The organism is Yinghuangia sp. YIM S10712 (genome assembly GCF_051388935.1).
Classification (GTDB): Bacteria; Actinomycetota; Actinomycetes; order Streptomycetales; family Streptomycetaceae; genus Yinghuangia.
In genome coordinates this window covers 212,129-268,429 of record NZ_JBPKBI010000008.1, presented here as the reverse complement: position 1 = coordinate 268,429, position 56,301 = coordinate 212,129, and the positions used below count along the sequence as shown (strand labels likewise).

General features: G+C 70.7%; 51 protein-coding genes (1 of these 51 running past the window's edge). 23 read left to right on the top strand and 28 right to left on the bottom strand.

Annotated elements, in window-relative coordinates; genetic code table 11:
* Together ACRX5W_RS19065 and ACRX5W_RS19060 are read left to right on the top strand one after the other, a co-directional pair.
* Positions 1-987, top strand: the 3' portion of a protein-coding gene (locus ACRX5W_RS19065; protein WP_436789396.1) for a DUF6882 domain-containing protein. It extends 384 nt beyond the left edge of the window; 987 of the gene's 1,371 nt are visible here — the last part of the coding sequence; its start codon lies beyond the left edge, outside the window; its stop codon occupies positions 985-987.
* Positions 988-1,109: 122 nt separating this feature from the next.
* Positions 1,110-1,652, top strand: a complete 543-nt coding sequence (locus tag ACRX5W_RS19060) for a hypothetical protein (RefSeq protein WP_436789395.1) — start codon at positions 1,110-1,112, stop codon at positions 1,650-1,652.
* Positions 1,653-1,961: 309 nt separating this feature from the next.
* Here the strand turns inward: ACRX5W_RS19060 and ACRX5W_RS19055 are convergent, their stop codons facing one another.
* A complete protein-coding gene (locus ACRX5W_RS19055) occupies positions 1,962-3,041 on the bottom strand; it encodes a cupin domain-containing protein (protein ID WP_436789394.1) in 1,080 nt (359 codons plus the stop codon).
* Between the two features lie 286 nt (positions 3,042-3,327).
* Between ACRX5W_RS19055 and ACRX5W_RS19050 the strand changes: the two genes are divergently transcribed.
* From ACRX5W_RS19050 to ACRX5W_RS19040, 3 genes are all read left to right on the top strand, one after another.
* Positions 3,328-4,587: an FUSC family protein gene (locus ACRX5W_RS19050; RefSeq protein WP_436789393.1), complete on the top strand. Its 1,260-nt coding sequence runs from the start codon at positions 3,328-3,330 to the stop codon at positions 4,585-4,587.
* 117 nt (positions 4,588-4,704) lie between these two features.
* Complete coding sequence (locus ACRX5W_RS19045; protein ID WP_436789392.1) at positions 4,705-5,547, top strand: SAM-dependent methyltransferase; 843 nt, start codon at positions 4,705-4,707, stop codon at positions 5,545-5,547.
* 217 nt (positions 5,548-5,764) lie between these two features.
* Positions 5,765-6,397 (top strand): TetR family transcriptional regulator, encoded by a 633-nt coding sequence (locus ACRX5W_RS19040; protein WP_436789391.1) that lies wholly within the window; start codon positions 5,765-5,767, stop codon positions 6,395-6,397.
* 105 nt (positions 6,398-6,502) lie between these two features.
* Here the strand turns inward: ACRX5W_RS19040 and ACRX5W_RS19035 are convergent, their stop codons facing one another.
* The 4 genes from ACRX5W_RS19035 to ACRX5W_RS19020 form a co-directional block, all read right to left on the bottom strand.
* Positions 6,503-6,844 carry an ArsR/SmtB family transcription factor gene (locus ACRX5W_RS19035; protein WP_436789431.1) on the bottom strand — a complete coding sequence of 114 codons (342 nt, stop codon included), beginning with the start codon at positions 6,842-6,844 and terminating at the stop codon, positions 6,503-6,505.
* 2 nt (positions 6,845-6,846) lie between these two features.
* Positions 6,847-7,182 carry a hypothetical protein gene (locus tag ACRX5W_RS19030; RefSeq protein WP_436789390.1) on the bottom strand — a complete coding sequence of 112 codons (336 nt, stop codon included), beginning with the start codon at positions 7,180-7,182 and terminating at the stop codon, positions 6,847-6,849.
* Between the two features lie 314 nt (positions 7,183-7,496).
* A complete protein-coding gene (locus tag ACRX5W_RS19025) occupies positions 7,497-10,553 on the bottom strand; it encodes a glycoside hydrolase family 2 TIM barrel-domain containing protein (protein WP_436789389.1) in 3,057 nt (1,018 codons plus the stop codon).
* Between the two features lie 283 nt (positions 10,554-10,836).
* Positions 10,837-11,316, bottom strand: coding sequence for a hypothetical protein (locus tag ACRX5W_RS19020; protein ID WP_436789388.1), 480 nt, complete (start codon positions 11,314-11,316; stop codon positions 10,837-10,839).
* A gap of 353 nt (positions 11,317-11,669) precedes the next feature.
* Between ACRX5W_RS19020 and ACRX5W_RS19015 the strand changes: the two genes are divergently transcribed.
* Together ACRX5W_RS19015 and ACRX5W_RS19010 are read left to right on the top strand one after the other, a co-directional pair.
* The gene (locus ACRX5W_RS19015; RefSeq protein WP_436789387.1) at positions 11,670-12,635 is read left to right on the top strand and encodes a hypothetical protein; all 966 of its coding nucleotides are present in this window, start codon (positions 11,670-11,672) and stop codon (positions 12,633-12,635) included.
* A gap of 549 nt (positions 12,636-13,184) precedes the next feature.
* A complete protein-coding gene (locus ACRX5W_RS19010) occupies positions 13,185-14,468 on the top strand; it encodes a carboxylate-amine ligase (RefSeq protein ID WP_436789386.1) in 1,284 nt (427 codons plus the stop codon).
* Positions 14,469-14,849: 381 nt separating this feature from the next.
* On the opposite strand, the gene ACRX5W_RS19005 is transcribed toward ACRX5W_RS19010, so the two are convergent.
* From ACRX5W_RS19005 to ACRX5W_RS18985, 5 genes are all read right to left on the bottom strand, one after another.
* A complete protein-coding gene (locus ACRX5W_RS19005) occupies positions 14,850-16,235 on the bottom strand; it encodes an ABC transporter substrate-binding protein (RefSeq protein WP_436789385.1) in 1,386 nt (461 codons plus the stop codon).
* 805 nt (positions 16,236-17,040) lie between these two features.
* Entirely contained in the window at positions 17,041-17,700 is a 660-nt protein-coding gene (locus ACRX5W_RS19000) for a DUF4389 domain-containing protein (RefSeq protein WP_436789384.1), read from the bottom strand.
* A 449-nt stretch (positions 17,701-18,149) separates the two neighbouring features.
* The gene (locus tag ACRX5W_RS18995) at positions 18,150-19,052 is read right to left on the bottom strand and encodes an SDR family NAD(P)-dependent oxidoreductase (RefSeq protein WP_436789383.1); all 903 of its coding nucleotides are present in this window, start codon (positions 19,050-19,052) and stop codon (positions 18,150-18,152) included.
* 352 nt (positions 19,053-19,404) lie between these two features.
* Positions 19,405-19,527: a hypothetical protein gene (locus tag ACRX5W_RS18990; RefSeq protein ID WP_436789382.1), complete on the bottom strand. Its 123-nt coding sequence runs from the start codon at positions 19,525-19,527 to the stop codon at positions 19,405-19,407.
* Positions 19,528-19,599: 72 nt separating this feature from the next.
* A complete protein-coding gene (locus ACRX5W_RS18985; RefSeq protein ID WP_436789381.1) occupies positions 19,600-20,535 on the bottom strand; it encodes an LLM class flavin-dependent oxidoreductase in 936 nt (311 codons plus the stop codon).
* 478 nt (positions 20,536-21,013) lie between these two features.
* Here ACRX5W_RS18985 and ACRX5W_RS18980 point away from each other — a divergent pair, with 478 nt between their 5' ends.
* The 4 genes from ACRX5W_RS18980 (at position 21,014) to ACRX5W_RS18965 (ending at position 26,038) form a co-directional block, all read left to right on the top strand.
* Positions 21,014-21,634, top strand: a complete 621-nt coding sequence (locus tag ACRX5W_RS18980) for a TetR family transcriptional regulator (RefSeq protein ID WP_436789380.1) — start codon at positions 21,014-21,016, stop codon at positions 21,632-21,634.
* A 189-nt stretch (positions 21,635-21,823) separates the two neighbouring features.
* Entirely contained in the window at positions 21,824-23,002 is a 1,179-nt protein-coding gene (locus ACRX5W_RS18975) for an amidohydrolase family protein (RefSeq protein WP_436789379.1), read from the top strand.
* Positions 23,003-23,070: 68 nt separating this feature from the next.
* Positions 23,071-23,946 carry an amidohydrolase family protein gene (locus tag ACRX5W_RS18970; protein WP_436789378.1) on the top strand — a complete coding sequence of 292 codons (876 nt, stop codon included), beginning with the start codon at positions 23,071-23,073 and terminating at the stop codon, positions 23,944-23,946.
* Between the two features lie 496 nt (positions 23,947-24,442).
* The gene (locus ACRX5W_RS18965) at positions 24,443-26,038 is read left to right on the top strand and encodes a TROVE domain-containing protein (protein ID WP_436789377.1); all 1,596 of its coding nucleotides are present in this window, start codon (positions 24,443-24,445) and stop codon (positions 26,036-26,038) included.
* Positions 26,039-26,160: 122 nt separating this feature from the next.
* Here the strand turns inward: ACRX5W_RS18965 and ACRX5W_RS18960 are convergent, their stop codons facing one another.
* The 3 genes from ACRX5W_RS18960 to ACRX5W_RS18950 form a co-directional block, all read right to left on the bottom strand.
* Complete coding sequence (locus ACRX5W_RS18960; RefSeq protein ID WP_436789376.1) at positions 26,161-27,246, bottom strand: DUF6777 domain-containing protein; 1,086 nt, start codon at positions 27,244-27,246, stop codon at positions 26,161-26,163.
* Between the two features lie 256 nt (positions 27,247-27,502).
* The gene (locus ACRX5W_RS18955) at positions 27,503-28,864 is read right to left on the bottom strand and encodes an NAD(P)/FAD-dependent oxidoreductase (protein WP_436789375.1); all 1,362 of its coding nucleotides are present in this window, start codon (positions 28,862-28,864) and stop codon (positions 27,503-27,505) included.
* A 73-nt stretch (positions 28,865-28,937) separates the two neighbouring features.
* A complete protein-coding gene (locus ACRX5W_RS18950; RefSeq protein ID WP_436789374.1) occupies positions 28,938-29,336 on the bottom strand; it encodes a VOC family protein in 399 nt (132 codons plus the stop codon).
* A gap of 120 nt (positions 29,337-29,456) precedes the next feature.
* On the opposite strand from ACRX5W_RS18950, the gene ACRX5W_RS18945 reads away from it, so the two are divergent.
* From ACRX5W_RS18945 to ACRX5W_RS18920, 6 genes are all read left to right on the top strand, one after another.
* Positions 29,457-29,864: a hypothetical protein gene (locus ACRX5W_RS18945; protein ID WP_436789373.1), complete on the top strand. Its 408-nt coding sequence runs from the start codon at positions 29,457-29,459 to the stop codon at positions 29,862-29,864.
* A 37-nt stretch (positions 29,865-29,901) separates the two neighbouring features.
* On the top strand, positions 29,902-30,357 hold the full coding sequence (locus ACRX5W_RS18940) for a thiol-disulfide oxidoreductase DCC family protein (RefSeq protein WP_436789430.1): 456 nt from the start codon (positions 29,902-29,904) through the stop codon (positions 30,355-30,357).
* Positions 30,358-30,576: 219 nt separating this feature from the next.
* Positions 30,577-31,323, top strand: coding sequence for a TetR family transcriptional regulator (locus ACRX5W_RS18935; RefSeq protein ID WP_436789372.1), 747 nt, complete (start codon positions 30,577-30,579; stop codon positions 31,321-31,323).
* 202 nt (positions 31,324-31,525) lie between these two features.
* Entirely contained in the window at positions 31,526-32,605 is a 1,080-nt protein-coding gene (locus tag ACRX5W_RS18930) for an NAD(P)H-dependent amine dehydrogenase family protein (protein ID WP_436789371.1), read from the top strand.
* Complete coding sequence (locus ACRX5W_RS18925) at positions 32,602-33,081, top strand: carboxymuconolactone decarboxylase family protein (RefSeq protein ID WP_436789370.1); 480 nt, start codon at positions 32,602-32,604, stop codon at positions 33,079-33,081. Before ACRX5W_RS18930 ends, ACRX5W_RS18925 begins: the two co-directional genes overlap by 4 nt.
* Positions 33,082-33,202: 121 nt before the next feature.
* Complete coding sequence (locus ACRX5W_RS18920; RefSeq protein ID WP_436789369.1) at positions 33,203-33,418, top strand: hypothetical protein; 216 nt, start codon at positions 33,203-33,205, stop codon at positions 33,416-33,418.
* A 44-nt stretch (positions 33,419-33,462) separates the two neighbouring features.
* Here ACRX5W_RS18920 and ACRX5W_RS18915 read toward each other — a convergent pair whose 3' ends face one another.
* From ACRX5W_RS18915 to ACRX5W_RS18895, 5 genes are all read right to left on the bottom strand, one after another.
* The gene (locus ACRX5W_RS18915) at positions 33,463-34,317 is read right to left on the bottom strand and encodes a class II glutamine amidotransferase (RefSeq protein ID WP_436789368.1); all 855 of its coding nucleotides are present in this window, start codon (positions 34,315-34,317) and stop codon (positions 33,463-33,465) included.
* Positions 34,318-34,477: 160 nt separating this feature from the next.
* Positions 34,478-35,953, bottom strand: coding sequence for a M1 family metallopeptidase (locus ACRX5W_RS18910; RefSeq protein WP_436789367.1), 1,476 nt, complete (start codon positions 35,951-35,953; stop codon positions 34,478-34,480).
* A 128-nt stretch (positions 35,954-36,081) separates the two neighbouring features.
* Complete coding sequence (locus tag ACRX5W_RS18905) at positions 36,082-39,375, bottom strand: hypothetical protein (protein ID WP_436789366.1); 3,294 nt, start codon at positions 39,373-39,375, stop codon at positions 36,082-36,084.
* A gap of 360 nt (positions 39,376-39,735) precedes the next feature.
* Positions 39,736-40,653 (bottom strand): 3-hydroxybutyryl-CoA dehydrogenase, encoded by a 918-nt coding sequence (locus ACRX5W_RS18900; RefSeq protein WP_436789365.1) that lies wholly within the window; start codon positions 40,651-40,653, stop codon positions 39,736-39,738.
* Positions 40,650-41,120, bottom strand: coding sequence for a hypothetical protein (locus ACRX5W_RS18895; protein ID WP_436789364.1), 471 nt, complete (start codon positions 41,118-41,120; stop codon positions 40,650-40,652). Before ACRX5W_RS18895 ends, ACRX5W_RS18900 begins: the two co-directional genes overlap by 4 nt.
* A 137-nt stretch (positions 41,121-41,257) precedes the next feature.
* Here ACRX5W_RS18895 and ACRX5W_RS18890 point away from each other — a divergent pair, with 137 nt between their 5' ends.
* Positions 41,258-42,214 (top strand): helix-turn-helix domain-containing protein, encoded by a 957-nt coding sequence (locus ACRX5W_RS18890; protein WP_436789363.1) that lies wholly within the window; start codon positions 41,258-41,260, stop codon positions 42,212-42,214.
* Here the strand turns inward: ACRX5W_RS18890 and ACRX5W_RS18885 are convergent.
* Both ACRX5W_RS18885 and ACRX5W_RS18880 read right to left on the bottom strand, forming a co-directional pair.
* Entirely contained in the window at positions 42,096-42,854 is a 759-nt protein-coding gene (locus ACRX5W_RS18885; protein WP_436789362.1) for a class I SAM-dependent methyltransferase, read from the bottom strand. The two genes, ACRX5W_RS18890 and ACRX5W_RS18885, sit on opposite strands and share 119 nt — an antisense overlap.
* A gap of 60 nt (positions 42,855-42,914) precedes the next feature.
* Positions 42,915-43,523: a helix-turn-helix domain-containing protein gene (locus ACRX5W_RS18880; RefSeq protein ID WP_436789361.1), complete on the bottom strand. Its 609-nt coding sequence runs from the start codon at positions 43,521-43,523 to the stop codon at positions 42,915-42,917.
* A gap of 295 nt (positions 43,524-43,818) precedes the next feature.
* Here ACRX5W_RS18880 and ACRX5W_RS18875 point away from each other — a divergent pair, with 295 nt between their 5' ends.
* From ACRX5W_RS18875 to ACRX5W_RS18865, 3 genes are all read left to right on the top strand, one after another.
* Positions 43,819-44,142 carry a hypothetical protein gene (locus ACRX5W_RS18875; RefSeq protein ID WP_436789360.1) on the top strand — a complete coding sequence of 108 codons (324 nt, stop codon included), beginning with the start codon at positions 43,819-43,821 and terminating at the stop codon, positions 44,140-44,142.
* A gap of 209 nt (positions 44,143-44,351) precedes the next feature.
* Positions 44,352-45,878 carry an AMP-binding protein gene (locus ACRX5W_RS18870; protein WP_436789359.1) on the top strand — a complete coding sequence of 509 codons (1,527 nt, stop codon included), beginning with the start codon at positions 44,352-44,354 and terminating at the stop codon, positions 45,876-45,878.
* A 214-nt stretch (positions 45,879-46,092) separates the two neighbouring features.
* Positions 46,093-46,755 carry an NAD(P)H-binding protein gene (locus ACRX5W_RS18865; protein ID WP_436789358.1) on the top strand — a complete coding sequence of 221 codons (663 nt, stop codon included), beginning with the start codon at positions 46,093-46,095 and terminating at the stop codon, positions 46,753-46,755.
* Positions 46,756-46,784: 29 nt separating this feature from the next.
* Here the strand turns inward: ACRX5W_RS18865 and ACRX5W_RS18860 are convergent, their stop codons facing one another.
* From ACRX5W_RS18860 to ligD, 4 genes are all read right to left on the bottom strand, one after another.
* A complete protein-coding gene (locus tag ACRX5W_RS18860) occupies positions 46,785-47,348 on the bottom strand; it encodes a TIGR03086 family metal-binding protein (RefSeq protein ID WP_436789357.1) in 564 nt (187 codons plus the stop codon).
* 82 nt (positions 47,349-47,430) lie between these two features.
* Positions 47,431-48,087 carry an endonuclease gene (locus tag ACRX5W_RS18855; protein ID WP_436789356.1) on the bottom strand — a complete coding sequence of 219 codons (657 nt, stop codon included), beginning with the start codon at positions 48,085-48,087 and terminating at the stop codon, positions 47,431-47,433.
* 37 nt (positions 48,088-48,124) lie between these two features.
* Complete coding sequence (locus ACRX5W_RS18850) at positions 48,125-48,814, bottom strand: DNA polymerase ligase N-terminal domain-containing protein (protein WP_436789355.1); 690 nt, start codon at positions 48,812-48,814, stop codon at positions 48,125-48,127.
* 208 nt (positions 48,815-49,022) lie between these two features.
* Positions 49,023-49,931, bottom strand: coding sequence for a non-homologous end-joining DNA ligase (ligD, locus tag ACRX5W_RS18845; RefSeq protein WP_436789354.1), 909 nt, complete (start codon positions 49,929-49,931; stop codon positions 49,023-49,025).
* A gap of 214 nt (positions 49,932-50,145) precedes the next feature.
* Between ligD and ACRX5W_RS18840 the strand changes: the two genes are divergently transcribed.
* Positions 50,146-50,433, top strand: coding sequence for a hypothetical protein (locus ACRX5W_RS18840; RefSeq protein WP_436789353.1), 288 nt, complete (start codon positions 50,146-50,148; stop codon positions 50,431-50,433).
* A gap of 257 nt (positions 50,434-50,690) precedes the next feature.
* Here ACRX5W_RS18840 and ACRX5W_RS18835 read toward each other — a convergent pair whose 3' ends face one another.
* The 4 genes from ACRX5W_RS18835 to ACRX5W_RS18820 all read right to left on the bottom strand — a co-directional run bounded on the left by ACRX5W_RS18835 (position 50,691) and on the right by ACRX5W_RS18820 (position 54,550).
* Complete coding sequence (locus ACRX5W_RS18835) at positions 50,691-51,767, bottom strand: porin PorA family protein (RefSeq protein WP_436789352.1); 1,077 nt, start codon at positions 51,765-51,767, stop codon at positions 50,691-50,693.
* A gap of 132 nt (positions 51,768-51,899) precedes the next feature.
* Complete coding sequence (locus ACRX5W_RS18830; protein ID WP_436789351.1) at positions 51,900-52,907, bottom strand: nucleotidyl transferase AbiEii/AbiGii toxin family protein; 1,008 nt, start codon at positions 52,905-52,907, stop codon at positions 51,900-51,902.
* A 152-nt stretch (positions 52,908-53,059) separates the two neighbouring features.
* On the bottom strand, positions 53,060-53,317 hold the full coding sequence (locus ACRX5W_RS18825; protein ID WP_436789350.1) for a hypothetical protein: 258 nt from the start codon (positions 53,315-53,317) through the stop codon (positions 53,060-53,062).
* A gap of 273 nt (positions 53,318-53,590) precedes the next feature.
* Complete coding sequence (locus ACRX5W_RS18820) at positions 53,591-54,550, bottom strand: helix-turn-helix transcriptional regulator (protein WP_436789349.1); 960 nt, start codon at positions 54,548-54,550, stop codon at positions 53,591-53,593.
* A gap of 160 nt (positions 54,551-54,710) precedes the next feature.
* Between ACRX5W_RS18820 and ACRX5W_RS18815 the strand changes: the two genes are divergently transcribed.
* A complete protein-coding gene (locus ACRX5W_RS18815; protein ID WP_436789348.1) occupies positions 54,711-56,192 on the top strand; it encodes an MFS transporter in 1,482 nt (493 codons plus the stop codon).
* The last annotated feature ends 109 nt before the right edge of the window (positions 56,193-56,301 follow it).

The following is a 56,301-nucleotide window of genomic DNA, read 5'->3' as shown; positions in this document are numbered from 1 at the left end:
CTGCTCGGCTCGTCCGGTTACATCGGCGTCACCGCGAACCCGACCGGCCGCCTGTACATGCTCACCGACGACGAGCAGGTGCCGCGCGCCCACCCGGACGCGATCACGCTTCCGCGCGTCCTGATGACCGGCGCGGGATTCCTGCCGGTGTCGGCGGAGACGGTGGTCACGGGCTACCTGGCACACCACGGTCTCGCCTGCCTGCGCACGGGTACACCCCAAGGCGCGACGCTCAGCGCCGAGTTGGCGGACGGCGACACCGTCACGGTCGACATCGACACCCACGACCGCATCGCGCGCGTCGGGGTCACCGCCGCGCCGCGCACGGTCCCATCCCGCGCCTGGTGGCTGGCCGCCGGCGCCGGTCTCGCGCAAGTCCTGGAGCAGGACGGTGAGTTCACCGCGTTCATCGAAGCGAATCCGTACTCGAACCATGACTTGGCCGCCAAGGTGCTGCACTGCGGCTCGTCCGGGATCCGCATCCGCGTGCTGGGCTCACTCGACGCCTCCGGAACGCGATGGGTCTGGGACCCGGACACGCACGCCCATCTGTCACGGCTGCCGGCTCTGGCCAACGCACCCGAAACAGGCCCGGAAATCGACCTGTCCGCGTGCCCGGACCCGACGGCCGCGGTCAAACTCCTCAGCCACGGCGCAGCCGGTCTGCTCGCGGGAGGCTGCTGCGTCGACCTTCCCGACGACGACGGGCGCGCGGTCTACGTGACCGTGGACGACCCGAGAGTCCCCCGCGCCACGGCGGCAACGGCCATGGCCGAAGCCCTGCGCGGCGCCGCCGAGGTCGTCACGGCACTGGTCTCGGAACCCCAACGCGCCGCCGTCATCACCAAGTTGACGGAGGAGTACCTCGCCGCGCATGGATCGGCGACCCGCGAAGACACCGCAGAAGGAACGGTGTTCCGCGCGGAGAAGCTGACGGTGACCGTCGACGGCTCCGGGGCGACGAGGGTGGACGCAAACGGCACCTGAAACACCGTCAGACGGGTCCGCCGCGACACCCGGCATGTCGGTGGGAGATGGAACAATGCTTGTAACAGCGCCCGTTCACCACTGAACAGGGCAAACCATCACACCCAGAAGCGGAGTTCGGCATGGCCTTGACTCGGAATCCCGCTCCCGCGACCGTGATGACCCCGACCGACCGGCCCGACCCCGACCGACCGGCCCCGGCACCCGTCCGCATGTCCACCGCGCGGCGTGCGCTCGCGCGCATCGCGACCGGCGCGGTTCGCACCCACGCGGGCGGGCGGGCCGGTGCTCCCGGGATCTCCGCCCGCACGCTGCACACCCTCGACACCCGCAACCTCGTGCGGTACGGCGACCCGGTGCCGGGGCGCGGGCGTCCCGTTCGTCCGACCCGCGCCGGCGCGCGGGCGCTCATCGCGCGCGGCTCGGCGGGCACCGCGGCGTGGCTGTGGCTGCTCGACCAGGACGAGGTGTGGGTCGCCGCCGACGGCCGCACCTACCTGATCGCCGAAATGCCGCCCGCGTACTGCGGCAACGCCGCGGCGTGGTTGCAGCGCCACGCCGCCGAAATCCGCCGGTACGCCGAACCGCAGCGGCGCGTCGACCCGTTGGCGTGGATCGACGCGAAGCCCCTGACCCGCGCACTCGTGGAATCCGCAGCCGACTGATCACCCGGCAACGGCCGTCGGGCCGACACGGGGCGTGACCCGCCCCGCGACCGAACCGACGGCCGTCCCGGTTTCCAGCGCGCGGCAACTCCCCCGGCAGCCGGAGCAGTTTGCCGCAGCCAGGGCGCCCGGGAGCGAACGGCAACCCGCACGACCCGCCGTCGCCCCGCCGACCAGGCCGCGTGTCGAGCAGCGCGAACCCTTTCGTGCCGCGCCCCGGCCCAGGCCGTCCCCGGCCACCGACTCACGCCGGGGCAACGCGAACTCGCCGGTGCGGTCTCACTGTCGGCCACCGGCCCGCAAGCGCGGTCAGCCGCCGGTGCCCCCCGCCGCCGACAGCGCGAACATCACCGAGACCATGCACGCTTCGGTCTCGCCCACCGCGCGCAAGCGGTGCCGGGTCGCCCGTTGGACCACCACGTCGCCGGAGTCGAGCCGCGTCGTCGTGCCCTTGCCGTCGGCGCCGCCGTCGGCCAGGTCGAGTTCGAACGCCCCGGACACCACGACGCCGACGTCGATGGTGGCGGTCGTGTGCCAGTCGGCCGGCACCGGTTCGCGGTCGGGGGAGAACTCGACGCGGCGCAGGGCAACTCCGCCGCCGTGCGGTTCGAGGGACCAGCGGGCACCGGGAATCGACGTACCGCCCTGCGCCGCGTCGGCGAGCGGTCCGCCGGTCTGCCACAGGTCGTACACCGCGAACCCAGCGGGCGGGAAGACCGATGGCGGCGTGCCGAACACGGCTGCCCTCGACCGGCCTTCGCCCGCGTCACCGCCATCCGGGCCGGCGTCTCCGACGGTGATCAGCAGCCGATTCCCGTCGACCGGGTCGCCCACCCCGCCGATCACCAACTCCGGTTTTTTGGCCCCGGGTTCGGGCGACAGCACGACGCTGAGGAAGACACACGGCTGTTCGCCGGCCACCCTCCACCGGTGCCGGGTCCCGCGCTGGACCACGGCGTCGCCGGGGCCGAGCTCGTACTCGCCGTCGTCGAGGCCGAGCACGATGGATCCGGACACGACGACGATGAGGTCCTGGGTGTCCGTGCGGTGCATGCCCGGCTCCTCCGGGTCGTCGCCCGGCGTGCGCAGCCAGGTCTCCTCCGCCGGGGTCCCGGCCGGCGAGCCGGGCCACCGGACGAGCCGACAGGCCGCGGCCCCGCCTGCCGGGAACGTCCCGCGCAGCTCCGGCGCCGGGTCTCCCCCGTCGTCGGCACGGGCCGGCGAGCCGTCGAACCACAGCACCTCCGCCATGCCGTGGCCGCGTCTCGACACGGACGTGACCGGCGTGTTCGCATCCGCGACGATCACCGGACGGCCGTCGGCGTCGTGCCCGGTCACGACCCGGCGAACCGGAAAGACGGATGGCTCCGGGGTGGGTGTCTCCGGCACAGTGCTTCCTTCCTGACGTGTTGCCCGCACAGGTCTAACAGGGAAGCCTCCGTGTGACCAGCGCGCCCGGCACCCGCCCGGCCCGGCCGGACACAACATGTCGGGAAACGCGGCGAGGCGCATCGACGGCCCCCTCCTGCGCCCGAGACCGTCGGGACCCGCGCGACGCACCCCGGACGACCGCACCCCGTGATCACGGCCACAGCACCAGCCTGCGGCAACGCGCGTCGCGCTCCGCAGCGTTTCGTCCGTAGTCATCACGACCCGATCGGGGATGCTGACTTTCATGCCGATTGCTCCCGAACCTGTTCTCGGCCTGGTCAAGCGCCGCAACGAACCGGTCGTCGTCCGGACGCTGCGCAGCACCGTCGCCGCGGTCCTGGCGTTCGTCGTGGCGCTGTGGCTGTCCGGCAACGAGGCCCCGCTGCTCGCGCCGCTGACGGCGCTGCTGGTCGTCCAGGTGACGCTGTACTCGACGCTGACGATCGGCATCCGCCGCATGTTCAGCGTCCTGCTCGGCGTGCTGATCGCGGTCGGATTCACCGAGATCGTGGACCTGAGCTGGTGGAGTCTCGGCGTGCTCATCCTCACCTCACTGGTCGCCGGGCACCTGCTGCGCGTCGATCCGTTCGTCGAGGAGGTGGCGATCAGCGGCATGCTCGTGCTCGGCGTCAGCAGTCTGCACGCGGCACACAGCACGGCCCTGGGAAGGATCGGCGAGACCCTCATCGGCGTCGCAGTCGGCATGCTGTTCAACTTCGTGTACGCGCCACCGGTGTTCGTCCAGCCGGCCGGCGAGGCCATCGAAGACCTCGGCAGCCGATTGTGCGGCCTCCTCAAGCGCATCGGCCGGGAACTGCGCGAGGGCGCGACCCGCAAGAACGCCGACTCGTGGCTGGAGGAAGCGCGCGTACTCGACGGCGACATCGTCCAGGCCGACGGCGCACTCTCCCAGGCCGAGGAGAGCCTGCGGCTCAACCCGCGAGCCGCCCGCCATGCCCTGCACGCCGGGATCGTCCTGCGCAGCGGCCTGGACACACTCGAACACTGCGCGGTCACGATGCGCTCGGTGTGCCGCGGACTCGCCGACCTCACCCAGGAGTCGGGTCGGTACGAGAGCGTCTATCCCACCGACGTCGCCGAGGCGCTGGACAACCTGCTGTGTCACCTCGCCGACGCGGTCACGAGCTTCGGCCGCATGGTCACCGCCGAGGTGACCGCGCAGGCCGAGCACGCGGAGGCGGAGCTCACCGAGGCCCTGGCCCAGGCCCGCGCCGACCGCGACCGCACCGCCAACCTGCTGCGCACCGAGACCGAATACGAGCCGGACACGTGGGAGCTGCACGGCTCCCTGCTGGCCGGTGTCGACCGCATCCTCGGCGAACTGGACGTCGAGAAGCGCGCCGAACCCCGCCTCGCCGCGACGAAGCCCACCCGCAGCACGACCCGCGCGGCACGCCACCTGATGCGCCTGAGCCGCGTCCGCGACAATCGCCCCACGACCCGCAGGAACAGCACCAAGGCACCGCCGGGAGGCGCCCGGTGAACCCGCGCGACGCCAACTCCGGGACACCCGAACACCTTTGTGTGACCGATGGGTCACGCTAAGCTGTGACGGGCTCGGCCGCAGGGGCTGACGTGGCGTCAAAGCTGCCCGGGGGTCATGATGTCCGACGAGTACACCGAGGAACCACCCGTCGCCCGGGTCCCGACGGGCATCGACGTCTCCGTTCCGAGCGTGGCACGGATGTACGACTATTTTCTCGGCGGCAAGGACAACTTCCGTGCCGACCGCGAGGCTTCGGAGCAACTGAGCGCCGTCTCCCCCGGCTCGCGGGCCATCGCCGTCAACAACCGGCGCTACCTTCAGCGGACGGTTCGTGAGCTCGCGCACAAGTACGGCGTGACGCAGTTCCTCGACCACGGCTCCGGCCTGCCGACGCAGAACAACGTGCACCAGATCGCCCAGTCGGTGCACCCCACCGCGCGCGTGGTCTACATCGACAACGACCCGATAGTGCTCGCGCACGGCCGGGCGTTGCTCATGGACAACGCCACCACCACCGTGATCACCGCCGACATGCGCGACACCGAAGGCGTGATGACGCACCCCGACGTCGTCAAGCTGCTCGACTTCACCGAGCCCGTCGCGGCGTTGTTCGTGTCGGTCCTGCACTGCATCCCCGACTCCGACGACCCGGGCGCGCTGCTGCGCCGCGTCGTCGACCGGCTGGCACCGGGCAGCTTCGTCGTCGTGTCGCACCTGGTCGCCGAGGATCCGGAGGTCCGCGACCGACTCACGGCGTTCATGCTCGATGCGACCCAGGGCAATTGGGGGCGGGTCCGCACTCCACAGGACGTCGCGGGCTACATCGCGGACGCCGGCCTGGAGCCGCTGGCGCCGGGGCTGGTCGAGGTGTCGCAGTGGCGCCCGGACGGCACGAAGGGGCCGGTGCCGGAGAGCACCGAGTGGATCGAGTTCGGCGGGGTCGCCCGCAAACCGTGACGCCCTCGCCCCGCCGACGAGTCGGCACGACGGGGGGCGGACCGCCGGCCGACCGGGTCAGCCGAAGGACCGGGACACGGTGCCGCTCCTCGACGCGCCGTCCGTCCGCCACGTGCGGCGGACGCCGTGAACGCTGAAGATCGTTTGGACACGAGTCAACTCTTTGCCGTCGACGGGACGCCACTCATAGAGTTGTCGGATGCCGACAGAACCTTCCGTGCGAGCTGTTGACCGGGGTCAACGTCGGGCGTCGTACCAGCAGGCGCGGTCACGCGAGACGAAACACGCGCTCGTGCAGGCGGCAGTGGCCCTGTGGCGCGCGCACGGCTACGCGGGCACGACGGTCGCCGACATCTGCCGGGCCGCAGGGGTATCGAAGGGGCTGTTCTACTTCCACTTCCCGCGCAAGGAGGACGTCCTCCTGGAAGTCGGCGTGCTGTCGACCAGGACCGCGCAGCGCGAGGTGCACGCGTTGCTGGAGAAGCCCTACGAGGTGTCCTCCGTCATCGAGAGCGTGCTGACCGGCCTGGAGCGGTCGATGCGGCGCAACCCGCCGGAGCTGATCGTCGAGACGATCCTGGAGGGCTACCGGTACGAACACCGGCTGCTCGCGGGGGAGGCGCCCGCCGACGAATCGCTGTCGTACATTTTCGCCGAGCTGTTCGAGCGCGCGCAGGCGGACGGCAAGCTGCCCGGCCACGTGGACACGCTGCGCCTGGCACAGGCGACCCAATCGCTCGTCAGCGAGGGCGCCCGGCACTGGGCGGCGGGCGTCTACGGCGACCGCCGGTTCTCCGACGTCGTGGGCGGCGACATCGCCGCGCTCATCGCGGGCTGGGTGCGTTCCTGAGGCACGGCGCCGCCCCGGAGACACGGCCCGCCGCGCGGGCGACGAGGCGAAACGAGAGCCTCGGGAGCGGTCTCCTGGCAGCCGCCCGCCGCGGAGCCGACGGGCTCACCGCGCGGTGGCCTCCGCCTCGCGCAGCTCGTCCAAGAGCTCCTTCTGGCCGGCCAGCATCTCGGTCAGGATGCGCCGCGCGGCGCGCATCAGGTCGGCGACGTCCCCGCCGGAGAGCTGGTAAACGACCGTCGCCCCGTCGCGAGTCGAGGTGACGATGCCGGAGCGGCGCAGCACGGCGAGTTGCTGCGACAGGCTCGACGGTTCGATCTCGATCGCGGCGAGCAGGTCGCGTACCGGCTTCGGACCGTCCTGGAGCAGTTCCAGCACGCGGATGCGCACGGGGTGGCCGAGCATACGGAAAAACTCGGCCTTCGCCTGGTAGAGCGGTACGGGCACGGTCACCCTCTCTCCGCGCCGGGAGCGGCGGCGCCGCCCTCGCCGGTTTCCCCGGTACGCGCGGCTTCCACGTCGTGTTCCGGTTCCGGCAGCGGGACGCTCTCGACGCGGGCCGCGGCAAGCGCTTCCTCCAGCTCGTCGACGGCGACGCGCAGCGCGTTTCCGTCGTGCGTGCGCGCGGCGTCGGCCAGGTCGTGCCGGGCCCGTTGCACTCGGTCACGCACCTGGGCGGCGTGTTCGTCGGGTGCTTGTTCGTGGGCGGCGCCTGCGCCCCCGCCGTGTGGCTGCGCCGCGTGTTCGCGCGCTGTGCCCTCGCCGGGTGAGTGTTCTCGGCTCATGTTCCACCTGCCATCACGGGTGCCGGTGCGCCGCCCGCGCGGGTCGGCCGCGCGCGTCCAGTGGCCCCGGAGGCCTCTGCGGCCCGTCGGGCAGCCCATCCGGTCCGGCGCACCAGCCATCATGTTGCAACTTGAAGAAAGTTTCAATTGGCCGGACTTGGCCTTGCCTTGCCTGGCCACGCCCCGCCTCGCCCCGCCTCGCCTCGTCATGCCTGGCCATGCCTGGGCGCGACGCGGTCGACGGTCCGGGAGGACGCCGGACCGCAGGGGGAGACGGGCCTCGGACGCCCGCCTCTCCCCCGACGAGGTGTCGGTCAGCCCGCGTCGGTCAGGTCGAGTTGCCACGACCAGCGGTATTCGCCGGAAGGCATGCGGAACTCCGGCAGGGTGTCCGGCCCGAGGAGCCCGGTGCCGAGACCGCGGTGGGCGATGTCGACGTGCACGAATGTCTCGGCACGGGGTTTGAGCTCCCAGGTGTGCGCGGCGGCTTCGAGGTCGGCGGGCTGGAAGTGGGAGACGTTCATCTGGCTCGGCCGGTCCGTCGTGACGGTCAGGCGGCGCCCGGATCCGTCGCTCAGGGTCAACTCGCGGACGTCGGCGCGCCCGCCGTTCTCCTGCGGCACGAGGTAGGGGACGAACAGGTCGTCCACATCGGCGGCCCACCGGCCGTGCAGGCCCGACCGCTTGCGGTCGGGATACGTCTCGTGCGGCCCGAGGCCGAGCCAGGAGACCCGCTCGAAGCCCGGTACCGTCGCAAACGTGATCCCTACCCGCGGGACTTCCTCGAACTCCTCGGGGAGGAGGACGTGTTCGTCGAAGCGGAAGACCGTGTCCGTGACGGCGGTGATCCGCCGTCGGTGCTCGACCACCGCACCGTACGCGGCGGTGTGGCGGCTGACGACCGTCGCCGTCGAGCCGTCGTGTTCCCGTTCGACCAGGGTGCGGGTGACGCGGAACAGTCCGGTGCGGATCAGGCGCCCGTCCAGGCGCAGTGAAACGTCGTTCTCGGTCGGTGCCCGCCACAGCGACAGCGTGGGCGGGACATCGAACACCGGGTGCCGGAGCAGGCCTTCGGCGTCGAGCGTGGGTGTTCCGGCGGCGGAGCGGGCGTCCGCGAATGGACGCGGAGCCGTGTCGATCGGCACCTGCTGCCGGGCGACCTCCGTGCCAGGCTCGGCCCACGGAGTCGCTTCGGCGAGTTCGACGACGAGCGTCAGTGCGACCGTTGCGGGATCGCCGAGTTGTGCGGTGACGTGGGTGGGGAGGTCGAGTACGCCTTCCTCGCCGGCGGGAACGTCCGGCGTGGGCAAGGGTGTTGCCGTGCCCGGACCCTCAACGGTCTCGGTCTGGACCCGGATGCGGAACCCGGACAGGTCGCGGAAGGTCTGACGGTTCCTCAACCGCACGTGCCCGCGCCGGGCTTCCTCGGCGCCGGAGACGACGCGGACCGGGCTGAAGATGTGGCGTGCCTCGTGGAGGGCGGGTTTGGGAGTGCCGTCGGCGAACACAACACCGTTGATGCAGACCGAGCCGTCGTGGGATTCCTCGCCGAAGTCGCCTCCGTAGCGGAACCGGCCGTCGCCGTCGGGGTCCAGACCGTGGTCGTACAACTCCCAGACGAAGCCGCCCTGGAGACCGGGGGTCGACTCGAAAAGGTCCCAGTACGCGCCGAGTCCACCGGTCGAATTGCCTTGCGAGTACGCGTATTCGCACAGGATGAGGGGCCGGTCCGCGTCGGGGTGGGCCGCGTAGGCGCGCAGTGCGTCGAAGACGGGGTACATCGGGCAGACGACGTCGGTGGCGGCGTGTCCGGCGTGCCAGTCGGCGGAGATGGCGCCTTCGTAGTGCAGCGGCCGCGTCGGGTCGTAGTTGCGGACCCATCCGGCCGCGGCGTCGTGGTTGGCGCCGTAACCGCTCTCGTTGCCGAGGGACCACATGATCACGGCGGGGTGGTTCTTGTCGCGGCGAACCATGCGTGAGACGCGGTCGGTGAACGCCGCGAGGTAGCGGGGGTCGTCGCAGAGCGTGCCGGCGTACGCGTGCGCCTCGATGTTCGCCTCGTCCACGACGTAGATGCCGAACTCGTCGCACAGGTCCAGAAAATGCGGGTCATTGGGGTAGTGCGAGGTGCGTACGGCATTGACGTTGAACCTCTTGAGCAGAACAAGTTCGGCGCGCATCCGGTCCGGCGTGAGGACGCGGCCGGTACGCGCGTCGAAGTCGTGCCGGTTGACGCCCTGGATCCACACCCGGCCGCCGTTGACCAGCAGGTCACGGCCCCGGATCTCCACCCGGCGGAATCCGACGCCGACAGTCGTCTGTTCGACGGTCTCGCCGGCCGGGTCCACGAGTTCGACAATCAGCGGGTAGCGCCTCGGCGTCTCGGCCGACCACGGCGCGACGGGCAGGTTCGTCCCGTGCAGGCGCACGCGCCCGGTCCGCGGCGGCACCGCCTGATTGTGCATGCGGCAGTACACCGCCGACTGCTCGGGGGTCAGCGACGTTCCCGCGGCGCCCAGCGAAAGCAGGTCCATGAGGCCGTCGGGAATGCGGGAGGCAGGCGGTTGTTCGGGGTACCCGGCCCCGGGGCGGGGCATGCCCGGCACGGCACCGGTGAACGGGACGGGCGCCGGCTCCGGTTCCCACAGCCCGGCGATCCGCGCGCGGACCGTCCAGCCGTCGCCGAGCGGTTCGAGACCGTCCACCGCGACGTCGAGCCGCAGGCTTCCGGTCCCGGCCTCCGCGTCGAAGTCGGCGACGGCGTGCAGGTCGCCGAGGTAGGTGGCGGCCGTGTCATAGAGGTACACCGACCGCGTGATGCCGCCGTGCCACCAGTGGTCCTGGTCCTCGATGTACGTGGCGTCCGACCACTTGACGACCGTCAGTTCGATCTCGTTCTCCGCGCCCGGGCGCACGAAGCCGGTGACATCGAACTCCGCGGCCAGGTGCGAGTCCTTGCTGAAACCGACGTCCTGTCCGTTCAGCCGTACCAGCAGCACGCTTTCCGCCGCGCCGACGTGCAGGACGACGCGCCGGCCGGTCCAGTCGCCGGCGGTGAACGTCCGGCGGTAGACCCCGGTCGGGTTGTCCTCCGGGGCGCGGGGCGGCCGCGCGTCGAACGGGATCGTCACGTTGGTGTAGTGCGGCCGGTCCTCGGTCCCCTGCATCGTCCAGACTCCGGGAACCTCGATGCCGCGCCACTCGTCGCCTCGCTCGGCGAGGGGATGGGCAAGCAGTTGGAAGTCCCATGTCCCGTCGAGCGACAGCCGCTCCGGGTGCGGGACCGCGTGCATGGGCAGCCGGTTCCAGGACGTCGCTTCCGGCGCGTCCCACGGGCGCAGGGCAGCGAGCGAACCGGCGTCGGCGTTCATGTGGTTGTCCCCTCGCGAGTCTGTGGCGACCGGGTTACGAAGGAAGTCGACGCGGCGACTGCGGCCGATCCGGGGTCACGGCGGATCGGGCAGCCCGTCCGGTCGCCTCGCCTTCCCGAACGCCACCCCGAAATGCTGTGGCACCGCGAACCGATCGTGTCGACCCCGACGCACCACAGCGGATGCCGGCCTCGGCCCAGGCCCACCCCATCGTCGGCACCGGGATTCCGCCAATCGGTTGCCACATGTTGCCCGCCGGCACGTGCATGCCGTGTCCCGGCCATTACGCTGCGGCGTCGGGTTCGCGGTGGGTCGGGTCGACGAAGGGGACGCCGGGCGCTGTCGACACCAACGCGGCGGCCAACTCCTTGAGCTCGGCGGACGGCCCTTCCCACTGGGCGACCGTCCCGGCGACAGGCAGGCCGATCAGATTGTTCACGAAGTCGGTCCGCTTCCCGCTCAGGTTGTTCCGCTCCCGGTACTCCTGGGTGGCGACGACACCGACCCAATGGCTGCCGTCCTTGATCTGCCAAGCCACCACGGCCTCGATGTCGGACCAGGCAATGAACCGCCTTGCACGGAACAGCCCGCCCGGAAGCGAAACCCCGGCCGAGTCCATCCGCAGGGGCGCCGCGCCGATCCACGGCCCGGCGACGATCAACGCCGCGATCGCTCCGAAGAACACCCAGACACCGATCGCAATGTGCAACGGCAGGGGAATCCCGATCAGCGAGAGCACCACCGTTCCACTCAGCAGCTTCACCGTGTTCCGGGTCCAACGCCGACGAAGTTCAAAAACGGGCTCTGTCGTCTGCATGCGCGGATATTGGCAGGATCCTCCGCCCGGGTCCACCTCGGGCAGTCCCACCCCAGGCGGCTTTCCCGGCCACATCGTCCACACAGGTTTCCCGGCCACCGACCCCCGGCCTGCGTCGACCGCACCTGCGTCTCCCTGGAACGGTCTCGTCGGCCGAGCTACCCCTCGACGCACGCAAGCCCTCAAGCGGCTGCGCGAACGCGGGGCCGCAGAGCTGTACTCCACCCGCCGTCACGAATCTCGCCACACGCGCGAGCGGCGCAACCTCCTTGTCCGCTGCGGTCGATAACTTGTCCGGCATGGGATTCGACACCAGCTATCACCCGGTCGACCTCGCGCTCGTGGAAGACCGCCTGCTCCCCTACATCGCCGGTGCCGGCGCCGACAGCGATCTCGCCGACCTGGTCGCGCGGGCGGTGGAAATACGCAAAACGCGGTTCGTCGCCAAGCAGTGGGCCCTCGGCGCGTTGTCCGCTGCCACCTCGCTCGGCATCACCGCCCTCGACTCCCAACTGCACGTATGGGGAAGACCGTTCTTCATCGTCGCCGACACCACCGACCGGGTTGTCGAGGACACTCTCCGCTACCTCGCCACTCCGCCCGACGGCGTCGAAGCCCTGGCCCACGAAATGCTCGCGCGCCTCGATCCTGCGTTGGCAGGGAAGGTGGAGCCGTCGACCACCGGCCACCTCCCCGACGACGCCGCACTCGCGCACGAACTGATGTGGCGCATGCGCCTTTTGCGGGCGAGCGGCGCCGCATTGCGCGCGGGAGAGGCGACGGTGTCAGACCCCGACTCCGGCCGGACCCACCACCCGGGGCGCCTGATGGACCGTGAGGTGCCTTTCAGCGTCCTGGAGTTCGCCGCCACGTTGCATCCGGGATGGATGTCGCGCGGATACACCTGGCCGACCAGGCTGTACGCCGAGGCGGGATTGGACGCCGCCGAATTCACCGCTCCGGAACCGCTGTTCGCGGCGCTGCGCGACGCGTACCCGGGCCGAGACTGGTTCTCGGCACCGACCATCGACGAGAACTACATGATCGGCGGTTTCGTCGACGCCGCCCAAGTACAGGCCGCACGGGCCCGCTTGACCGAGAACCGTGATGCACTCCTGCGTCCGGCCACCACCGAGGGCTGGGCGGACAGCTGTGCGGTGGATCTCACCAAGATCGAGGAAACGCTCGCATTCGCCGCGCACTTGGGCTTTGCCTTCTGCGAGGCCACGGAGATCTACAGCGGCTTCGGTGGCGTCATGAACTGAGCCGCCGTCCGGCCGAGGGGCCCGCTGCGCTCCGCCACGGGCGCGGCGGGCCTTTCCGTTGCCGCTCAGCCTCCTGCGCAAGGACAACCATCGCGTCTATCCCCTTTCGCCCCCGGCGAAACTGCGCGGTAAGGATAGAAATCCACCAACTCGGACGGAAGATTGGATCCAGGCGTCACGAGGCGCCGAGTTCGCCGTGCTGTCGGAACTGCTGTGACATGGCTGTCGGGAGTGCCGGGCGGGTGCCTCGCGGGTGGGGCGTACGCACGGGTGGTCGGTGGAATCGGGCGAGTCAACGGTGTCGGGACGCCGACACGGTGGCGCTCCGGAACGCGATCGACCACTTTGTTCCGACGGCGCCTTCGCGTGCCGCGCGAGGGTCGTGGATCGTGCGGGGCGGGTAGGGACCAGACGAAGTCCTTTGTCAGGCCCGAGCGTTCCGCTGGGAGACACGCACAGGCCTCAGACGGCCGGTGAACTTACGGGCTCGTGGCAATCCGCGTTCATGGCGGGACAGCGTCGTCACGCCACCGGGGAAAGGGAAGTCGCTTGCGCGTAGCACAAGTTGGTATCGAGGAAGAGTTCCATGTGATCGACCTGGAGACCCGGCGGCTGGTGCCGCAGGCCCCGGCGATCCTGAACGGCCTGTCCGGTGAGGGTTTCACCGCCGAACTGCACCAGACCGTTCTGGAGTCGAACAGCCGACCGCATCGGGACCTCCGCGCGCTCCAAGAGGACTTGGTCGCGTTGCGCGCCGAGATCGTCGGCGTCGCGACCAAGTTGGATGTCGGTGTCGCGGCCGTCGGCACGGTCCCGCTGGCGGACTTCGGGATCGCGGCTCTGACCCCCAACGTCCGGTACGAGCGCATCGCCGACACATACGCGGCCCTCACCCGCGAGCAACTCATCTGCGGCATGCACGTCCACGTCGAAGCCGAGGACCGCGACCTGGCCGTGCGCGCCCTCCCGTGGATCGCCCCATGGGTCCCGGTCCTGCTGGCGCTGTCCGCGAGTTCGCCGTACTGGCAGGGCGCGGACACCGGGTACGCGAGCTGGCGTACGCAGATGTGGCAGCGCTGGCCGGCCGCCGGACCGGTCGGGGTGTTCGCGAACGCCGCCGAATACGACGCCATGATCGCCGGCCTCGTCGATTCGGACATCCTCCTCGACCCGGGCATGCTCTACCAGGACCTGCGGCTCTCCTCCCATCTCCCCACCATCGAGCTGCGGGTGTGCGATTCGTGCCCGTCGGTGGAGACGCCGATCCTGATCGCGGGGCTGTTCCGCGCGCTGGTGGCACACGGCATGCGGGCCGCGGCCGGAGGCGAGCCACCCGCGGTCTGGCCCACGGAGTGGCAGCGGGCCGCGTCATGGCGGGCCGCGCGATCGGGGCTGGAAGGGCCGCTGGTGGATCCCCGGGGTTTCGGCTCCGCGCCGGCCGCGGACGTGGTGCGCCAACTCCTCGCACACGTACGCCCGTACCTGGAGGAGCACGGCGACTGGCCGTTGATCTCCGCATTGGCCGAGCGCACGCTCGCATCGGGCAGTGCGGCGGAGCAGCAGCGCCGGGCGGCACGCGGCTGGGCGTGGGAACCGGCTCGGGCGGTGGACTGGGTGGTGGAGCGGACCGCCGCGGCACCCGAGTGGCCGCCACTCGCGGTCCCGCGGCAGCGGACGGCGACCGTGGCCCCGGGGGCCGGCCTTGCCGACGAGGCTCCGAGGATGGTGGAGGGCATCCCCGGCGCACCGCAGGTCCCGCAGGTCCCGCAGGTGCCGCAGGTGCCGCAGGTCCCGCCCGTGCCGCCGGTGGCGACGGAGCCGTCTCCCTTGTGACGCCGTGCCCCTGTGACGCCGCGACGCGGTAATGCCGTGACGCGGTGACGTCGCGACGCCATGCCGCCGTGCCAGCGTGCTGCCGTGCTGCCGTGCTGCCGTGCTGCCGTAGTAAAACGACAACACCGCGCAGACAACCGGTCCGCTCTCACGGCAATGCCCGGCAGTCACCTGCGCCCTGCGCCGTCACGAACACCCGCCCGCTGACGTGCTTTTCGTGCCATGACCGCAGAACGCCGTGTAAGGGACGGCCGATTCCGGCCGTCCCTTACACGGGGGTGCGTTCGCTCCCGTTCAGCAGCGCTTCATCGTCGCTGTTGCGAACAGGTGCGCGCCGCCTTCCGCTTGCTGTCGCCTGGCGTGGCGATCCGCGACTCGGTGCTACTTGAAGTCGGCCATGCTCTTGCCCACATCGGCGAGCGTGGTCGGCTTCGGGTAGTTGCCGGTGAGCTTGATCGCCGGCGCGTCGCAGCGGTAGGCACCGGTGTCCGGCTTGAAGTCGGCCGGCTTCCAGCCGTCAGGCGTCGCGGCCACGACGTTGAAGCACTTCACCGGAAGGTCCGGACTCGACATGTCCAGCGGCGCCTGGAGTCCGCCCGCGGTCCAGGCTTTCTCGGTCAGCGCGGCGTCATACGCGCACTTGCGGGTGAGCTGGTCGCCGCATGTGGCGGCCGACTTGGCGAACAGCAGCCAGGACGAGAACGCGCGGATGGATCCGAGCCCCACCTTCGCCCCGGGCGCGTACTTGGCGTACAGGTCGATGACCTTCTGCGTGGCGGGGTTCTGGGCGGCCAGCTCCAGGGGGTACACGCCGCTCAGGTCGGCGATGTTGTTCTGCGCGGCGAGCGCCTGGTTGCCCGTCAGCTGAAGGAAGTCGTCACCGTAGGCGTTGCTGTTGGCGTCGATCCAGTCGAGCTTGTAGTCGATCGTCGTGAGCGCCTGCTCCAGCTTCGCGAGCTGGGGGAACGCCCCGTAGAAGAGCAGGCCCCTGACGTTCTTGCTCTTGATCGACTGCGCGTACGGCATCCAGTCCGATACCCCCTGCGCCGGGTACAGGTCGTTGTACGTCACCGCGCCGCCGGTGGCCTTGACACCGTCCACGGCCATCTCGACGAGGACCTTGACCGACGGGGAGTCGCCGCCGATGACACCGACGGCACCGGCCGAGCCCGGGTAGGCCTCCTTGAGCAGCCAGTTGTAGTAGCCGGCGTACATCACCCACGACGAACCGCCGGGCTGCGTGGCCGCCTGGAGGTCGGAACCGGAGTTCTCCAGGGAGACAGTCTGGGCGGGGAACTCCGGCAGCAGGCACGACAGCCGGTCCTTGACACCCATGTTGTCCAATGCCGCGCCGCCGCCGACGAGCGCGAAGTCGTCGCGGCACGCGTCGGTCATGCGCTGGCGCACTTCCATCATCTTGGTGTCGTGCGTGTTGGCCACGAGCTTGCGCCCGTTGATGCCGCCCGCATCGTTGCACCACGACGTGAACACCTTTGCCGCGTCCAGGTACTCCTGCTTCTTCGTGAAGCCGACGTCGCTGAGTACGCCGACCTTGATCTCGCTCGCGGTGACGCCTTGGGCAGGCGAACTCGTCGGCTTGCCGGGCTGGCAGACGTTCTTCAGGTCACCGAAGTCCGCCGATGTGGCGGTGGCTTGGGCGTTTGTCGGCGGGGCGTCCGACTCGGAGCTGTCGCCCCGGTCTCCGCATCCCACCGCGAGCAGAGCGGTCACCGACAAAGCGGCGACAAGAGTCCTCTGCGGTCTCACGGGCTGCCTCCTCAAGGCTGTCCCCAGAAACGGCTTACAAATACACGTACTTGCGGTTCACCGCGACGCGGCCGAGCAGCGTTCCCTCGGCCCCGGGCGGTGTGGAGCGTGGTGCTGTTGGCTTGTGGCGTGTCCGACCTCGAACTCCGGTCGGGCGGCCGGCTGGGCAGGCGGACGAGCGCGGGCTCGGAACCCGCGCAGGAGCGCCATGAATGTCGGTGGATCTGCCCGCAGGGCCCGTGCCCGGGGACGTCACCCGGCCGCGTTCCACCTGTTCCGGTCGCGACCCCCCGTCGCGACGATCATCTTGTCCCTCTCGCGTAGAGGAAAGTATCTTCTCGCGTACCGAGAATCAATGTTTGCTTTCGCGCCGTGTCCGCTTCGTGTTGTGGTGGCGCACAGGCCAAACCAAATGGGCTGTAACAGCCTCCGTCAAGGCATTGACGCAGCCGCCCGGCGTGCGCAACCCTGCATCCCCAACCGGTATTGCGATCTTTGCGACGGAAGGGCCCGCATGCAGATGCCGCACGCGCTCAGACGCGGCCGACGCCGGCCCCACAGCGTCCGTCATCTCCGGGAGGGCGCTCCCATGTCGCACTGAATCCGCTGGTCAGCCTCGCTTTCTCAGCCGATGCGCCGTGCCGGGCCCACTTGGAGTCCGCCCTACCGCAGGATTCCGGCGAACGGAAAGTCACGCGGCGGCACGGAGCGCAGCGGAGAGTTTCCGTGCAATGGCCGATCTTCGTCCGCGAATGCGAACGGGCGCGCCGATCACCCGACCCCCGAATTCAGACTTCGCCTGATTTCAGAGGTGAACGTTTTCCGCCGGTTCCGCGCCGCCCTGGTCGAGACGGAACGGCGGATAGACGTCGGTCATCAAAGCCGCGTACGCGACTACGCGCACGGTCCAGCGGTTCAGCCCCATCACGAAGTCGAAGATCCCGCGCGGGTAGCGCGCGGTGAACAGCAGCGCGACCGCGGCGAACAGCACGAGGAGACCGGTCAGACCCGGACCGCGCCAAAAGCCGGAGCTGAACGCGACGACCAACACGTAGTGCGGGAGGGCGAGCAGCCACCACTTCACCAACACCAGCCCCCGGGAGAGCTGTTCCGGATAGGCGACGTCGAGCCGGGCCGGATGGCCGGGGTCGTCACGGAGACTGAACGGCGGGTAACGGTCAGTGCCCAACGCGCTGTAGCCGTAGTAGCTGACCCGCCACGTCCAGCGCAGCACGCCCAGGTTGAAGTCGAACAGCCCGCGCGGGTAGCGCGCGGTGAACAGGATCGCAAAGAACGCCACCACGCTGACGAGAACGAATGCGATCCACAGGAACACCAGCACGATCAGGTGCGGGATCAGCAGCAGCCACTTGACCAGCCACAGCCAACGGGACAGGTTCGTGTCGAGCCGACCGTCCAGGGTGACGGGTCCGGCAACTCGCGTGTGCTCCGCGGCGCTGTTCATGGCGGATTCCTTCCTGGCAGCCGCAGGCGGACGCACTTCCGCCCCGGTCTTCCGAATCCGGGCACCGCACCCCGGTCGACGGCGAATTCATCGGATACCCCCGCATCCGACCAGGCAGGCAACGGTCTTGGGCCACCACCGCGGCGAACTCACTTGTACACAGAAAGGATTCGCCGTCGCCGGCGGCCCCTGACGGGCCCTGCGGCTCCCGCGTGCCCGTCAGGGGCGCCGCTGCGGCATGAGGGCCGCGTGTCGGGCCGGCCCCGCACGTGCCGGATCCGGACGGGTTCGTTCTTGGGAACAAAGACTGGACTTCCTCCGCTTCGATGCCCCGAGCGGCTTCCCCCGTCTTCCACCTTGCCGGTCCCGACCGCCCCGTGCCACCGCTGCCCGGACAGGCGAAGGACCGCGGCGTTCGCCCCGAGGGCGGGCGACTGCCGGCCGTGGCCCTAGGGCAGCGACCGGAGCCAGCCGCGCGCGCCGAGTTCGGGGTGGAGGACGTCGTCACTCCACAGGACGCGACCCGTCGTGGTCGCGGCGTCGGCCAGGGCCACGCGTACGGTCGCCTCCGCGAAGTCCTCCGACGTGGCCCAGTCCGTCTCGCCGGCGGAGGCGTACTGGTTGCCGGGGGTCTCGACCGGCTCGGACGGCGCAAGCGCGTTGACCGCGATGCCGTGGCGCTGCATCTCCGCCGCGACGCACTCGGTGAGGTGGTGCAGCGCGGCCTTGTTGCCGCCGTACGCGATCGGCCCGCGACGCTCGGTGGTGTACGGGCCTTCACCCGGCAGGAATGCGGCCAGCGACGTGATGTTCACGATCGCGCCGCGCCCTGCCGCCACCATGTCCGGGAGGACCAACTGCATGAGCCGGTACGACGCGAACAGCCCGATCTCGAAATGCAGGCGGAACGACTTCAGGGGGTAGTCGAGGAACGACACCGGCAACGGACGGTCGCGCAGGTTGCGCAGCCCTGCCGGCTTCTCCGGCTGCGAACTGCCGTTCTCGGAGCCGCGGGCCGGAGGGCGCCCGCCCACCGTGAGCGCGGCGTTGTTGACCAGCAGGTCGACGGGGCCGAGCGCGGCGCGGGTCTCCTCCACCGCCCGGTCCACGTCCTGCGGTCGGGACAGGTCGGCCGCGACAGCCACCGCGTGCCCGCCGGCGGCCTCGATCTCGGCGACGGTGTCGTGGATGGTCCCGGGCAGTCGCGGACTCCACTGCTGCTCGGTCCGCGCGACCACGGCGACGGACGCGCCCTCGCGGGCGAAGGCCACCGCGATCGCCTTGCCCAGCCCGCGGCTGGCACCGGTGACGATCGCGGTACGCCCGACGAGCCGCCGAGTCACGTCCGCCACATCGACCTCCGTCACGTGTTGGAGAAGCACATTCTCTATAGCCGCCCGCGAAAGAAGTCAATGGTCACGCCCGTCTTCTCCGGGCCTGGCAGGGTCATCCCAGCTCGCCACTGGTGACGGCGAAGAGGCCGGACAGCTCCACGTCGGGCGCGTCGCCGGTGTACATCCGCGCGTTGTCCCGATGAAGAACCCGTGCGGGTCGGTTGTGGCGAACGCGAACCGGTCGGAGAGCCCCTGGTTCCAGCCCTCCTCCACCGCCCATCGACTCATCATTGCGATTCCGCGCGCACCCGCGCCCACGATCTCGAACGACACCACGCTGCTCCCCTCACGAGCCATGTGGCAGGGGAGGCTAGGTCAGGTCGTCGAGCAAGGCGATGTCGTGTCCGCACAGCGCGTTTGTCACGCGCAGATGAGCCGTTCCCGTTTCGCACGACCCGGCCGCGTCGGCGGCGGGACCGACGGGGTGGAACATCGGATCGGTTACACCGCGGTCAGTCTGGCCGGGTCGGCGACGGAACCGGGACCGACAGGGCCGGAACACCGGTCAGGTACGCCGTAGTTGCGGTGCGACCTCGGTGAGGATGCGGGCGATGGTGTCGTCTTCTCGGCGGCACGGCAGCAGGACCAAGTGGCGCGCGCCCGCCTCGACGTACGCGGCCAGGCGCCCGGCGACCTCGGCCGCCGTGCCCGCCGCGCCGATGTGGCGCGCGAGCTCGGTGAAGTCCTGCCGGTACGTCCCGCCGAGGAACGCCGCGGTGTCGCGGAGGGCCCGCTCGCCGTCGTCGTCGATGCAGACGGGGATGTACGCCAGCCACCCGAAATCGGCGAGGTCGCGCCCGGCCCGATCGGCGAGTTCGCGGATCGTGGCGACCGACTGCCGGTATCTGCGCGGCGAGTACATGTACGGCATCCACCCGTCGCCGAGCCGCGCGGCACGCGCCATCGCGGCGTCGCCGCGGCCGGCCACGATGATCGGCGGGCCGCCGCGTTGCAGGGGCGGCGGGTGGATGCGCACGCCGGACACCGGATGGAGGGGCCCCTCGTGCGTCACCGGCTCACCGGTCCAGAAGGCGCGTACGAGCTCGACGGCCTCGTTCGTGCGCGCTCCCCGCCCCTTCGTGGGGACATGCGTCGCGGCGAACTCCTGGGGATACTCGCCGCCGACACCGATGCCGAGCGCGATCCGCCCGCCGGACGCGTTGTCGAGGTCGGCGGCCTGCTTGGCGATCAGTGCCGGCGGATACAGCGGCAGCGTCACCACCGCCGAGCCCACGACGGCCCGTTCGGTGACGGCCGCAAGACCGGCGAGCCACGCCATCGGCTCGGGACTCGGGTTGCGGGACGCGATGTGGCCGCCGACCCACAGCGAGTCGACGCCGGGCGTACGGTCGAGGGCCGCTGCCGCCGGGAAATCCCGCGGCGCGACGAAGCCGATGCCGACGGTGTCGCCGCCGAGGCGGTCGCGAGCGGATCCGGTCATCGGATGCCACCACCGGCGCCGCGGATGATGCGACCGGGCGCGGACAGCCCCGCGCCCCGGCACGCACGTGCCGTCATGCGGCCCCCGGCCACGGAATCGTGGCCCGGCCCGGTCGGCGTCACGCCTCCAACGGGCTCTTCTCGATCTCGGCAAGCGGCGTTGTCGTCCACGCCCACGACTCTAGGGGTGTCTTCGAATCCCCCTCGGACCAGGCAGCGTCGCACCGGACCTGGACGGCCCTCCTTCATGCCGCGCATCGCAAGGCGCAGACGCGCGGCTCGGCCCGGGTTCGGCTTGAGAGGGCCGCCGGGCCCGATGTGTGGCCCCGGCGGGATTTCGAAGACACTCCCAATAGGACATCCCTTCGAATCCCTGCCGTACCCGGCCGCATGCCGGGCCGCTCACGAAGAGAAATCCGGTTCTCGATTTCGGCATCCCCTCGCCGTTCGCGATTCGCGTCGCCGCTAGAATCCCTCCCGTGCCGACAAGTGAACTCCCGCCCCGTGCCCTGGAGTCCATGACGCGCGCCCAACTCGACCGGCACCGCCGCATCACCGATGCGGTCATCGAACTCGTCGCCGAGGTCGGCCCCGACGCGTTGCAGATGCGGGACGTCACCGCACGTTCCGGCGTGTCGCTCGGCACGATCTACCGCTACTTCTCCTCCAAGGAGCACCTGCTCGCGGCAGCCGTCGCCGACTGGCAGGAGCGCCTGACGCGCCGGGTCGTGGCCGAGATGCAGACCGGCCGGGGGCGCGCGCTCGCCGGGACGACCGCCGAGGAGCGCGTCCTGCGTTATGCCCAGCGTGAGCTGCGGGCTTTTCAGCGGAACCCGCAATTCGCGCGGCTGGCCGTCGCGCTGGTGTCCTCGGCCGATCCGTACGCGAGCGAGATGATCGCACGCATGCAGGCGTCGTCGGACGAGGCGATGGCGGCGCTGATGCACGGCATGCCGGACGACGACGTGCGGACGATCCGCGTGGCCGTGCAGGCCGTGGTGCTCACCGGGCTCATGTCGTGGGTGACCGGCCGCAAGGCATGGCCCGACGCCTTCGCCGACCTCGAACGCGTGACGCGCCGCGTCTTCGCCGGCACCTGAGCCGGCCGGCCCGTCCGGACCGAACTCCCCTGTCCCCCATGGGAGACGGGCCCGCCTCCCTCGCCCCGGTCCTATGACTTCCGACGCCACTCCGGGCGTCCTGACCATTGACCCAAACAGGAATCGTGTTCTAGTTTCAGCGCGTCCTGAGATACCCGGTGGCACACACAACGCTTAAAGGGGGCAAGCGTGTTGCCCGACGGATTCCAAGCGTTCGACGCGGACAACCACTACTACGAGGCAACGGACGCCTTCACCCGACACCTGGAACCGGCCTATCGCAAGCGCTGCATGCAATGGGCGCAGGTCGACGGCAAGACACGGCTGTTGGTTGGCGGCAAGGTCAACAGGTTCATTCCCGACCCGACATTCTCCCGGCTCGCGCGGCCCGGCGTCCTGGAGAAGTGGTTCCGCGGCACCGCGGAGGGCTCGCTCGTCGAGCAGTTCGGCGAGCTCGAACCCCCGCGCCCCGCCTACCGCGACCGCGACGCGCGACTGCTCGCGATGGACGAACTCGGCCTGGCGGGCGCGCTGTTCTTCCCGACTCTGGGAGTCGGCATGGAACAGGCGCTGATCCACGACATCCCCGCGCTGTGCGCCGCGTTCCGGGCCTTCAACCGGTGGCTCCTGGAGGACTGGGGGTTCGCCTACAGGGAACGCATCTTCGCAGCGCCGTACCTCACGCTCGCCGATCCGGACAACGCCGTCGCCGAGTTGGACTGGGCGCTGGCCCAGGACGCCCGGCTCATCGTCATGCAGTACGGCCCGATCCGCACCGCGCGCGGCTGGGCCTCCCCCGGCGACCCGGTCTTCGAGCCGTTCTGGGCGCGCGCCGCCGAGGCGGGCATCACGATCGTCTACCACGGCGGTGACAGCGCGTACACCGAACTGATCTCGTGGTGGGGCGAGTCCCAGGAGATGGAGGCGTTCCGTGCGACGCCGATGCGCGGCCTGCTGAGCCCGGATGCCATTGCGGACACCATCGCCGCTCTGCTTGCGAACGGCGTTCTCGCCCGCCACCCCCGGCTTCGCATCGCGGCGATCGAGACCGGTGCCGACTGGATCCCGCCGCTGTTCCAGCGGCTGAAGAAGTCGTACAGCCAGCAGCCGCACGCATGGCCGGAGGACCCGCGTGAGACGCTGCGCCGCCACGTGTGGGTGTCGCCGTTCCACGAGAACGACCTCACCCGCCTGCGGGAGGTGATCGGCGTGGACCGGATCATGCTGGGGTCCGACTGGCCGCACACCGAAGGCATCGCGCAGCCGCTGAACTTCGTGAAGGACCTGGAGCAGGCCGGCTACTTGGACGAGGAGCAGATCCGGGTGATGCGCACCAACGCCGAGTCGCTGGTCACCCGCCTCCCCTGACAAGCAACGGCACCCGCCGCACTCGACGACCCGACGGCCGCTCGGCCGGAGGACAGGAGGACGGGCACATGGCCTTCCCCACCGATGTCCCGGTCATCGACACGATGATCGGCTTCCCGCACAAGGGTTGGGACCAGTACGCGTTCATCCGCAGGCAGACCAAGGACCGCGAGTCGCGCGAATCCTTCCATTTCCCGGCCGAGTTCATGTTCAAGGGCGTGCCCAAGGACCTGCCCACCGACGATCCGGTGGCGTTCACCCTCCACGAGATGGACCGCTTCGGCATCCGGCAGGGCATGATCGGCGTCGGCGACGATACCTCGCGCGAGGCGCTGCGCCGCCACCCGGGGCGTTTCGTCGCGTCGTCGACCGTCGACCCCAACACAGGCATGGAAGGCATCCGGCAACTCGTCCGCGAGCATGAGGAGTTCGGGACCCGGGCGGTGGGCTGCTTTCCGTCGGGAACCTTTCCGCAGGTGCCGATCGACGACAAGAAGATGTACCCGGTCTACGCCAAGTGCGTGGAACTGGGCATCCCGATCTTCGTCTGCGCCGGAGTCCCGGGCCCCCGCCTGAGGTTCGCCGCCCAACACGTCGAACGCATCGACGAAGTCATGTACGACTTCCCGGACTTGGTGATGGTCACCCGCCACGGCTGCGAGCCGTGGGTCGACCTGGCCGTCAAGCTCATGATCAAGTGGCCCAACCTGTACTACTCGACGTCGGCCTTCGCCCCGCGCTACTACCCGCAGGCGATCGTCGACTACGCCAACACCCGTGGCGCCCACAAGATTCTGTACGCGGGCTACTTCCCGATGGGGCTCACCCTCGACCGCATCTTCGGCGAACTGCCGTCAGTCGGCTTCAAGGACGAGGTGTGGCCGCAATTCCTCAGCGGCAACGCCGCACGCGTCCTGGGACTGGATCCGCCGCCCGGGACCTGACCCGGCCGACCGGCGGTGTGCGCCCCGACCGCCCGCCGCTCCCGCGACCCCAAAGGCGTCCCGCACCGGGCGGACACGGCACGCCGGTGACGCGCCGGACGGCCGGGCAACGCGCTCGGACGTGCGCGAAAACAGGTCGACAGGCGGCTGGTGATCCCCGAACATCGGTGCAGAGCAAGGCGCGAGGGACTCGCCCGGGTGGCCACCCGGGCGGAGGACTTCGCCGGCTTGTACGCACCTCCCGGTGCGCAGGTCCCGGTTACTTCATTCCACGAAAAAGCCGGGGCCGCTTCCGATCTCGGGAGGGCGGGCGCGGGTGCCCGGTGCGCAGGCATCGGTTACTTCCACTGATAATGGCGAGGTTCCGGGTTCGAGTCCCGGTCGTCGGGGCAACCCGGCGGTAGCTCAAAGGCAGAGCACGTTTGTTCCGGAGCCGCTCGGATCTCGGGCACCCCCGCGACGCCCCCCGTATTCAACTCCCACGGGGGGATTCCACATGGCCAAGTTCAACCGGCATGTCGCCCGGCCGCCCGTCGGCCCGGTGCGGACCACGATGCGCGTGCCCACGACCCGGACGTTCGAGGGCGGCGCCGCGTATCTGCGCGAACCGCGCGGCGAACTGGTGCTGTTCGCACTCACCAACATGGTCGGCGAGGCGTCGTTCTACGAGACCGCGGACGAGCGCGACCGCCGGTTCCGCGATCTGGTCCACGACGTCGCGGCCGAAGACCCGTTGTGGATGGTCGGGTTCGTCGGCTGGCTGCGCGATGCGGCGGGCATGCGTTCCGCGGCACTCGTGGCGGCGGCCGAGGCGGTCTTCGCGCGGCTGACGCTCGGCCGGCACGGCATGAACCGGGCGATCATCGACGCCGCACTGCAACGCCCCGACGAGCCGGGCGAGTTGCTGGCATACTGGACGTCGACGCACGGGCGCAGCCTGCCGAAGCCGGTCAAGCGCGGTGTCGCCGACGCAGCGGCGCGGCTGTACACCGAGCGGGCGCTGCTGAAGTACGACACGGCCGCCCGGAGTTTCCGGTTCGCCGACGTGCTGGAGCTGACGCACGCCGCACCCGCGGCCGAAAAGCCCTGGCAGGGCGCGTTGTTCCGGCACGCGATCGACCGTCGGCACGGGCGTGGTGACGAAGTCCCCGCCCAGTTGCGGATGATCGCCGCGAACCGCGCGCTGCGCGCGGCGGCGGAGGACGACCCGGCCGTGCTGCTGGACGCCGACCGGCTCCGCGATGCCGGTATGACGTGGGAGGACGTCCTGTCGCTCGCCGGCCGGCGGATCCCCAAGGACCGGCTGTGGGAGGCGATTCTGCCGTCGATGGGCGTGATGGCGCTCATCCGCAACCTGCGCAACCTCGACGAGGCGGGCGTCTCGGACGAGGTGGCCGAGCAAGTGGCGCGGCGTATCGCGGACCCTGCGGCGATCCGCGCTTCGCGGCTGTTCCCGTACCGCTTCCTGTCCGCGTACCGCAGCGCGCCGTCGCAGCGCTGGGGCCACGCGCTCGACAAGGCGCTCGCCGCGTCGACGGCGAACCTCCCGGCGCTGCCGGGCCGCACGCTGGTGCTCGTCGACACGTCGGGCAGCATGTCGTCGCGGGTGTCGGCGCGTTCGACGGTGACCCACTCGGACATCGGCGCGCTCTTCGGCGTCGCCCTCGCGCACCGCGGGGCCGAGGTGGACCTCGTCGGGTTCGCGGACGGGCAGTTCACCCACCGCGTGCACGCGCGCGGCGGTTCGGTGCTGCGCGACGTCGAGGCTTTCTGCCGACGCAACGGCGAGGTGGGGCACGGCACGGAGACGGTACGCGCGCTCCGGGCCGCGTACGACGGGCATGACCGGGTCGTGCTTGTCTCCGACATGCAGGCGTTCCGGTACGCGGGTACACACGCCGAAGGGCTGTCGGTGTCGGAGGCGATCCCGGCGTCCGTGCCGATGTTCGGCGTCAACACATCCGGTTACGCACCGACGGTGGTCGCCGCGGGCACACCCAACCGGCACGAGATCGGCGGATTCAGCGACAAGCTCTTCACGTTGCTGGACCTGCTCGACCGGGGCTTCGACGCCGGGTGGCCGTGGGAGTGACACTGCCCCACGTGCAGCGGGCCCTGGACGGAGGAACTCTCCTCCGTCCAGGGCCCGTTCGCTGTTCCCCGAATGCCGCCGGCACCGTCAGGCAGCCGGTGACGCACACGGCGGCCGACGCCTCACGGTGATCCGGTCACCCTCGGCCGTGTCGTCGCCCCGGCGGGTTTGGTGACCGTCATCGGCTTCGTCGCGGTGCTGGTGCGTTCACTCGTGCCGTCGGTGCCGTCGGTGCCGTCGGTGCTGTAGTCGGTGCTGTCGCTCGTGCCGTCGTCGGTCGCTGTTGCGGTTGCCGTACTGGTCCTTGTGCCGGTGGGCGGGCCGGTCTCGGTGGCCGTCCGTGTCCCGTCGACCGTTCCGGTTCCGGTCGGAGTTCCCTCGTCGCCGGTCGAAGTCGGCGTGCCCGACGGCGAGTCGGTCGTGGTACCGGTGCCCGACCCGGACGGCGACAACGCGTTGTCGTCACTCCGGTCGGGCAGCGGGGCGGGCGCCTCCGCGGCCTCGTCCTGTTCGCCGTCGGTGCCCGGCGTGCGGTTGATTCCGCTGTCGGGCGCCTGGAGGTCGGCGATGTGGAACTTCGGCACCTTGGTCTTGGGCTTGTCGATCCTCGTGGGTTTCGAGCCCTTGTTCTTCCAGGTCGCGTCCGGTGTCTTGAGCCTGATCCGGCCCGCGTCCTTGTCCGTTCGGGTGAGCGGGTTGCCGCAATTGCATTTGACGACGGGAATGCCGAACTCGTCGACCAGCACGGCCGTACCCGCTTGGAGAATCGCGTCGAACGACGTGTCCATGGTGTGGTTGCGTACGAGCGTGTCGACACGCAGCACGACCGGGGTGAGCTTCCGGACGTACTCCGGAATGGCGGCCCGGTCGGCGAGCTTGAGGACTTTCACCCAACGCGTCGCCGGGACCGCGTTGGTCAGAAGAAATTCGACGAGTTTCGCTTTGTCGCACACGCTTGCGTTTCTCGTGCCGCCGAACAGGCCCGGGGTGTCGCCGCGGAGCTTTTCCGTCGACACTGCGGCGGTGAGCCCCTTGACGTCGGCCCCGAAGTCGGCGGAGAACGGGCCTTCCCCGACCTCGCCGGCCGCAATGCCGGTCACGTCGGTGACCTCGGATTTTTGACACGCGGACAAGGCGACGAGCATCGCCACCGCCGCGATGAGTGCCACTAATGCCGCGCGACTGCGGTTCCACGCATGCGTGGGCATGCGAGGCGGCCAAGCCTCCATGCTTCCCCCCTGCATATCCCCTGGACGGGAATGACAGAAATTTCCCCGAGGCGGGTCACGACCCGTACCTCACAAGCCCCTGTTCCCGACGCCCCCGATGGCGGGCCGGGGCCGACAATCACGTGTTTCCGTCACTCATCATGGCGTCCCACCGCCCGCCCCGTCGCGCTATTTCAGAACCGTGACAATCGCGACGATCGCGGAGATCGCGACCCCGCCCGCGCCCCGCCGTGGCTCACCCGGTCCTGCGCGCCTGCGGGCGTTCGTGGTGCGCAATTTGGTCGGTGCTGAGATAGGCCTCGGTCTGTTCGAAGTCCTGGAGCCTCGCGGGCCGTCCGGCCTGGAAGCCGGTGCGCACGAAGTCGTCGCCCGCAGTCGCGTTGAGCGCCCAGTTGACCAGGACGCGGGTGCGCGCGGTGACGGTCGGCAGCGACAGCACGTGGTAGCCCCGGGCGACGGCCTGAGCCGGGACGCCCGACAGTTCGACACCGAGCGGCTTGGACACCGCGTCCTTGCCGCCCAGGTCGACGACCAGGCCGAGATCGCGGTGGTAGTAGGGCTTGAGCGGCCGTCCGTGCAGCCTTGCGACCACGTTGTCGGCGAGCACTTTGCCCTGCCGCTGCGCGTGCTGCGCGGTCGGCGGGGTGACCGCGTCGCCGCCCTTGGCGAGGTCGGGAACAGCGGCGGCGTCGCCCGCGGCCAGGACCGAGTCGATGCCGGGCACGGTCAACTCCGGCGTGGCCACGAGGCGTCCGCGCAGCGTCTCGGTCGACAGGGTGTCCACGAGCGGGCTGGCCTTGACACCGGCCGTCCAGATGAGGGTGTGGGTGGGCAGCACCCGCCCGTCGGTGAGCGTGACGCAGGTCGCCTCCACCGAGCTCACGGAGGTTCCTAGGGAGAACTCGACCCCGCGGCGCCGCAGCATCATCATCGCCTTGGCCCCGAGTTTCTCGCCGAGTTCCGGCAGCAGCTTCGGGGCGACGTCGATCAGATGCCATTCGATCAGCGCCGGATCGAGGCGCGGGTACCGTCGCGCGGCGGCGGTGGTCAGGCGCTGGAGGCAGGCCGCCGTCTCGGTGCCGGCGTAGCCGCCGCCGACCACGACGAACCGCAGGCGCGCGTCGCGCTCGGCGGCGTCCTGGGTGACGGCGGCGAGGTCGAGCTGGGCGATGACATGGTCGCGCAGATAGGCGGCCTGGGCGAGGGTCTTCATGCCGAGGGCGTACTGCGACAGTCCCGGGATGTCGAACGTACGGGTCGTACTCCCGGCCGTGAGTACGAGCTGGTCGTACGGCACGTCGAGCACTTCGCCCGTGGTCTTCCGGACCACGCACACCTTGGCGTGCACGTCGACGCCGATGGCCGCGCCCGGCAGGAGGCGGGTTCTTCGGAGTCTGCGGCGCAGCGACACGGCGACGGACTGCGGCGTCAGCACGCCGGCGGCGACGTGCGGCAGAAGCGGCAGGTAGAGCTGGTAGTCGGTGGGCGTGACGAGCAGCAGATCCGCCTCGGCGGGGCCGAGCCTGCGTTCCAGCCGATGCAGGCATTCGGCCCCGGCGAACCCGCCGCCGACCACCACGATCTTCGGACGCGCCATGGGATGGACTCCTCACGCCGGTTGTTGAGAGACGACACTCATCGACATCGCAGGCACGTGCCGGCCGATCCGGTCAGCGATCCGCCGGCCCGCGAAGCACGCAGAACTCGTTGCCTTCCGGGTCGGCCAGGACGACCCAGCCCTCTTGTTCCCCCTGGCCGACGTCGACACGGACTGCGCCGAGGGCGACGACGCGTTCGACTTCGGCGGCCATCGGACGGTCGGTCGGGGTCAGGTCCAGGTGCAGCCGGTTCTTGGTCTTCTTGGGGCCGTCGGGGACGCGGATGAAGAACAAAAGGGGCGGGTGCCCGCCCTCGCGGCGCTCCTCGGGGGTGCGGTGCACATCGCTGATCAGCACGTCGCCGTCCTGGTCTTCCTCCAGGTGGGCGTACTCCAGCACCGCGCGCCAGAAATCCGCCAGCTCACGCGGTTTGGCGCAGTCGATCACCAGTTCAGTCCACACACTCGCCATGGGCGCGACGTTCCCCCCGCGCGGGCGATTCCATGCTCGACCCCGGGTTGAACATGTTCAAAACTGCGGGCTAGAGTTCCTGGCACGCGAACTGAACGCGTTCAAACAAGGAAGGCGCCCATGGATCTCACCGTGGTCTCGTACGCCGTCTACCTGCTGATCAGCATCGCCCTGACGGTGTGGGTCGGTCGCACGCTCGGCCGCAGCGGCAGGCTTTTTCTCTCCGATGTCATGCAGGGTGACGAAAAGGTCGCCGATGCCGTCAACCACCTGCTGATCGTCGGTTTCTACCTCGTCAACCTCGGGTTCGTCGCGCTGTACCTCAAGCTCGGCGGCGGCGTCGACAGCGTCCGCGAATCCTTCGAGGCGCTGTCGGTCAAGATCGGTACGGTCCTGCTGGTGCTCGGCGTTCTGCACCTGGTGAACGTCTACGTCCTCAATCGGATCAGGCGCCGCATCATGGCGGACCGCAGCTCCGTCCCGCCCGTGCCTCCACAGGGCTGGACCAGTCCGGCCGTCGGGGTGTGACCCGGTGACCGCCGCAGCCCGGACCGACGGGGGAGGCCTGTACAGGGGTGAGGCCTCCCCCGTCGCACCGACCGTCCCGCCCGTCCGCCGCATCACGGTCCTGTACGACGCGGACTGCCCGCTGTGCACGGCCGTCAGCGGCCGGCTCGCCCGCCGCCCGAAGCTCGTCGCGATCGACCTCATCCCGGCCGGCTCGGCGCGTGCCCGCAACCGCTACCCGGACCTCGACCACGAGCGCACCTTGCGCGAGATCACCGTCGTCGGAGACTCCGGGCAGGTATACGAAGGCGCGTACGCCTGGGTCGTCTGCCTGTGGGCACTGCGCGGCTACCGAAGGACGGCGGAACGCCTCAGTACCCCGGCCGGCCTCGCCGTCGCCAAGGCGGCAGTCGTCGCGGCCGCCCGTGTCAGGGCCTCCACCCGCGACGACTCCGGCTTCGACGACCCCGGAGGCTTCGACGGCTGCGCGAACGGGTGTCTTGTACCGGGTTAAGGTTCCAGGCGTGAAAAACGACGCACGACCGGGAATCACGCAGCGCGGTCTCCTCACCCGGGGACCGCGCTGCGGCCGTCCGGGCCGCGCGGGAACGACACGGACGCCGTGCATGCGCAACGCCCTGCGACACCGCGTCCACAACTCGCGCCCCCACCTATCGCCTGCAAGGCAACCTGCAATCACACGAAGGCAGTTGCCCTCAACGGAGGCGGGCGCGTGACATCCGACGACCGGCGCGGGATCGCGCCCGAAACCCCTGGGGAAACCCCGGGCGGAAAGACCAGCAAAAGCGACCAAACCCGATCGCTCATCCTGGAAACGGCCATGCGCCTGTTCGAAGAGCGCGGCTACGACAAGACGACGATGCGCGCGATCGCCGCCGAAGCCGGGGTCTCCGTCGGCAACGCCTACTACCACTTCGGGTCGAAAGAGCACCTGATCCACGGTTTCTACGACCGTGTCACCCACGACCACATCGCCACCACCCGCGCGCGCCTCGTCGGCCGTACGGACTTCGCGTCCCGCCTCCAAGTCACCCTGGAGACCTGGCTGGACATCGCCGAGCCGTACCACGGCTTCGCCGTCCAGTTCTTCCGCAACGCGGCCGACCCCGACAGCCCGCTCTCCCCGTTCTCCGCCGAGTCGTACCCCGCCAGGCAAACCGTCGTCGCCCTCTACCGCGAAGTCCTCGCCGGCTCCACGCTGAAACTCGACGCCGAAATGGCAGCGATCCTCCCGGAGTTGCTGTGGCTGCACCAGATGGGCATCGTCCTGTTCTGGGTCTACGACCGCACCCCGGACAACGCCCGCAGCCGCGACTTCGTGCGCCGCACCACGCCCATGGTCGCTCGCGTCACCACCTTGTCCCGCTACAAACTCCTCCGCCCCCTCGTCCGCGACGCCGAGAAGTTGGTCCGCGACTTCATCGTCCCGGAGGGCATCGACCGGCAATCCCCCCGGTGACGCCGTCGATGTCGGTCCGTGCGGGGCCGACGAGGGCGTTCCGCGAGCCGAAAAGTGACGCGGCGTCGGCGTCGAGGACCTCGACGGTGACCGGGGCGCGGGAGCCGTCGCGAGGACGGGAGCCGGCGCCGGAACGCCGCCGATGGAAAATCAGGGCCGATCGCTCTGGGAAGGTTCCCTGACTCTTGCTAGCTTCCGCCGCATGACGTCCACGGTGGTTTGGGGAACCGGGAACATCGGCCGACTGGCCCTGCGCGCGATCGCGGCCGAGCCGGCGCTGAAACTCACCGGCGTGATCGTGCACAACCCCGCCAAAGTCGGCCGCGATGCCGGCGAACTCGCGGGCCTGGAAGCCGAGTTGGGCATTGCCGCGACCGACGACACCGACGCGGTGCTGGCCGGTCGCCCGCGCGCGGTGGTGTACGCGGCTTCCGGCGACATCCGCCCCGACGAGGCGCTCGACGACATCTGCCGGGCGATACGAGCGGGCGCCGTGGTGGTCACTCCCGCGCTCTACCCGCTGTACGACCCGCGTGGCGCCGCACCGGAGTTCCGCGACCCGGTGCTGGCGGCCATCGCGGAAGGGGGCGGCTCGCTGTTCGTGTCGGGGGTCGACCCGGGCTGGGGCAACGACGTACTTCCGCTCCTGATCAGCGGACTCGGCGGCACCATCGATGTGATCCGGTGCCAGGAGATCTTCGACTACTCGACCTACGACCAGGAGGACTCCGTCCGCAACCTGGTCGGCATGGGCATGCCGCTCGACTACGGCGCCCCGATGCTGTGGCCGGAGATGCCGACCATGATCTGGGGCGGCCAGATACGGCTGATGGCCCGGGCCCTGGGCGTCGAACTCGACGAGATCCGCGAGACCATGGACCGCCGCGCCCTCGACACCGGCGTACGCACCGACACCATGGGCGACTTCGACGCCGGCACGCAGGGCGCGGTGCGGTTCGAGGTGCAGGGCATCGTGGGCGGCGAACCCCGCATCGTCATCGAGCACGTCACCCGCATCCACCCCTCGTGCGCCCCCGACTGGCCCACTCCCCCGGACGGCGTCGGCGCGCACCGTGTGGTCATCGAGGGCCGCCCCCGCATCGAGGTCACCGTCGAGGCGTCGGACGAGGGCGGCAACCGGTCCGCCGGCGGGAACGCCACCGCCGTCGGCCGCCTGGTCAACGCGATCGGCTGGCTCGTGGACGCCGAACCCGGCCTCTACGACGCCCTCGACGTCCCGCTGCGCCCGGCCGTGGGCAAGCTCGGAAGGAGCTCGACATGATCATCGACATTCCCGAGGGCGAAGACCCCATCCCCTACGTCTGGGCCGAGTTGGTCCCGGAGATCGGCACCGCGGCGGCGACGTATTCGATGGCGGTGTACGACCACAGCCGGCTGGGCCTGCGCGAGTTCGAGGCGGCGCGCCTGCGCATCGCGCAGATCAACGGCTGCGTCTTCTGCCTCGACTGGCGCACCGAGCGCGACGGGCAGCGGGTCGAGGAGGGTTTCGCGGACGCGGTGACGGCCTGGCGTACCACCGCGGTGTTCGACGACCGCACCCGGCTGGCCGCCGAGTACGCCGAGCGGTACGCGCTCGACCACCACAACATCGACGACGCCTTCTGGTCGCGGATGAAAGAGCACTACACGCAGCGCGAGATCGTCGAACTGAGCATGGCCATCGGGTCGTGGCTCGCGTTCGGACGCCTCAACCACGTGCTCGGCCTCGACAGCACCTGCGTGTTGACGAACCGTTAGTTCGTCGGACTGCGCCGGCTTTCCCCCATGCCTCGAACATCCGGACGAACAGCGATGTTGTTGGCAAATCGTGATCATTTCGGGACGATACGTCAATACCCGCGGGGAATCCGCTAGGCCCATGAGCCCACTCTCAGGCCGCCGCTTCTCGCCCGCTGAGGACTTGTCCGCGTTGGTACGCCAGGCCCGTGCGTGGGACCACGCGCCGGCCCCCACCGAGCCCGCGCCCGCGCCCGCGACCCCGCCGACGCGTTCGGCGTCGGCCGCGTCCCAGGTGCCGGTCGCGTGGCCGACCGGACGCGCGTGGCGGCGGAACTGGCGTACACGCCCTGCCTGACCGGCGTGCCCGCGGGCCGCCCGGCCGGGCGGGCGGGCCGGTGGTCACGGCAATGTCGGAGTCAGCTCGTGCATTTCGTCGTCGCCCTCGTGGACGACTCCGTACGAGGATTCGGGAACCTCGTTCCAGGCGCCGGTGAGGTCGCCGAGTGGTTCGGACACCACCAGCCGCGTGTCCGGCGAGACTTTGTCCAGCACCTTGATCTCGGGGTGCATCGCGCGCAGCGTGTTGATCTCCGTGCTGTAGAACAGCGACCGCGAGTGGCGCTCGGTGGAGTAGCGGAACGCCCACAGGCCCGTACCGTCCGACACGGCAACGGTCATCTGCACCGCGTTCGGCACACCGTGCCGATCGGCGACGGCCTCGATCAGGCCGATCATTCGTTCGACCGACCCGGGCACGTCGCTTTTCAGCCCCAGGGTGAGCGCCAGGTAGAACATCAGCTCCGAGTCCGTCGAGCCTTCGATCTCGGCGTACAGGCTGGGGTCCACCGCCATCGCCAGGTCGCGCTTCAGCCTCGCGAATCCGTTGATGGCGCCGTTGTGCATCCACAGCCAGTTCTGATGGCGGAAGGGGTGGCAGTTGGTCTCCTGCACCGCCGCCCCCGTCGAGGCGCGTATGTGCGCGAAGAACAGCGGTGAGCGAACACACCGTGACAGTTCGTGCAGGTTGCGGTCGCTCCACGCCGGCCCCGTGGCGCGGAAGACCGCGGGCTCCACGAACTCGGAGTCCGTCGCGTAACGCTCATCGGGATACCAGCCGATGCCGGCCCCGTCGCCGTTGGTCGTCTCGACGCCGAGACGCGCGTGACGGCTCTGGTCGATCAGCGAGTGGGCCGGCTTGTAGATGAGTTCATCGAGGTGGATCGGCGTTCCGGTGTACGCCAACCATCGACACATTCGTCTCACCGTCCTCGCGGCTGCGCCGCACGACTTCAGGGCGCCGACCGAGGCGCCCGGTGCGTTCCACGTTAGGCCGAACGTGGGGTGCCCCGCCTGCGGAGGCCTTCCGGATACCGGCCGGCGCCGGGCTGCAACCCGGAACCGGCGCAGCGCGTTGTCAGGGCGTCGCGGGCTTGGCGGCGGTGTGAAGCCACGTTTCCGCCCACTGCGTGAGCTTCCGACCCGGGAGCGACGGTGCGACGGATCCCGCGAGCGCGAGCAGGTCGCCGGTGTCGGCGTTGCCGTGGCGGTATTTCACCGTCCATGCGCGCAACAGTTCGAAGAAGTCCCGGTCGCCGACGCGCGTCCGCAAGGCGTGCAGCGCCATCGCACCGCGCAGGTAAACCGCCTGGTAGTCGAAGATCCCGTCCCGGCCCGGGTCGGCGGTCGTGCGGTTCCAGAACGGGGCGTCGGCGGGTGTGGCGTAAAGCTCGTCGAACGCGGACTGCGCGGACGGGCCGCCGTGGTCTTCCTGCCACAGCCATTCCACGTAGGTCGCGAAGCCCTCGCTGAGCCAGATGTCCGCCCACGTCTTCGGGGTGACGCTGTCGCCGAACCACTGGTGGGCCACTTCGTGCACGATCGTCGTCTCGTCCGGCGCATGGTCGTAGACCGGGCGTCCCTGCGTCTCCAGCGCGTAGGCGGCGCCGATGCGGTCGATGATGCCGCCGGTGGAGTCGAACGGGTAGGCGCCGAAACGCTCTTGGGCCCATGTGACGGCACCGGCGGTGACGGCCCGCAGTTCGCGGTCGTCGTCCCCGCCCGCCGGGTCGTACGCGGTGATGTGCGGAAGCCGGCCGACACGGCCGTCGGTCCGGGTGAACGCGCCGATCGCGACCATCGACAGATAGCTCGCCATCGGCTCGCGCATCGCCCACGTGACGGTCGTGCGGCCGCCGGATACCCGCGGCGGACCGATCGGCTCGCCGTTGGCCAGGGCCGACAGGCCGTCGGGGGTGGTGATGTGGAAGGTGTACGTGGCCTTGTCGCGCATGTCGTCGTTGACGGGGTACCAACTCGGGGCGCCGTCGGGCTGGTTGAGTGCGACGGCACCGTCGTCGGTGGCGATCCAGCCGTGCGGGCCCAGTTGCGGATCGGCCGGCGCCTGCGGGGTCCCCCGGTACCGGACCCGCACGGTGAAGTCCCGTCCGGCGCGGACCTGCTCGGACGGCGTGACGATCAGTTCCTGCCCGTCCCGCCGGTATGCCGCCCGCCTTCCGTCCACCTCGACCGACTCGATCGCGGGCCCGGTGAAGTCGAGGTGGAAGCGGGCGAGGTTTCGCGTCGCACGTGCCGTCAAGGTCGCCTGCGCGGTGAGGACGGGAGGCGCGAAGTCCAGCTCCAAGTCGTAGTGTTCGACGTCGTAGCCCTGGTTGCCGGCGAGCGGGAGGTAAGGGTCTCCGGCACCGGAGGCCGGGGTCGCGCCGTCGGTCCGGGGTGCCGCTTCGACGGGCATCGCCGCAGTCAACGTCATCGCGAAAGCGAGCCACACGGCCGCCGTGCTTCGCCGGGACGGGGTCGGAAAGCGTTTGTGCACGCGGGACTTCGCGGTGGGTCGGGACTGCCGGACGGTCATGTCGTACGCGCTGGTCATGGGCCGCAATCCTGACCGCGCCATGGTCGTTTTCACCGGGCGACACTTCGCCGACCCCCGAATGGACCAACGGACCGTCACCCGTCTCCCCGGCCGGGAGTTTCTTCGGCAACCGCACTGACAGGTCGTCAGGTCCCGTCTCGGCGGCGCACGTACGTGACTTGGCCGAACCACCGCCGGGCGGCCTCGGTGAGCACGAGTGTGCCCAGGACGGCGATCGTGGCGGCGGCGAGGACGAGGCCGGTGTCGCCGGTGTCGCCGGTGTGCTTCCCCGCGAACATCACACCGCATGCGGTGGCCACGCCGACCGCGAGCAACTGCACCGGCAGATCGGCGGGTTCGGGGCGGCCGCGCCAATGCCGGGCCTGAAGGCCCGCTTCGACGGTGATGAGCACGACCACGGGCGGCAGGATCCACGCCGGCCGCGAGCCGGCGAAGCGGCCGGAGACGTAGAAGGTGTCGCAGGCCGCGTAGACGACCAGAGCCAGGTACGCCAAGGCGAGCAGCGTCACCACGACACGTGCCGTCCCCGGCCTCGGCTGCTCGCGACGCACGGGCCGCAGTCCGTCGGCGTGGCGGCGGTCCGGGCGGCGGTGCGAGGGGGCGGAGCGCGGGGACGTGGCGTGGCGGGGCCCGGACGTACGGGTGGCCGTTGCGGGGCGTGCGCCGCGCGCGGAGCCGGATGCGGCGGCTCGCGCGGGCTCCGGCGCGCGGGGCGGTGACGCGGTGGCGTCCGTCGCGGCACCGCCGGGCGCGGCAGCTCGCGCGGAACCAGGCCCGGCCGGTGGTGGCGCGGCGTCGTCCGGCGCGATGCCGACGGGTGCGGCGCCCCCCGGCGTTCGGCTGCCGGGCCTCTCCGCGCGGCCCGCCCCCGCGCTGCTTCGCGTCGCACCGCCCGGCCTTGCGCCACCCCGCCTCCCGCTGCCCGGCCCGAGGCCACCCGGGCCTGGGCCGCCCGGCACTGCGCTGCCCGGGATGCGGGAGGAGGGTGCCGAGCCGGAGCGCTCGGTGCGCTCGGTGGCGCCTGCGGGGGCGGGGGCGTCTGCGCTGTCCGAGGGCGGGTTGCCTGCCCGGTGGTCCGGGTCGGCGGTCCATTCCACCGTCGGCGCGGCGTTGTCGCGCCCGGCTGCCCGGGGGCCGGGGGCACTCGCGGCGGTCACCGGGCCGTGGACGGGAGCAGAGTCGGGGCGGTCCGGGCTCGGGCCGCCCGGCGCGGGGCCGTTCGGGCGGGGGCCGTACGAATAGGGGATCTCCGGGCCGGAGTTCTCCGGTTCGGGGCTGTCCGGATCGCGCGGCCGAGGCACGAATATGCCGCGCGGCGGTGACAGTTGGTCGTCCTCCCCGCCCGCGTCCGCGTTGTCGAGCCGGACCAGCGCGTTGTCGAGGGTCCAGACCGCCCAGGTGCCCGCGTGGGCCGGGGAACCACCGCTCCGGGCCTGGGCGATCACCGCCTCGCGGCACAACAGCAGCCATTCGCGGGCGCGTTCGGTGGAGACCTCCGCGGGTATCCACTGCGCGATCGGCAGCAGCAGCTCCGGGGAGGCGGCGACGGCCCGCGCTCCGGCGGCGACCAATTCCGGCTGCCCGTCCGCGGACCGCACCAGCAGCGCGAGCGCCCGGTAGCGCTGCAACGCGGTCAGGTGCGGGCTGCCCAGCACGCCGGCGAGGAAACCGCCGCTGCCTTCGGCTTCGACTTCGGCGACGAGCGCGGCGCGCAGCGGCTGGGGTCCGATCGCGCCCCAGCGGGCGCCGTGTCCGGACGGGTAGGCGGTGGCGAGGATTTCCTCGTACGCCCGGAGCACCGGCCCCTGCGGTTGCGCGAGGTCGCCGCGCCCGCGGTTGTGCACCTCGAAGCCGGCCCGGACCGCGCCGAGCGCGTCCTCGTGGGTCGTCGCGCCGACGAGTTGTTGGACGGCCAGCAGGGTGCGCAGCAGGCCGGTGTCGACCAGCCCGGACGGCATGCGGGCCTGGGCGATGCGCCGGACGTGGCTTTCCTCGCGGCTGAGCAGGACGTCCAGCGGTCGTTCAAGAGAGGTGAGTTCGGGGTCGAACCGGGTGAGCGTGTCGGCGAGCGCGGCCATGTGCAGGTCGCCGACGGTCAGGCCCGGGGCACCGCCGGGCGGAACGCTGTAGCGGCTCGGCCGCGTGAGGTCCGGCGCGGGTTGCTCCGGGCGGTCGTCGTCGATGCCGAGTTCGCGCAGGATCCGGATGCGTTCGGCGAAGGCGCTCGTGGCGCGTCGGTAGAAGGCGTCCGCACTGGTGTCGGCGAACGCGTCGGCGGTCGCGACGCGGAAGGTCTCGCCGCGTCCCATGACGACGCTGTTCGCCCACGTCGTCCGCAGGCGGGGCCACCAGTCCCGGCGTCCGCGGACGACGAGCAGGACGCGTATCGGTTGGCCGCTGCGTCTGCCGCTCAGCAGGTCGAACAGCGAATGAACCTGGTCGAGTCGGGCCTCGGCGCCGTCGACGATGAGCAGCAGGGGCTGGCGGACCTCGGTGAAGAGTGTGTACCCGCGGTCGGTGGGCCGGGGGACCTCGGCGAGGAACCCGCCGGTCCACGCGGGCCGCCGCCGGACATCGTGGGCCGGCCTTCCTCCCCCGCCCGGGTCGCTGAGGTCGGTCAGCAGTTCGAAGGCCATGCGGGTCTTGCCGGTGCCGTCGGCGCCGGTCAGCGCGGCGACGTCGGTGCGCCTGCCGTTGAAGCACCACTCCCGCAGTGCCCGCGCGGTGGCCGGATCGCCCGACACGGGGACGACCTGTGCGGCCGGTTCGAGCAGGTACGACGACGACAGTTGCGGATCGGGGGACTCGGTCAGCAGCGGACCGAGGTCGGCGGGGCGTAAGAGCGGTCGCATGCCGGTCGCGGCGGCGACGGTTTCGGCGAATCCGGGCGCGCCGAGGAGCCGGTACGCCGGGAGGACCAGCAGCGATTCGCCGCGCCAGTAATCAGCGGCGTTGGTGGCGAGGCCCACCACGGTGTCGTCGCAGTAGACGGCGGCGCCGGACATGCCCTGCCAGACGTCGAAGGAGACGTCGTCCGGGTGGGCGAGTTCGAAGACGTACATGCCCGAACGCGCGCGCCCGCGCGGGGCGATCCAGCCGTCGAGGCTCTGGGCCTGGGCCGCGGACCTCGGGCCGCCGGGCACCTTGCGGTACAGCGCCTGCGGGAAGCCGATCGTCGTGCAGACCGGGCGTGCACCGGCCGGGTCGCAGGTCAGTGCACCCCAGCGCACGATGCCGAGGTCGGCGCCGAGGCGGGTGTGGTCGCCGCGCAGCAGGGCGACGTCGATCGAGGGGTCGGTCCACAGGACGGCGGCCTCGTGTTCGGCGCCGCCTTCGAGCTCGCGGACGACGACGGGCCCGCTGTCGCGGTTGGGGCACGCGACGTGCCCGGCCGCCAGCACCAGGCCGGGGGCGATCACGCAGCCGGATCCGCGGACTCCGGCACGCGGGTTGACGACCTCGACGGTCCGTCCGGGGGGCGAGCCCCCCGACCCCGCGCGGTTGTGCACGCAACCCCCCGACCGACGCACGAAACCGGAGACCAGTGTGCCGGATCTTGCCGACAAACAGTCTTGTTTCCGAGGACTTTCCGGGGTGCCGTGCCGTGACGGCTTGATCGGATCGACGGCAACGATCAAGCCGTCACGCGGCCCGGCGGGTCACCGGCAGGCGCCCGCGGCTCACAGGTTCACGAGGTCACGGGGACACGAGCTCACGGGGTCGCCGGGCCGCCCGGCACAGCGGTCGCTGTGTGCCCGGGCGGCCCGAGACCCCGCGCGTCACGAGTAGTCGTGGAACCCGCGACCCGACTTGCGGCCGAGCAGTCCCGCGTCCACCATGCGCAGCAGCAGCGGCGGCGCCGAGTGGAGGGGCTCCTTGAACTCCTCGTACATCGAGTCGGCGATCGCGGCGAGGGTGTCGAGGCCGATCAGGTCGGCGAGGCGCAGCGGGCCCATCGGGTGGGCGCAGCCGAGTTCCATGCCGGAGTCGATGTCCTCGGCGGACGCGAAGCCGGATTCGAGCATGCGGATCGCGGAGAGCAGGTACGGCACGAGCAGCGCGTTGACCACGAATCCGGCGCGGTCCTTGGAGCGGATGACGTGTTTGCCGAGCGGGCTGTGCACGAACTCCTCGACGCGGGCCAGCGTTTCCTCGGAGGTCAGCAGCGAGGGCACGAGTTCGACGAGGTCGAGGACCGGGACCGGGTTGAAGAAGTGGACGCCGACCACGCACTCGGGGCGGCTCGTGGCCATGCCGAGCTTCATGATCGGGATGGACGACGTGTTCGAGGCGAGGATCGCGTCCTGCCGGGCGACCGTCTTGTCAAGGATCGAGAAGATTTCGGCTTTTGCGCCTTCGTCTTCGGCGATGGCCTCGACAACCATGTCACGGTCGGCGAATTCGGCGAGGTCGGTGGTGAAGCGGAGCCGTCCGAGGGCGGCGTCGCGGTCGGCTTCCGCGAGCTTGCCGCGGCGGGCCGCGCGGTCGAGGGAGTCGGTGATGCGGCGCCTGCCGGCTTCGGCGGCGGCGTCGGAGATCTCGCGGACCACGACGTCGAGGCCGGCGCGGGCGCAGACCTCGGCGATTCCGGATCCCATGAGCCCGGAGCCGACGACGCCGATCCTCCGGATCGCCTCATGGGCGGTCGCGGCGGTTCCGGTGGACGTTCCGGCCGACAAGTTGGGTGTCTCTGTCATGCCCCCATTGTCGTCGTGGGCCGCGCGGGCCGATGATCCACCCCGCCTTGATGGGCGAGCCGGACGGCGAGCATGTGCTCGGTGATGTCGAGTAATTCGGCGGCGCGGGCGGGGTGTTCGGCCTGTGCGAGGACGCGGCGGGCCGTGCCGCCGTCGACGAGTTTCGCCGCTGCGGCGCGGTCCGCGAGGTGTTCGCGCAGCGCGGTCCCGGGGTCCCAGCCGCGGGGATCGAGGTGGTCGGGGTGCCAGCCGGCCGCGGGGCCGGGGATGCCCCCGGCGGGGCAGCGGTCGTCGGCGAGGATGTGTTCGACCTGGTGGGCGAGCACGCAGCGCTCCTGGACGCGTGTGAGCCCGGTCGTGAGCACGACGGCGCGCTTGTGCGGCACCCACACCGCCCAGGCGGCCCGCAGCGTTGCCCGGCGTACGTGCACGCCCAGGCGGTCCAGCTCGCCGAAAGGGTCGTACATCCCCACCACCCCATGCTCGTCCCCGCACATGCCCCAATACGCCTTCGGTGCGGCGTGGTTGGGCTGATCATCGTCACAACGTTCGCGCGGTGTGCGCAACCGCACAGTTAATGTGCGGTGCATGAGGAAGGTGCGAGATGGAACGAGGTGACCCCGTCGAGAAGTTGCCGCCCTGGGCGGTGCTGCTGGCGAAGCTGCGGGAGTCGCGGGGCCTGCGTCCGACCGATGCGGAGAAACGGGTCGGGTTGCGTTCGTACCGGGAGTACGAGAAGGGGCGCCGGCCGCTGGCCGCCGAGTCGTTGCGGCAGATCATCGCGGACCTGGGGCTGACGCGTTCGGAGGCGACCGCGCTCGCGGGCGCGGCGCGGCTGCCGCTGCCGCCTCTGGCCTGCCGGGACGTGCCGGAGAACCTCCAGGAACTGTACGCCTATGTGAAGTCGAAGCCGTCGCCGACATACGTGTGCGGCCCGGCGGGCGACATCCTCGTGAGCAACGAGGCGGCCGGGGTGTGGATCTCGCCGCTGCTGGCACCGGACCACGAGGGCGGGGTGCGGCACAACGCGGTGGTGATGCAGGTGGTCGAGGCTCCTCGGCACATGATCCCCGAGGAGCACATGGAGGCGTACTTGGAGCAGATCATGGCGCACTACAAGGCGGTGATGCTGCGGCACTGGGACCACGAGGAGTGCCGGCCGATATTCGACGAGGTGGTCGCGTACCTGTCGGATCTAAGCCCGGTCTGGCGGGTGCGCTGGCACGACGTCGCCGCGAGCGAACGCCCCACGGGCGCGGGGCGGTTCGTGATGGCGGCGCTTTGGGACCAGGACCCGACCCATCCGTGGCACGACCCGGACCACGTGCAGCACTACAACGTGCACACGATGGTCGCCGACCCGTACGTCGCGTCGACGCGTACCGACTACCGGGTGGTGGACATCAATCCGGTGCCGGTGGAGGGCGGCGAACCGATGGAGGTCACCGGTCGGTTCGGGCGGTTGCGGAGAGCGTGGTGGCTGCCGGAGGCCGGACCAGGCGCAGCGTCTCGGCGGGCCGACCTCTCGATGGCGAGCCGTAGGAGACGACGTCGCCGGTGACGCCGTCGGCGCCCAGTTCGGCCAGCAGGGCGTCTATTCGGCCTCGCGTGCCGTCCTGCCGATAGAGCGGGTGTATGAGCACGGTGCCTCCGGGCCGTACGACGCGCAGCAGTTCGCGCAGTCCCGCGACCGGGTCGACCGAGTCGTAGACGAACAGTAGGTGCGAGCTGAGCACAAGGTCGAACGACGCGGCAGGAAACGGGAGTTCGGGCAGGGCAGCGGTGAGGTACGCGGTGCTGCCGGGCCCTGGGTGGCCCCCTCCCCCGCGGGCCCGCCGGTAGTCGGTGCAGAAGGCGTCCAACGCGCCGAGCCACAACCGGCGTTGGTCCTCCATGAACTCCGGGTCGGCGATCTCGGGGCCGTGCACCGCCCAGGTCGCGGCGATGTCGTCGCGCACGCGGCTGTCGATGAGGTGGGCGTCGGTGTCGTACACGGGGTCGACGGCGACGACATCCGCTCCGAGCGCGGCCGCCTCGGCGGCGAACGACGAGGCTCCGCCCGGGCAGTCGAGGATGCGGTGCCCCCGAAGGTCGGGCAGGGCGAACCCGAACATCAGCTCGTAGTCGCTGCCGGCCCGCGAGGAAATGATCAACTTGGCGTCGTCCGCGTCAAGGGCGGCTGCGTCGTCTGGCGTGTGCACGGTGGCCACCCTAGAACCAACGAAACGGGAAGATGGGCCGGGGAGTCGGTGATCTCGGCCTCACTGTCGATCTTGGTGGTCGCGGCGGTCGGGAACATCCGGGAGGTCGGCGGTCGCGGCCAGCGCGCGTACGGCGTCGTCGTCGGCAGGGGGTGCTCCGTGCGGCGAATCGGCGGACAGACCCAGGGTGTTGCCCAGCCCGCTGCCTGCGGCGACGGCTTCCAGGAGGTCGCCGGCGGTGTCCGAGAAGCGCCTGATCAGTCCTGGTGACGCACCTCGCTCGACGGCCAACACGAGGAAGTCCTGGACGCCCCGGTAGGCCGCGATCAGCGGGTCGCGGCCGGGCGGGACGGGCCGCCTTTCCGGTGTGCCGGTGAACGCTTCGGCGGCGACGGGCAGTTGCGGATCCGCCGAACCGTCGTCGCCGAACAGGCAGGCCTCGATGAATCCGTGCCGCCAGCCGAGCGCGCGCGCCACGGCGAAGTAGCCGGACGGGACTCCTTCACCGGCCGAACCACCCTCGCCGCGTTCGTACTTGCCCATCGTCCGCAGCGCGAGTCCGGCGTGTTCCGCGAGGTCCCTCTGCGTCCAGCGGCGGGCCTTGCGGTCCCTGCGGATGCACGCCCCGAGGAACGCCCAGTTCGGGATGGGTTCCCCTTCGGCCGCCATCCGCCACTCTCCTTTTGCAGATCTCAAAGTTCAAACGCTTAAGCATTGCAGAAGCAAGCCGTGGGAGTTCGGATGATCGGCCGATCTTGTGCATCCTGGAGCCGGTCAACAGGCAGAATAGGCATGGGAATGCCGACTTGGCCCCCAAGTCGGTACCGTTTTGCTCCTCCGGATCGTGCAGGTGCCTCCGGTCGCCCGCACGGCAGTTGCGAAGGATCGGTTGCGGCATGCCTGTAGACGCTTCTCCCGTTCCCCCCGCCCGCGCACCACGCGGGCTTCCCGGGTCGGTCCCCCGATGATCCTGGGCGCCGGCAGATGCGCGGCGGCGCTGTCGCCGCTGACCCCGAAACCTCGCGCCGGCACCGCGGACGCACGGGCGATAGCCGCGCGCATGGACCGCTGGTGGCCCCGACCCACCGACTCACGCGAACACCTCGACGAACCAGGCCTGTTCCGCGTCGCCGAGGAGATACAGGGCGCATCGGGTGCCAAATCCCCGGAGCCGCCCGAGGCCCGGGGATCCGGCATCCTGCGGGGCGACTCCGGCCTGCCGTGGGTGCCCGCGCTGTTGCCCGACTCGTTCCCCGAGGAACTGCTGCTGGTCGGTCCGGCGGTGTGATGTCGCAGGCGGCACCCGCGCGTTTCCCGGTGCCGCCCCGTCCTTGGTCGGCGGGACAGCGCGTGTCCCGGATGCCGAAGCGCGGAGTGTACGCCCGGTTTTCGCTAGCGTGCCCCAGGACGTACCCCTTCGACGGCCGGTTTTCCCGCCGCTGGGAAGGACGGTTCCGGGTACGTTCGTCGTCGACCCGCCCTTCCGGAGGTGCTGCCGTGCACTACCCGCTGACCATCCGTGACTTCCTCGATCGCGCGGTCCATGTGTATCCGGACCGGGTCGCGGTCGTCGACGAGCCGGAGCAGCCGGCCGCGTCGCTCGGTTCGCTGACGTACCGCGAAGTCGGGGCGCTGGCACAGGCGCAGGCCGCGCGCCTCGACGCGCTCGGGGTCCCGACCGGCGGGCGTGTCGCGGTGATCTCGCAGAATTCGGCGCGGCTGCTCACGTCGTTCTTCGGGGTGTCGGGCTGGGGCCGGGTGCTGGTGCCGATCAACTTCCGCCTGACCAAGCCCGAGATCGCGTACATCATCGAGCACTCCGGCGCCGCGGTGGTGTACGCGGACCCGTCGTGTGCGGGCGTGCTCGACGGCCTCGACGTGCCGCACAAGTTCCTCCTCGGCGACGACGACTCGCTGTACCTGCGCGACACAGACCCGCGCCCGTGGGCGGGCCCCGACGAGGCGGCAACCGCGACGATCAACTACACCTCGGGAACGACCGCGCGGCCCAAGGGAGTTCAGCTCACCCACCGCAACCTGTGGCTCAACGCGACGGTCTTCGCTTTGCACTCGGGGATCAGCGACCGCGACGTATACCTGCACACCCTGCCGATGTTCCACGCGAACGGCTGGGGCATGCCGTACGGCGTGACCGGGCTCGGGGCCCGGCACGTCGTGCAGCGGCAGATCGACGGCGTGGAGATCCTGCGGCGCGTGGAACACCACGGCGTCACCTTCATGTGCGCCGCACCGGCCGTGGTCAACGCCGTGTTGGACGCCGCCGCCGACTGGACCGGCGACATCCCCGGCCGCGACCGCGTGCGCGTCATCTGCGCCGGCGCGCCGCCGCCCACGCGCACGATCGAACGCATCATGGAGGAACTCGGCTGGGAGTTCATCCAGTTGTACGGGCTGACCGAGACCTCTCCGCTGGTGACCTTCAACCGGCAGCGCGCCGAGTGGGACGACCTCGACACCGCCGAACGCGCACGCAGGCTCGGCCGCGCGGGGGCCCCGGCCCTCGGCGTCCGCGTGATGGTGGACGTGGACGGCGAGGTCCTGACCGCCTCCAACCACAACCTGGACGGCTACTGGCAGCAGCCCGACGAGACCGCACAGGCCCAGGCGGGCGGGTGGTTCCACACCGGCGACGGCGGATACCTCGACGACGAGGGCTACCTGGTGATCTCCGACCGCAAGAAGGACGTGATCATCTCGGGCGGAGAGAACGTGTCATCCATCGAGGTGGAGGACGCCTTGGCCGCCCACCCCGGCGTCCGCGAGGTGGCGGTGATCGGCACCCCCGACGAGAAGTGGGGCGAGCTCGTCACCGGCCTGGTCGTCGCGGCGGACGACGTGACGGCCGAGGACCTCGTCGCACACTGCCGCACCAGGCTCGCCGGGTACAAGTGCCCGAAGCGGATCGAGTTTGTGGAGTCGCTCCCGCGCACCGCGACCGGCAAGCTCCAGAAGTTCAAACTGCGCGAGCCCTATTGGGCGGGTCACGAACGGCAGGTCCACTGACCGTGTGAACGAAAGCCGCGCCCGGCCATCCTCGATCGAGGCCGCAGGTGGTCGCCCTTGGCGAAGCCGGTCGAACTCGGCCGCGGATGGCCCGCTTCGCCATGGATGGTCGGACCTGTTCACGTGCGGCGTCCTCCGTCGTCCCCACGAGCCCCTCCGGCTCCCGCCGTGCCGTGGACGGCGGATCCTCCCTCCCGCCGGTACGGTGCCGTGCATGCGCATTGTCATTGCCGGTGGACACGGCCAGATCGCCCTGCGACTCGAACGCCTGCTCGCGGCACGCGGGGACCAGCCCGTCGGTCTTATCCGCCGCCCTGAGCAGTCGGACGCCCTGCGAGCCGCCGGGGCGGAGGCCGTCGTCCGCGACCTTGAGTCCGCCGCGGTCGAGGAGGTGGCCCGCGATCTGGCCGGCGCCGACGCCGCGGTGTTCGCCGCCGGCGCGGGGCCCGGCAGCGGGGTTGCCCGCAAGGACACCGTGGACCGCGCCGCCGCATCGTTGTTCGCCGACGCGGCGGAGTCCGCCGGGGTGCGCCGGTTCGTGGTCGTTTCGGCGATGGGCACCGACAGCGAACCGCCGGCCGGCACGGAACCGGCCTTCGCCGCGTACCTGCGCGCGAAGGGCGCCGCCGACGCCGACATCCGCAGCCGGGTCGGGCTGGACTGGACGATCCTGCGCCCCGGGCGGCTCACCGACGACCCGGGCACCGGCCGCGTGGCCCTGGCGCCGTCGACCGGGCGCGGGGACGTGACCCGCGACGACGTGGCGGCGGTTCTCGCGGCTCTGCTCGGCGCCCCGAACACGGTCGGTCTGACGTTGGAACTGGTGGGCGGCGACACGCCGGTCGACGCGGCGGTCCGAGGCCTCGCGGCGCCGTGACCCGGCCCGCGCCGAGCCTCACCGCCGGCTCACGGCTTCCGACCGAGCAGTCCGACCAGGCGGTCCTGCGTGCGTGCGTCGTCCGGTACCTCGACGGGAGCGGCGAACATGCCGCTGCCCTGCCAGTTCGGGACCTGTGGGGCGATCCTGTCGTACACCTCCCGGACCAGATCCTCGTCGAGCCGGTCGTCGGCACCGATGCCTCGGGCCAAGTCCCAGGCGTGTACGGTGAGGTCGCTGATCATCTGCCAGCCGTACTCGCTCGCGGCGATGCGTCCGCCGGTCACGTGGACCCGCCCGTCCAGGGCCCCGGCGGCGTGGAACGCGTCGCGCGAGTCGGCGGTGGCGCCCTCCCACACCCGCACGGGGTCGTCGCCGAGCACGTCGCCGTCGTAACGGTCGCCGACCTCGGCGAGGGTGGCTCCGCGCAGGAGCCACGGCGCCCACAGGTGCTCGCCGGTCACGTGGTTGACGAGGTCCCGGACCGACCACTCCGTGCAGGGCGTGGCGGCGTCCCATTGCCGGGGGCCGACTTCGTGGACCCGGGTGTCGAATTCGCGGAGGGCCTTGTCGAAGGCGTCGAGCTGTTCCATGCCGAAAGCCGAACCTTTCGCGGCGGTTGTGTCGTGGGGTGACGTCACGCAGCGCCGTCACGCGGTGGCGTCGCGGGTGGCGTCAGGTGTGGGCGGCTGCCGAGCGCACCTTGTCGGCAAGGCCGGTGTCGAGACCGACCCGGACCAACCCGGCGGCGAGCGCGGCGAGTTCGTCTCCCTTCACCAGTTGTTCCAGTTGGTCCGCACGGGCGGGCAGACCCAGGTCTCCGGCCGCGTCGAGCGCCTTGCGGTCGAGCGCGGGACGCAGCCACGGCCACACGGCCTGCACCTCGCGGCAGAAGATATCGGCGGCGGTCGGCCCGATTCCCGGGAATTCGCAGAGGAGTTCCACAAGGCGGTCGTGGTCGTGGCCGGACGCTTCGCCGAGCCGTCGCAGGTCGCCGCGATAGCGTTCACGGACCAGGTCGGCGCAGGCGCCGAGGCGGGTCGCGGTGCCCTCGTCGTAGCGCTTGTAGTGGCCGCGTCCCAGCGCGTCCACGCGTTCCTGCCACGTGAGTTCGGCCATCCCGGCGGGCGTTCCGCCGCCTGCGGCGAACAGTTCGCGGGCGGCGGCGACCGCGATCGCGGCTTTGATGCGGGTGGCGAGCAGATTGGCGAGGACGAGCAGCCGCCACAGCGGGGCGGGTTTGTCGGCGAGGTGGATTCCGGCGTCTTCCGCGTACGTGGTCCCGGCCGCGCGCAGCAAGGCGCGGACGGTCTCCTTGTCGTCGGTGCTCATGGGTCTCGTCTCCTCCGGATTGCCGGACCGCACGCGGTCAGTCTCCGTCGTCCCGGGAAGCCTCGTCGGCTGACTCGGCGGCCACCTGGCGCAGAGTTCTGCCGGTCAGCACGGATCTCGCGCGCCACGGATCGGGGGCGTCGGTCTTGTCGGCGTGCCGGTCCTTGCGCTTGACCAGGAGCCAGGTCTCGTTGTCGCCGAACGCACCGCCGCGGGTGCGGGTCAGCGCGTATCCGCCGTGCAGTTTCGCGCCGTCCATCCAGAACGAAGCATGTCCGGCCGCCAGCGCCTCGGCGAAGGGAACCTCGTTGCCGCGCCGGTCGGTCGCCAGGCTGCGGTACGTGCCCTGGTCCCACACGATGACGGTGCCACCGCCGTACTCACCTTGGGCGATGATGCCCTCGAAGTCGTGGTAGTCCAGCGGATGGTCCTCGGTCGGCACGGCGAGGCGCTTCTCGGTCGGGTCGTGCGACGGCCCCTTGGGCACCGCCCATGACTTGAGGACGCCGTCGACCTCCAGGCGGAAGTCGAAGTGCATGCGGCTCGCATCGTGGATCTGGACGACGAAACGGGCGGCCTCGCCGGGTTCGGCGGGGGCGTGGGCGCCTTCCGGCTCGGCGGTTTTGTCGAAGTCGCGTTTGCGCCGGTAATCGGCGAGCGGACCGTCGTGGTCCTGGGCCGACCGGTGTCGCGGTCCGGTCGTGCGGTGCGAGTCCTTCGAGGCCACGGGTACTCCTCCGGGACGATGCGGGACTGGGCGGCGGCCACATCGCCGCGGCGGCCACATCGCCAGGGCGGCTACCCGTCGACCGGCACGGCAACCGTCGGCCCGCGCGGCGATCCGGTCCTTGCCCGCGACGCCGCCACCGGAGCTGATACGTCTGGCACAAACATCGCTTCAGTCACAAAAAGTCACACAAGCCACACAAGCCCCATCAGTCGCGCAGGGCGTCGAGCCGGCGGCGCGCGGCTCCGAGACCGTGGCCGCGCGTCCGCGCGTCCGCCCAAGGGTCGTCGTCGAGGCGTTCGCCGATGGTCGCGAGCGTCCAGCGCCGGGCGTTCATCCCCGCGTCGCTCAGCTCGTCCCAGGACAGCGGCGCCGCGACGGGCGCCCCCGGCCGCGCACGCACGGCATAGGGCGCGACCGCGGTCTGCGCGTACGCGTTGCGCTGTACGTCGAGGTAGAGCCGGCCGCCGCGGGCCTGCTTGCGCGGCGCGGTGGTGAGCGTGTCGGGATGCCGCGCCGCGAGAACTTCGGCGGTGTCGTGGGCGAAGGCCCGCACGGTGTCGAAGTCGGCGCGACGGTCGAGGGCGACGGCGATGTGCAGGCCGCGTGAGCCCGTGGCCATCACGGTCGCACGCAGCTCCAGCTCGTCGAGGAGGTCGCGGAGCGCGAACGCCGCGTCGCGGACCACCGGGAAGTCGTCGCCGGGCGGGTCGAGGTCGAACACCATGCGGTCGGGGTGGTCGGGCCGGTCGGCTTTCGACAGCCAGCGGTGCAGGGTCACGGAAGCCTGGTTGGCGAGGTAGGCCAGCGCCGCGGCGTTGTCGGCGAGCGCGTGCACAACGGTGCCGCCGGTTTTCCCCACCTCGGCGCGCTCGATCCAGTCGGGAAAGTAGTCCGGGGCGTTCTTCTGCATGAGCGGCCGGTGGTCGATTCCGTCCGGATAGCGCTCCAGCATCAGCGGACGCCCGCGCAGATGCGGCAGCATGCGGGCGGCGACAGCGCGGTGGTAGGCGACGAGGTCGGCCTTGGTGATGCCGTCCTGCGGGAAGAGGACTTTCTCGGGTCGCGTGATGCGCACTGTGTGGCCGCTCACGCGGACTTCCGTGCTCGAACTCATCGCGGCTTGACCTCGTTTCCCGCGTTCCCGCGCTCCTGAATGTCGCCGGCCGGCACGTACGCGCGCTGCCCGATGCGCGCGTGTTCACGCCAGGCGGGCTCTGTTTGCGGGTCGCCCCGGCTGCGGGGAGATTGGGAGGAGGGCCCACCGGGCCGGTCGGGCCCGCGGCGCGCGGCCCACCCGCTGTGCGGAGCCATTCACAAGGAAGGTCATGATGGCCGTCTTCATGCAGATCAAACTGCCGGTCACCACCGAGCAGTACGACGCGCTCAACGCCCGAATGCAGAAGGAGGGCCCGGAGTTCTTCACGGGCTGCCTCGCCCACATCGCGGTCGCGGAAAGCGGGGGCGGCGTGACGGTGACCGACCTGTGGGAATCGCGGGAGGCCCTGGAAGCCTTCCAGGAGCGCATGATGCCGATCGCCGCGGAACTCGACCTGCCGAGGCCGGAGAACCCGCCGACGACCGCCGAGGCGCACAACTATTGGGGGCCGGGAACCTGAACGGACTCGGGCGCGTCGTCGCCCGGCATGACGCGGTCCTCTCCGCGGGGTCAAGGACCGGCACTCCCCCACACGCATCGCGCGGGGCGCCCGCAGTTCGCGGGGCCCCGCGCGCACGGGTGTTCAGCGCCGGCGATGGGAACCGGTGGTCACGGCTGCTGTTCGGCCGGTGATTCGGTCCGCGTCGCGCCGGCGGTGACCGTCTCGCCGGTNCCCCCCGCGCACGGGTGTTCAGCGCCGGCGATGGGAACCGGTGGTCACGGCTGCTGTTCGGCCGGTGATTCGGTCCGCGTCGCGCCGGCGGTGACCGTCTCGCCGGTCCGCGGCTCGGGTTCCGCCGCATCGCGCTGCTGCGGAACCGGCGTCGCCCCGTCGGCGGCCTGGGCCCTGCGGCCGCGGTATTCCAGCCACACGGCGAGCAGGATCAGCAGCGCGGCCAGGGCCCACGCGCCGTACGGTCCGGCATCGGACAGGAGCCAGAACGCCATCGCCGCGGTGGCCGCCTGGTCGGCGAGGTCCTTCTGGGACGCCTCGGTCGTGGTGAGTTTGCCCTGGGCCACCGGGAACACCTCGACGCCTTGCGCCTGGGCGGTGACGGACTTGTCGGATTCGAGAGCGATGGCCACGCCGGTCTCGGAGTCGACGTACCCGACCATCCGCGTCGTCGAGATGTAGGTGAGCGGCACCATGTCGGGTGCGTCGGCCAGTGCGGCGGACGGGTTGATGGCCTGGAGCGCGGCCTTGGGCAGCTCGGTCGGCAGGGCGCTTACCAGGACCGGGTCGGCCAGGGGCCCTTGGGCGGTGATCGTGTAGACGTACACCGTGCGGCCCTCGCGCTTTTCGGTGCCGGTGTACTTCGCATCGACCGGTTTCTGCGTCTCCGCGTCCCAGAAGGGGTAGTCGCGCTTCTCCGGGCTGAGCGGGAAGGCCGCTGTCAGGCCGCCGTGCGGTTCGGCCTTGACGCCCTCGGGGGCGGGGCGTTCCAGCGCGTTCTCGCGGTGAAGTGCGTACTGGTGCTCAGTGGTGGAGACGACCTGCCGCGTCGGCCCGTAGATCTCGGTGCGGTCGTTGAGCACGATCGTCGAGCCCGAGGTGTGCACCGCCTTGACGTTGCGGTCTGCGGTCACCGGGAGATCCCGGATGATCGCTTGGGCGAAGTCCCCGCGCTGTACGGCCTGGGGGTCCATGGCGGTGAGGACGCCCCGGAACTCCATGTTCCCGTCCAGATCGTCCGGCATCTGATGCAATTGGGGGTAGACGGCGAATTTGCTGACGGCTCCTGCCGCGACCAGCAGAACTGATACCGAGCTGATGATCCATGATGCGCGCCGCACCTTGGCCTCCCGTGGTTCTCGTCGGCTGACCGACGAGCATCCAGGAGCGGCGCGAATCTGTACCGTGAATGCGGATTCCCCTACTGTCGGCGGGGATTCGTGGTAGTGCGGAGCGACTGTTTTCGGCCGCGGTCACCCGTGGGGCGAGCGCGGTTCGCCCGTGTCCTTGGCCGCGTCCGTGATACGGCCCACGGCCCGGACAAGGCGGTCGAGCCAGTCGTCGGCGCTCCCGCGAGTACGCGGGTGTCGGTTTCGGAACGCGTGCCAGTCCACGTTCCAGCCGGGTATGTCCCCTGGATCGAAGGTGACCGCGGCTCGGGCGAAGACCCGTTCCAGCAAACGGCGTTGCAGATGCACTCGGGGTGACTCGGCAAGGAGCACGGCGTCGTGGAGGTCCTTGCCCCGCGCTCGGTCGTCCCTTCCGGAATCGGTGTGGAGCCACAGCAGTTTCCACGCAAGGGACAACTCGGGGCTGACGGTGCGCACGAGGGTGGGTTCCTGCCCGTCGATGCGCGGGACGAGGGTGAACACGGGTGCCTCGGGGAGCCTTTCGTCGCGGGCGAAGTCGAGTTGGATCTCGCCCCGCGTCCCGTCCGCCTCCCACGGAAGGAACAGCCTTACACCGGGGGACTGTTCGTCCGAGCCGTAGGCGTAGTAGCCCCATGTGCTGTCGAAACGGGCGCCTTGCGTGTCGAACCGCACGCCGTGCGATGCCACGGGGTTTTCGCGTACGAGCGGGACGACGTCGACCCAAGGATCGCCCGGCTGGTCGGTGTCCGGATCGGGAAGCCAGTGGGTGCCCTCCGGCGGCATGCGCGGGTGCAGGCCGCCGGTCTCGAAGGCTTCGTTCTCGTCGCGGAACAGCTCGTACGCGGTCGCGCCGCCGACGGCTTCGGGCCAGTGCTGGAAGGCCTCGGGGCCGTCGACGTACGGGTACGGGTCATGCGGATCGATCGGCACCGCGTGTGGCGGCAGGACGATCCAGTCGAGATCGCCGGGCTCGCGCGCCCGCTCGCCGAGCCACGCGGGCAAGGTCATGCTCCCGCGCAGCACGAGCGTTTCGGCCGTCTCGGAGCCGGCGATGAGCGCGAGCACATGGTCGAGGGCGGCGCGATGGGCCCGCGCGGGGGGCGCGGTCATCGGTGGGCCGCTGCGGAACACAGGCTTACGGGCGCGAAGTCCGTTGCCTGCTCCGGGGTTTCGGTCGCATGGTGGGTGCCGGTGGTCACGGCGTTCGAGGGTAGCGAGGCCCGGTGACAGCGGACGGCGGTCCGCGCCCGGCCGGTGCCCGCTCAGCGGCCGTGCCCGTGCCGGTTGTCCGGAGCGCTTGTGGCGCCGGTGTCGGCGGGGCGGACATCCGGCGTGGACTGCCCGGCCGCGCCGGGGGCTTCCGGTCCGGTGAGCCGTCCGATCACAAGGGCCATCACGAACACCGACGCCATGACGCCGAGGAAGCCGGCGACCCGGCCCCACGCCGGGAACAGATCCTCCGTGCCGCCGTCCTCGGGGGCGCCGGCCCCGGCCTTGGTCGCGGTCGCCTGACGCTGCATGTACGAGCCCTTCCTCGCGTGTCTCCTGTCACCAACGCCCAACGACGCAACCCCGTGCCGGACATTCCCCCGGCCTGCGCCGCGTTCGCCGCGAGCAGCCGCACGAGGTCGGTGCCGGCCGGCGACGTCTCCGCGGCGTCGTGTTCGCGGCCGCGCGTACTTGTCGGCCGGCTTCGCGCGACTCGCTGCCGACCTCACCGCTTCACCCACGCGGCACGGGCCGACTGCCGCGTGGGTGGAGCCCGGCTGCCCGCCGGAGGCGCGCAACCGCGGTCAGTCGCCCGCCGCACGCGCGAAGCGGTCGGCCAACTCGCGCAGGTGCGGGATGACTTCCGGGGTGTCCTGCACCGAGAAGTCGGCGCCCAGCAGACCGAGCCACGCGGCCATGGTCTCGGGGTTGTCGTACCCGGTGGTGAAGACGCACGTTTCTTCGTCCACGGGTTCGACGCTGCCGGCGAAGGCCGGTACGCGGGCGGCGATCTCGGCGGCGGGCGCGTGCACGGTCACGCGGACGCGGGTGCGCCAAGGTGCGACGGACACACGCGCGGAGACGTATTCCGCGATGTCCTCCTCGGGAAGCGGACGCGGCGTGAAACGCGGACCGCTCGGCGTACGCGGGGCGATCCGGTCGACGCGGAAGATGCGCCAGTCCTCGCGCTGGGTGTCCCACGCCACGAGGTACCAGCGGCGCCCCCGGTGCACCATGCGGTACGGCTCCACGTTGCGCAGCGTCGCCGCCCCGGAGTGGTCGCGGTAGTCGAAGCGGAGGCGTTCGTGGTCGCGGCACGCGGCGGCGATGGTCGTGAGCACGTCCGCGTCGACGCGCGGGCCTTCCTGCCCCGGGACAGGGACGGTGTACGTCTGGAGGGCGTTGACCCGCCGCCTGAGGTGGTTCGGCAGGACTTGTTCGAGTTTGGCCAGCGCCCGCAACGAGGTCTCCTCGATTCCGGAGACGGTGCCGCCGGCCGCCGTACGCAGACCGACCGCGACCGCGACGGCTTCCTCGTCGTCGAGCAGCAGCGGGGGCAGCGACGCCCCGGCGCCCAGGCGGTAACCGCCCGCCGCGCCGCGCGTCGCGTGGACGGGATAGCCGAGGCTGCGCAGCCGCTCGACGTCGTTGCGCACGGTGCGCGGGGTGACGTCGAGCCGTTCGGCGAGTTCGGTGCCGGTCCAGTCGCGGTGGGTCTGCAACAACGAGAGCAGACGCAGAAGTCGTGCCGAGGTCTCCAACATGTTTCCAGGGTGCCCTTTCTTTAGGAACGAATCTTGCCTAATGGGCTCCTAGAGTTCAGGCAGTGGAGAGCAGCGGTGGCCACCGACCTCTCCAAGTCCCCTTGAACCTCGGGGACTTGACCCTTTCCGCAGCACGCTTCGCCCCGAAGGAACTTGTCTTATGAGCGCAGTCCTGGACTCCGCGGCAGCGCCCGCCGCAGCCGCGGAAGCCCCGAGTGCCGCGACACCGTCCCACGACCGCAAGTGGCTCGGGCTGACCGTGGTCCTCGCCGCCACGCTGTTGAACCTGCTCGACGCGTCGATCGTCAACATCGCGGCTCCGGCGATCCAGGCCGACCTCGGCGCCTCGTACTCCGCCCTACAGTGGACCGCCGCCGCCTACACGCTCACGCTCGCGGCGGGCCTGCTGACCGGCGGCCGGCTCGGTGACATCTTCGGGCGCAAGCGGATGATGGCGATCGGCATCGTCGCGTTCGTGACGGCATCGGTGTTGTGTGCGGTGGCGTGGTCGCCCGAGGCGCTGATCGCCGCGCGTGTTCTCCAGGGGCTCGCCGGTGCGGTCATGATCCCGCAAGGGTTCGGGCTCCTCCGCGACATGTTCCCGCCGCACGAGATCGGCAAGGCCTTCGCGCTGTTCGGACCCGCGATCGGTCTCGCCACGATCCTCGGCCCGATCGTGGCCGGCACGCTGGTGGACGCCGACCTGTTCGGGACCGGCTGGCGCATGATCTTCCTGATCAATGTCCCGATCGGCCTGTTCGCCCTGCTGGCGGGCCGTGTCGCGCTGCCGGCCAAGCCACCGGTGGCGCACGACAAGTCGCTGGACCTGCTGGGCCTGACCATCGGCGGGGCGGGGATGTTCATGCTGGTCTACCCGCTGGTCCAGGGGCAGGAAAAGGGTTGGCCCGCCTGGATGTTCGGGATGCTCGCGGCCGCGGTGGCGGTGCTGGCCGGATTCGTGGCGTACACGCTGCGCCGGACGCGGCTGGGTGTGAAGGCGCCGATCGTGCAACTGAGTGTGTTCACCAAGCGCTCGTACAGCTCGGGTGTGCTGTTCGTGATCGTGTTCTTCGGAACGATCACCGGGCTCTCGATGGCGATCGGGCTGTTCCTCCAGTTCGGCCTGGGATTCAGCGCGATGCGGGCGAGCCTGACGATGGCCCCGTGGGCGGTGGGCGCGTTCATCGGCTCGGGAGCGAGCGGCGCGCTGATGGGCAAGCTGGGCCGCAAGATCCTGCACATCGGCCTGACGATCATGGCCGTGGGCATCGCGGGCCTGTACGCGGTCTTCGCCAACGCGTCGACGGATCTGGGAAGTTGGACGATGGCCGGGCCGTTCCTGGTCTTCGGGCTCGGCATGGGCATGATCTTCGTACCGCTGTTCGACATCATCATGGGTGAGGTCGCGGACGAGGAGGTCGGCTCCGCGTCCAGCTCCCTGGAGTCGATGCAGCAGCTCGCGGCGGCGCTCGGCGTGGCAGTCTTCGGAACGGTGTTCTTCAGCCAAGGCGGCGCGCATCTGCACCAGCAGTCGGCACTCGACGCGGTCGCGACGACGGCGCTCATCGCCCTTGTCCTGACGGTGGTGGCCTTCGCGGTCGGCTTCCTGCTCCCTAAGCACGCACGGCAGGGCGGGCACTGACCCACGGGTGACGGCGGCCGTCCGCCAGGCCACCGCCGAAGACACGGACTCGCGATCGACGAGCGGCAGCGAGCAGAATCGACAAGAAGGCATCGGCCCGCCGGCGACC

What these genes read in the sequence shown, in the direction of transcription:
- ACRX5W_RS18825 (WP_436789350.1), bottom strand. Translation starts at nt 53,317, where the DNA reads ATGCAGCGTCAGGCGACCGCGACCAAGGCCGGGGCCGGCGCCCCCGAG.
- ACRX5W_RS19050 (WP_436789393.1), top strand. Translation starts at nt 3,328, where the DNA reads ATGCCGATTGCTCCCGAACCTGTTCTCGGCCTGGTCAAGCGCCGCAAC.
- ACRX5W_RS18895 (WP_436789364.1), bottom strand. Translation starts at nt 41,120, where the DNA reads ATGTACGACCCTTTCGGCGAGCTGGACCGCCTGGGCGTGCACGTACGC.
- ACRX5W_RS18925 (WP_436789370.1), top strand. Translation starts at nt 32,602, where the DNA reads ATGATCATCGACATTCCCGAGGGCGAAGACCCCATCCCCTACGTCTGG.
- ACRX5W_RS18900 (WP_436789365.1), bottom strand. Translation starts at nt 40,653, where the DNA reads ATGACAGAGACACCCAACTTGTCGGCCGGAACGTCCACCGGAACCGCC.
- ACRX5W_RS18955 (WP_436789375.1), bottom strand. Translation starts at nt 28,864, where the DNA reads ATGGCGCGTCCGAAGATCGTGGTGGTCGGCGGCGGGTTCGCCGGGGCC.
- ACRX5W_RS18915 (WP_436789368.1), bottom strand. Translation starts at nt 34,317, where the DNA reads ATGTGTCGATGGTTGGCGTACACCGGAACGCCGATCCACCTCGATGAA.
- ACRX5W_RS18860 (WP_436789357.1), bottom strand. Translation starts at nt 47,348, where the DNA reads ATGGAACAGCTCGACGCCTTCGACAAGGCCCTCCGCGAATTCGACACC.
- ACRX5W_RS18820 (WP_436789349.1), bottom strand. Translation starts at nt 54,550, where the DNA reads ATGTTGGAGACCTCGGCACGACTTCTGCGTCTGCTCTCGTTGTTGCAG.
- ACRX5W_RS18865 (WP_436789358.1), top strand. Translation starts at nt 46,093, where the DNA reads ATGCGCATTGTCATTGCCGGTGGACACGGCCAGATCGCCCTGCGACTC.
- ACRX5W_RS18950 (WP_436789374.1), bottom strand. Translation starts at nt 29,336, where the DNA reads ATGGCGAGTGTGTGGACTGAACTGGTGATCGACTGCGCCAAACCGCGT.
- ACRX5W_RS19045 (WP_436789392.1), top strand. Translation starts at nt 4,705, where the DNA reads ATGATGTCCGACGAGTACACCGAGGAACCACCCGTCGCCCGGGTCCCG.
- ACRX5W_RS18880 (WP_436789361.1), bottom strand. Translation starts at nt 43,523, where the DNA reads ATGGCGGCCGAAGGGGAACCCATCCCGAACTGGGCGTTCCTCGGGGCG.
- ACRX5W_RS18910 (WP_436789367.1), bottom strand. Translation starts at nt 35,953, where the DNA reads ATGACCAGCGCGTACGACATGACCGTCCGGCAGTCCCGACCCACCGCG.
- ACRX5W_RS18855 (WP_436789356.1), bottom strand. Translation starts at nt 48,087, where the DNA reads ATGAGCACCGACGACAAGGAGACCGTCCGCGCCTTGCTGCGCGCGGCC.
- ACRX5W_RS18985 (WP_436789381.1), bottom strand. Translation starts at nt 20,535, where the DNA reads ATGACCGGATCCGCTCGCGACCGCCTCGGCGGCGACACCGTCGGCATC.
- ACRX5W_RS18990 (WP_436789382.1), bottom strand. Translation starts at nt 19,527, where the DNA reads ATGTTCCACCCCGTCGGTCCCGCCGCCGACGCGGCCGGGTCGTGCGAA.
- ACRX5W_RS19015 (WP_436789387.1), top strand. Translation starts at nt 11,670, where the DNA reads ATGGGATTCGACACCAGCTATCACCCGGTCGACCTCGCGCTCGTGGAA.
- ACRX5W_RS18815 (WP_436789348.1), top strand. Translation starts at nt 54,711, where the DNA reads ATGAGCGCAGTCCTGGACTCCGCGGCAGCGCCCGCCGCAGCCGCGGAA.
- ACRX5W_RS18970 (WP_436789378.1), top strand. Translation starts at nt 23,071, where the DNA reads ATGGCCTTCCCCACCGATGTCCCGGTCATCGACACGATGATCGGCTTC.
- ACRX5W_RS19030 (WP_436789390.1), bottom strand. Translation starts at nt 7,182, where the DNA reads ATGAGCCGAGAACACTCACCCGGCGAGGGCACAGCGCGCGAACACGCG.
- ACRX5W_RS18930 (WP_436789371.1), top strand. Translation starts at nt 31,526, where the DNA reads ATGACGTCCACGGTGGTTTGGGGAACCGGGAACATCGGCCGACTGGCC.
- ACRX5W_RS18960 (WP_436789376.1), bottom strand. Translation starts at nt 27,246, where the DNA reads ATGCCCACGCATGCGTGGAACCGCAGTCGCGCGGCATTAGTGGCACTC.
- ACRX5W_RS18920 (WP_436789369.1), top strand. Translation starts at nt 33,203, where the DNA reads ATGAGCCCACTCTCAGGCCGCCGCTTCTCGCCCGCTGAGGACTTGTCC.
- ACRX5W_RS18965 (WP_436789377.1), top strand. Translation starts at nt 24,443, where the DNA reads ATGGCCAAGTTCAACCGGCATGTCGCCCGGCCGCCCGTCGGCCCGGTG.
- ACRX5W_RS19060 (WP_436789395.1), top strand. Translation starts at nt 1,110, where the DNA reads ATGGCCTTGACTCGGAATCCCGCTCCCGCGACCGTGATGACCCCGACC.
- ACRX5W_RS18875 (WP_436789360.1), top strand. Translation starts at nt 43,819, where the DNA reads ATGATCCTGGGCGCCGGCAGATGCGCGGCGGCGCTGTCGCCGCTGACC.
- ACRX5W_RS18945 (WP_436789373.1), top strand. Translation starts at nt 29,457, where the DNA reads ATGGATCTCACCGTGGTCTCGTACGCCGTCTACCTGCTGATCAGCATC.
- ACRX5W_RS18840 (WP_436789353.1), top strand. Translation starts at nt 50,146, where the DNA reads ATGGCCGTCTTCATGCAGATCAAACTGCCGGTCACCACCGAGCAGTAC.
- ACRX5W_RS19000 (WP_436789384.1), bottom strand. Translation starts at nt 17,700, where the DNA reads ATGAACAGCGCCGCGGAGCACACGCGAGTTGCCGGACCCGTCACCCTG.
- ACRX5W_RS18890 (WP_436789363.1), top strand. Translation starts at nt 41,258, where the DNA reads ATGGAACGAGGTGACCCCGTCGAGAAGTTGCCGCCCTGGGCGGTGCTG.
- ACRX5W_RS19025 (WP_436789389.1), bottom strand. Translation starts at nt 10,553, where the DNA reads ATGAACGCCGACGCCGGTTCGCTCGCTGCCCTGCGCCCGTGGGACGCG.
- ligD (WP_436789354.1), bottom strand. Translation starts at nt 49,931, where the DNA reads ATGAGTTCGAGCACGGAAGTCCGCGTGAGCGGCCACACAGTGCGCATC.
- ACRX5W_RS18830 (WP_436789351.1), bottom strand. Translation starts at nt 52,907, where the DNA reads ATGACCGCGCCCCCCGCGCGGGCCCATCGCGCCGCCCTCGACCATGTG.